This window comes from Bacillus sp. NPDC057893 (assembly GCF_042796455.1).
In the GTDB taxonomy this organism is placed as follows: Bacteria; Bacillota; Bacilli; order Bacillales; family Bacillaceae_G; genus Bacillus_A.
The window spans coordinates 1,399,851-1,457,521 of record NZ_JBHVNG010000001.1; the positions used below are offsets into that span (position 1 = coordinate 1,399,851).

Sequence of the window (57,671 nt, forward strand, 5' to 3'; positions counted from 1 at the left end):
AAACAATAAATAAAAGTAAAGTTAATACCCATCTAAAGTCATATAGAAAATGATGTGTAAAAAAATTGAAGTAAATCATAGCGCCTAATGGTACTGCAAAAATAGCTTTCGGCCAATTATACATTTGTAAATGCAATCTTCTCCACGCTTGGCATATGTAACTTGCGACACTCGCATACATAAAACCGCTGTAAAGCGGAACTCCGAAAACTTTTGAATAAGCCTCTTCAGGATAACTCCATGAACCGAAATGTACTTTATATATTTCTAGTAAAAGGCCAATGAGGTGGAAAACAGTAATTACTTTCAGTTCATCTTTTGTTTCAAGACCTGTTTTGTACATAATCCATTGCATAAGAAGACAAACGATGAGTATGAAATCATAGCGATATAATCCTGGAATTGAAATGATTTTTGAAAGGGCTAGTGTTAAAAAAATGACGACTGGGAATAAGCAAGATAATGCTTGTTCGTAAGTGAAATGTAGTAGTTGTTTTATATAGAACATTGTGTCACCTTTGGTGTTTTATTGGAAAAATCAAAATAATTAATAAGTATACTGCAATTTGAAAAATAATCCAGTAGTCTATTTTGCATGTATTTGTAAGTTTTAGAAGGGAATTGTAATAAGTATTTTAATATTGTAGCAAAGTAAAAAAATAGTTTGCTATTTAAAAAAAGTGGGGATATAATATCTAAATGAAAATGATAATTATTATCAATAATGATTATAAATAAAAAATAATTATAAAAAACAACTGAATATAAAGGATGAAATGAAACATGTTACATAAGTCTACTGTACATGCTGGCAATAATCGCTGGATACATATTAAGTTCATTTCTTTCATGAGCTTAACAATTTTATGCTTAATGGGATCTATATTTTTAGCCGTTGCATTCGGTGCAAAGGATATTCATTTGCAAACGGTGTGGGCAGCGGTTTTTGATTACAATCCGAAATTAACGCAGCATCAAATTATTTATGAATTAAGGCTCCCAAGGGTAATTGGTGCGGCAGTTGTAGGAGCTGCTTTTGCAGTCGCTGGAGCTGTTATGCAAGGGGTAACACGAAACCCTTTAGCTGATGCAGGAGTGCTTGGAATAAATGCAGGCGCGATGTTTGTAGTAGCACTTAGTTTTGCCTTTTTCCCACATATACCGTATTCCTACTTAATGATTGTTTCCTTTGTTGGAGCAGTTTTAAGTACCGTACTCATTTTTAGTATCGGATCGGCAACATCAGGCGGATTAACACCGATGAGGTTAACGATTGCAGGGGCAGTTATGGCAGCGCTTTTACACTCATTAAGTTCGGGTATTGCAATTTATTATGATTTAAGCCAGGATTTAGCGTTTTGGTTTGCTGGTGGTGTTGCGGGGGTTAAGTGGGAACACTTGAAATTTTTAGTGCCTATTATTCTCATAACGATTGTTTTTGCGACAGTGCTAGGGCGATCTATTTCACTCATATCAATGGGGGATGATGTTGCTACGAATTTAGGTGTGAAAACGAACCGTACAAGAATACTTGGGATGATTATAGTAGTCATTCTTGCAGGTGTTTCTGTTTCAGCTGTTGGTTCTATTGGATTTGTAGGACTAGTCATTCCGCATATTGCTAGAAAATTAGTTGGTGTTAATTATCGGCTTATTATTCCTATGTCAGCATTATTAGGAGCTATGTTATTAGTGTTAGCTGATTTAGGAGCAAGAACAGTAAATCCTCCTAAAGAACTTGCGATAGGAATTATGGTAGCTCTTGTTGGAGTTCCGTTCTTCCTTTATATAGCACGTAAAGTTGGGAGGGAGTTATAAGTGAAGGATCTTTTTAACACGGATAAAAAGAGAGCTATTACTGTAACTACAATTTTCGGATGTATAAGTATCGCTGTAATTTTGATTAGCTTAAATACGGGGACGCTGAGCATCGCACCGCTCAAAGTAATTCAAACGCTTATTGGCTATGGTGATTTTGAGAGTGCAACCGTGCTATACGATTATCGTATGCCAAGAATAATTATTACAATGTTAGCAGGAATTGGGCTTGGGGTTTCTGGTGCGATTTTGCAAGGGCTATCTCGTAATGCACTCGCAGATCCCGGTATTCTCGGATTACATTCGGGTGCATCTTTCGGGCTTATTGTATTCGTTACTCTCTTTCATTCTATTAACGAGAGTGCATCGATTTTAATACCGTTATTTACATTTGGCGGAGGAGTGTTAGCTGCATTTCTTATTGTTTTGCTTGCGAGTGATCGGTCAAAAGGTTTACTTCCTATTCGACTTATTCTTGTTGGTATTGCAGTTTCAGCTGGTTTTAGTGCACTTTCATTATTTTTCTCGCTCAAGTTAAATGATGAGACGTATACATTCGCTTCTAGATGGTTAGTTGGTAACGTGTGGGGAAGAGATTGGATTCATGTCCTAGCATTATTACCTTGGATTTTGATACTAACTCCGTACGCATGGCTGAAATCTAAAACGTTAAATGCACTGTCACTAGGTGATAGTGTAGCAGCAGGACTTGGTGTATCTGTTCAAAAAGAACGGTTACTACTTTTAGCTACAGCGGTAGGATTGTCTTGTGCAAGTGTATCGATGGCAGGGGGAATTGGCTTTATCGGCTTAGTTTCTCCGCATATTGCAAGGAAGTTAGTAGGTAGTACATATCAGCACTTCCTTCCGTTAGCTGGCATTATTGGAATGATTATTTTAGTACTCGCAGATACGATAGGTCGTTCTGTATTCGAGCCAAACTCTATTCCAGCTGGTGTAGTAGTAGCGGCTTTAGGAGCGCCGTATTTTCTTTATTTACTTACAAAAACAAAATAAATACTTCAAAGAGGAGAACATATGAAAAAGAAACTAACTATTTTATTTAGCATTATGTGTATTTTAGTATTAGCAGCATGTGGCCAAACGAAATCTAGTGAAGAGGCGACTAAAAAAACGGAAAAAAGTAATGACCCAAAAATTGCTTCAATGTCTATTCACTTAACAAATGATTTACTTGCTTTAGGAATTACACCAGTAGGTTCTGTTATTGGTGGAGATTTAAAAGATTTCTTACCGCACGCAAAAGAGCAGTTGAAAGATACGAAGAAACTAGGCGTTGTAACAGATCCAAACATGGAAGCATTACTACAATTAAAGCCATCTGAAATTTATGTGGATGAAAAATATGCTGGTAAAGATGTAGCGAAATACGAAAAAATTGCAAAAACACATTCTTTCAATTTAGATGAAGGCACGTGGAGAGATCATTTAAAACAAGTAGGTAAACTTGTAAACCGTGAGAAAGAAGCAGATAAATATGTTCAAGACTATGAAGAACAATCAAAACGAGTAAAAAGTTTAATAGATAAAGAACTAGGTAATAACGAAAAAGTAATGGCAATACGCGTGACTGCAAAAGAATTACGTGTATTTAGTACGAAAAGACCGATGGGACCAATTTTATTCCAAGACTTAGGATTACAACCTGCAAATGGTGTAGAGAAAATTGATGGAAACCGACCTTTCGAAGTCATTTCACAAGAAGTACTACCTGACTTTGATGCGGATGCTATTTTTGTTGTCGTAAATAGAGATGATAAAGCAAAAGCTGCATTTAAACAACTACAAGAAACACCAATTTGGAAAGATTTAAAAGCTGTTAAAGGCAAGCATGTATACATTATTAATGACCAACCATGGCTTGACTATTCTGCTTTAGGTAACAAAATGGCAATGGATGAAGCAGAGAAAATGTTTACGAAATAATACAGTTTTGCTATTAGGAAAGGCCCTCTAAATTTGGAGGGTCTTTTTATTATTTTTATTGTTTTTATTGTTGTTATTGTTTTTGTTGTTAGAATAAATAAAAAATTATACAATGAAGTTAATTTAATGTAGAGGAGATGTGCCAATGTCAGCGCTTATTGTAAGTATCCCGTTCATACAAGAGTATATGGAAAAAGGGGATAAATAGGCTAGAATTATTGTCCCCGCTATTTAAAAAGGGGGAGTTTCAGATGACAATTAATCTTTTTCAAGATAAAACAATTAAATTATCAGCTGTTAGAGAAACAGATACTAAAGTAATGGCTAAGTGGCAAGAGGATAGTGAGTATTTAAGAAATGTAGATACAGACTTAGCATGCCCGCAATCTTTACATGAAATAGCGAGTGATGGACTATTTAAGGGACGAAGATCGAATAGTATTTCTTTCATGTTAAGAACAGTTCATGATGATCGTTTAATTGGTTTTGTTGCAATTCATGGCATAGAGTGGAATAACAGAACAGGTTTATTAGCAATTGGTATAGGAGATACAAAAGATAGGGGAAAAGGATATGGGAAAGAAGCAATACATCTTATTTTAAAGTATGCCTTCTATGAAATGAATTTACACCGCGTCGGTCTGGATGTTATTTCTTATAATAAAGCAGCCATTGCGCTATATAAAAAGATGGGTTTTCAAATGGAAGGGTGTATGAGAGAAGCAGTTCAAAGAGATGGAAAGTGTTTTGATCGTATCATTATGGGGATATTGAGGGATGAATGGATAGAGCTGCAAGATTAGAAAGTATATTCAATATTATATATGTAGTATGCAGGAGATATAATGATAATTGGCGGAATTTTACAGTGTACTGATTGAATTTATAAGGAGTCATGCGAGATGAACTTAGAAAAAAGTAAGCCAGTAAACGAAGAGGTCGCTGAATTAAAAGAATTAATTAAAGAATTGCACGGAAGTGTACACCAACTTCAAAGTGAAGTGCAGCAACTAAGGCATGAAAGACCGGTCGTTGAAGTGAGAAAAGGTGTTCAACTATCACCAGCAATAGTCGGACAAATTGGTGGTATGATTTTAGGTGGATTAGCAATTATAGGTATATTTTGGTGATGAAAAAAGGTTTGTAGCATAGTGCTGCAAACCTTTTGTATTTGATGATATAATTTCGTACACTACAATTTCTACATTAAATAACGTAAATAAATGTAAGCATGTGATAACAATAGCGCAATGATAGTTAAGGGGAAACCGATTTTTAAGAAGTCCATATAAGAGAATCCATGTCCTTCACGTTTTGCAATACCAGCAACGACTACGTTTGCTGATGCTCCGATTAACGTTCCGTTTCCTCCTAAGCAAGCTCCAAGAGATAATGCCCACCATAATACTTCGATTTGCGGGGAATCGACAGATAGTCCGAGTCCTGTAGCCAAATCTTGAATAAGTGGAATCATTGTTGCAACAAATGGAATGTTGTCAATTGTCGCAGATGCAATGCCAGATACCCATAAGATAAGTATGGCAGCGAAACCGATATCGCCATTTGTTACGTCAAGTACTTCTTTTGCGAGTGAAGAAATGAGTCCGATATCAATTAATCCGCCAACGAGAACGAATAGTCCGGCGAAGAAGAAAATGGTTACCCATTCAACGTGGGCAAATACATCTTCAATATCATGTTCTTTCACACCGATTAACATAAGAAGTGTAGCACCCGTCATCGCAATAACGGCAGCGTCTACATGGATGATAGAATGGAGTACAAATCCTAAAATAGTTAGTCCTAAAATCGTAATGGATTTTAAAAGGAGGCTTTGATCTTTAATATAATCTTTTTCGTTTAATGCCATTAGTATTTTAATTTGCTCAGTTGTTGTTTTTAGTTTGTTACGATACATGAAGTAAATAATGCCAAGTGTAACGATAGAAATAATAATTACGATTGGAGCTAAGTTTAGTAAAAAAGCATTAAAGTCTAAGTGCTTATTTGCTGATCCAATCATAATGTTAGGCGGATCACCGATTAATGTTGCTGTTCCGCCTATATTTGAAAATAGTACTTCTGAAATCAAGTAAGGAACAGGGTTTACTTTTAAAATACGTGTAATGGATAGTGTAACAGGTACGATTAACAATACGGTCGTTACGTTATCCAAAAATGCAGAACCGACAGCGGTTAATAGGGATAACAATAATAAAATGCGGATTGGTTTTCCACCAGCTGCTTTTGCCGCTTTAATGGCTACAAATTCAAATACGCCTGATTGGCTCGTAATATGTACGAGAATCATCATCCCGATTAATAGGGTGATCGTTTCCCATTGAATATGTGATGTGAAAGCAGTATGTAAATCTACAATTCCAAAAATAATCATAATAGCAGCACCGAATAGTGCGATTACAGCACGATTCAATTTCTCAGAAATAATAAAACCGTATGTGACTAAAAATACGGCAATTGCAAAATAATATTGCCAATTTGCTACTTCATGTGCTGAATGTTCCAAGCTTGTCACCTTCTTTAAAGTATGTATTCAATTGTAAAAATGCATCCCTCTGCATAATTTATATTGTAGCAAATTCAAAAAAGAAAGAAAACTATTTAACAAAGTGAAGGAAAAAATGTGAATTCTACATAGGATATAAAAAAATAACAAAACACAGTGCAAATTATTAGGAAAAGTGGGCGTTGTCCTCTAATATAGAGATAGCAATTTACATTATTTTTGCGTAAAATGGTTTAAAGAGGTGAATTCCGATGGAAATAGTAAAAGATAGTTCTCTTATTCAAAATGAAATTGAACGTTTTGTAAATAAAGATGTATATATTCATTTAGAAACGACAAACGGAGCGTATGCATCACACATAAATGAAAAGATGATGACAGTTGGTGCTTTCATTCGAAATGCAATCATTCGTTTTGAACGCGGGAAAATAACTGGAATAAATCCATACCGAGTTGGTCTAAAAATGGATCATGGCTGGGTATATGCTGAAGGTATTACGCACTGGGAAGTAGACGATCAAGAGCGTTTATTACTAGCTGGACATGATAATCTAGGCCGCCTAGCAGTTGCGCTTGAATTAAGCTTAACACCATTTAAGTAAGAAGGAGGGAAACTTATGGAGAGACATGTACTTGTTGTATTTCCGCATCCAGATGATGAGGCGTATGCTGCGGGAGGAACAATTCGCTTATTAACAGATCAAGGAGTACCTGTAACGTATGCATGTGGTACTCTTGGACAAATGGGACGTAACATGGGGAAAAACGTATTCGCTAACCGTGAAACGATTCCAAATATCCGCGAGAAAGAATTGAAAGAAGCTTGTGAAGCGATGGGCATTAAAGATTTAAGAATGCTGGGCTTCCATGATAAAACGTTAGAGTTTGAAGATGTTGATTTCGTTGCAGACAAAATTGAAGCGATCATTCAAGAAGTAAATCCATCTCGAATTATTACATTTTATCCTGAGCACGGCGTACATCCAGACCATAATGCATTTGGCCGCGCTGTAGTTCGCGCTGTATCACGTATGCCAAAAGAAGAGCGCCCAGTCATTCATGCAGTTGCAATTACGAAAAATCGTGAAGCTGTACTAGGTGAACCGGACGTTGTAAATAATATTAGTGAAGTATTTGAACAGAAATTAGCTGCACTAAGTGCGCACCGTTCACAAACAGAAGCAATGCTTGAAGACACGCATGCAAAAATAAAAAATAAAGATGCAGCAACATTAAAATGGCTGCAACTTGAACAATTTTGGACTTATAAATGGGAGTAGGCTAGAAGGACATCTTCTAGTAGCTCTTACATATAAAAAGCGCCGTCACTTGTGTGATGGCGCTTTTTTTGGTGAAGTGTGGTGTGCTATTTTTTTGTACTAGCCAAATACATGAGCATGTGGAATTTTTCGTCTCTTACATGATAATCAAAATAAGGTCCTGGATCTGTACAGTAACCAATATTTTCACTTTGCGTGATTTGAAATTCGTGACCTGAAAAATTTTTTTCTAAGTATTTTGGATATAAAATATGTTCGTGAGAATTTGGATATAAGGCTGAAATGTTTTTCAAGGATTTAGCCGAGCTATCATAATACGAGTATCCGCCGACAATCGTTGAACTGTTATGTAAATAGTTTTTTAGAACGTGAAGCGGAAACTGCGGATTTAGTAGTGAAAAATCAGTTATTGTAAAACTATCCACAAAAACATCGATGCTAAACGGTTTCAATGGTAGATTTAAATCGGAATTCAAAATATAAAGGACGCGTGGCTTCGGATTCATACGCTCAATTCTGTTTCTAACCTTCTTGAGCATCTCAAGTGAATAGCCACTAAATACATAGGATGCGCTCGTTTCAAGAACATCGATATATTTGGGTAGTGACACGAAAGCGTCAACGTTTGTTTCCACAATTAATTTGTTTTTCAAATCTATATTTTGTAGAACTTTTTGAAATTGAAAATTAATTTTTTCAAATAAGTTAATCATTTTGGGATTGATTTCTTTAATCGTTTCTTTATCGTAAAAATAAGATGGATAAGGAGACGTCTCGTACAAGTTTGCGGTAATAATAATACCTTCCTCGATAGCTGCTTCGTATCCACAGCTACAAGTTAAACTCCCCGTGTGAATGTAGACTTTTTTAATCGTTACATCTTTCATTTCAAGGGGAATGCGGCATTTCGGACAATAGAGCAGATTTACAAAGTCAAGTGGAATCCCTGTAACATTCTCTTCTTTAGGTGAAGGTGAGCTAGTTTGAACCGCCTTTTCAATCAAATGAATCGCTTTTGATATGTCTTCTTTTTTATTGTTTAGCTCGTTCTTTTTATCAGTGAGTAAGTTGTTGTAGTAGTCGATATCCTCATGGTCCGAGAAGTTTGTGACACGTCGATACGATAAAATTCGTTGGATTTCTATCAATGAAAAATGGAATTTTTTCAGCTCAGTAATAAAAGTCATGTCGTCGAAACACAATTGGTTCATTTGATACTGGGTGTTTTTTTTGTCTGGTATTAATAATCCTAGTTCAATGTAATAACGAACTGTATCGGTTGTCACATGAAAAAGCTTCGCAAATGTACCAATCTTCATAGATGTACCCCCTGATGAAAAAAGTGGAGTTACTCCACTTTTTTCGCAAAATGAATTCAAAAAACTCTCAAATGGCTATTGACTTGGAGGAAACTCCAAGTCATATTATTAATTTAATAAATGTGAATATTTTGAATATTTTTGACTGTATTGTAACATACATGTCACGAAAGGAGAAGGATTAGCTATGGATAAGATGGATCATATGGATACTCTCTCACTTTGGAAAGCGACTGCAAACAGCTATGACAAAGGAAAACCTCTTGAAGGAAATGAAGAGGCGGATGTTGTCATTATTGGTGCAGGTTTCACAGGTCTTTCTTCTGCATATCATTTGCAAAAGTTAGGGAAGAGTGTCATTGTCCTTGAGCAGGAAACAATCGGATATGGCGCAAGCGGTCGCAACGGCGGGATGGTATTGCCGGGCTATAAGTCAACGATGCAGGAGCTTGCCAAGAAGTATGGTGCCGAAGAGGCGAGACAGCTTAACGATCTTTCTCTGCTTAGTGTTGAATTAGTTAAAAACATTATCGACGAGCATCAAATCAACTGTAATTTTAGAAAGACAGGTCACATTGTGGCAGCTTACAAAGCCAAGCATTTTGAAGGATTGAAACATGAAAGCGAATACTTAAACAAAAATTTTGGATATGAATGTAGCGTGCTTAATCGAAGTCAGTTGCATCAAGAAATTGATTCCCCGCAATATTATGGTTGCTTAGTCGACAACTCGAGTTACTCATTCCAACCACTGAACTATGCAATTGGTTTGGGAGAAGCAGCTAAATCAATTGGTGCAAAAATCTTTGAGCATTCGAAAGCACTATCTATTGAGTACGGCCGAAATAGTGTGAAAGTTGTTACAGAAAAAGGTACTGTTACAGCGAAAGACATTATTGTTGCTACAGATGGTTACTCTGGAAAAATCATGGCTGAACTGAATAAAGGCGTACTACCAATTTCGGCACGCATTATTGCTACTGAACAGCTTTCAGAAACACTTTTGAATAGCGTCATTCCTAAAGATCGCATGGTTTTTGATACGAGTAGTTTTCTTTACTATTTCAGGCGTACACCAGATAATCGGATCGTATTTGGCGGTGGTGATATTCGTCCGAACTTAGGTGATGCCGTTTATCAAAGTGTTTACGATGCCATGGTTAAAATAATGCCAAAACTAGAAGGAAGCAAGATTGATTACAGGTGGGGTGGATTTATCGGTGTGACAATTGATACGTTCCCGGTTATCGGTAGATCTAAAGAAGGCGCATATTTTGCAACTGGTTATACAGGCCACGGCGCGTCTCTCTCAACATTGTTTGGTAAGTTATTGGCACAATGGATTGTTACGGGGAATGCAGGTGGATATCGATTTGAAAAGGAACGCCTCAAATCATTCCCATTCTATAATCAGAAAACGATGCTGGTTAATATAGCACATATTGGTTTCAAACTGGTAGATATTATTGCGTAAAGGAGAGGTGTTTATGGAAATTAACATGTTCATTGACGGAAAATGGGTAGAAGCATTATCGGGTGCTAGACGAAATATTATCAATCCTGCAACTGAAGAGGTTATTGCGACGTCTGCCCATGGATCAGCAGATGATGCGAAGATAGCAATCCAGGCGGCTCGTAAAGCGTTTGACAGCGGAATTTGGTCAGATTTATCGGCTGATGAAAGAGCTGATTATCTATATAAGATTGCAGACCGTCTTGAAGAGAAGACAGCTGAAATTGCACGTTTGGAAACTGCAAATAACGGTAAAGTTATTCGTGCAACAACCTATGTAGATATTCCTGTATCGGTTCAATGCTTCCGCTATTATGCTGACTTGATTAAAGGTATGAAAAAGGAATCTTACAATCGTGATGATTCTTCAGAAACGATTGTTATTCATGAACCAATTGGTGTTTGTGGACTAATTGTACCTTGGAACTTCCCGCTTATGCTAGCTGTTTGGCAAATTGCTCCTGCACTTGCCGCAGGAAATACAATTGTAATTAAGCCAGCCGACGTCACTCCTGTAAGCGTATTCAAATTATTTGAAATCATCGAAGAGGTTGGACTTCCGGACGGAGTAGCAAACCTAGTATTAGGACCTGGCTCAAAGGTTGGAAATGAGCTTGCAGAGAGTCACGATGTTGACAAAGTTGCCTTTACCGGTGGAACAAAAACAGGTCAAAGTATTATGCGCGCAGCTGCGGGCAATCTGAAAAAAGTCACACTTGAATTAGGCGGGAAATCTCCACTTATGGTGTTTGACGATGTGGATTTTGAAACGGCAGTCGATAATGCGATGTTTGGTATTTTCCACAACGCTGGGCAAGTTTGTTCAGCTGCATCCCGTTTGCTTGTACAAGAGACCATTTACGATAAGTTTGTTGAAAGATTGGCCGAGCGTGCGAACAAAATTGTAGTTGGAAACGGAGAAAGCGAGAATATCGAAATGGGAGCTCTCACAACCGAGTCTCATATGAATGACGTTTTACATTATATAAAGAGTGGAATTGAAGAAGGTGCAAAATTAGTTTGTGGTGGTAAACGTTTAACAGAAAATGGGCTTGATCGAGGGTTTTTCATCGCACCAACAATCTTTGCTGATGTAAATGCAGATATGTGTATTGTTAAGGAAGAGATTTTTGGACCAGTCCTTGTTGTACAGAAATTTAAAGATGAGGAAGATGCGATCCAAAAAGCGAATGATTCCATTTATGGATTAGCCGGTGCTGTATTTACTGAAGATATGGACCGAGCAAAACGTGTCATTAGTAAATTGCGTGCGGGAATTACTTGGATTAATAGTTATCATCTTGCTTATGTTGAAGGTCCTTGGGGCGGATATAAGCAAAGTGGAATCGGTAGGGCTTTAGGTGTTGCCGGACTGGAGCACTTTATGGAAACGAAGCAAATCAATATCCACCAGCATGCCAATCCTGTAGGTTGGTATGTGAATTAATTGAGCTTAACTTGCTATATAAATTATTTGTAAGGGGATATGCTCATGAAAATAGTGGACAACCGTCCGTCATCGAACATAGAGAAGCCAGAAGGAATGAATAAGTCGGTGGATGATTCAGTGCTCGGAACCAAAAGTATTCCGTTACTATATTTACGGTTTGCTTTGGCAGGAATTATGGCTAATGTAATTCTAGGAGTTGTATCGGTTATCGATGGCTATTTCGTCAGTGGCTTTCAGGAGCTGGAAATCGAAGGGATAGGAATTGGATTTACCGTTATGGTTATTACCCGTATGATCGGTGTTCTTTTGGGTGTGGGAGCCGGAGCGGTCATTTCACTTCGACTGGGAAAAGGAAAGCTAGAAGAAGCTAGAAGTATTATGGGACAAACTTTATGGTTTACTCTTTCCCTTTCCTCTTTGTTAGCTATACTTGGATTGGCCTTTGAAACTGATATTATGATTCTATTTGGAGCAAGTGATGAAGCGCTTCCGTATGCGGTGCAATATAGCCGACTACTATGGATTTCGTTGCCATTAACGATATTGGCCGTTGTATTAAGTATTTTAGCTAATATCGATGAAAAACCTATATTATCAATGAACAGTTGGTTAGTCGCAGCGGCTGTGGCTGGAATTATGGAATGGATTATGGTAGTGAAGTATGACATGGGGATGATGGGTTCTTCATGGGCTAATACGATTTCGCAATCGATTCCTGTTCTCTTAATCTTTTATTTCTGGTTTGGTAAAACAAAACTTAAGCCGAAAATGAAAGACATGATGATAAATTTCAAGAAAATTGGTGAAGTAGTTTGGACAGGTTTTGCATCTTTCTCTAGTCAGTTCATGATGTTTATTGCAATTATTTTCACCAACAATTTACTGCAAAGCTACGGTGGTGGTCTACACGTTGCAGCTTTCACGATTCAAAATGGTTACATTACAAATCTCCTCGCTTTAGCGGCGCTCGGTGGGATGACAGGGCTTCAACCAATTATTAGTTATAATTACGGTGCAGGCAACCTTGATCGTGTGAAACAAGCAATTAAGATGGGACTCATTTTTACAGTTTCCTTCTTTGTAATTGTGACAGCCATATTAATCATTTTTGCAGATCCAATTGTGTCATTTTTTTCCGGTGGTAATCCTGAATTGCAAAAACTGGGCATTTGGACGACGGTTGTATTCAATTGTTTGTTTACACTTAGTGCAGTTAGCTTGCTTGTCTCTGGTTATTTTGAATCACAGGAGAGAAACTGGTCCGCAACGTTTATTAGTGTAAGCAAAATATTATTGTTCATGTTACCATTTCTATTTATTTTCCCGAAATTCTGGGGTGTAGAAGGTGTATGGTACGCTGCTCCTGCTGCAGAAATTCCAGGTGTTCTCATTGCCATATACTTTATGAGAAAAGAGTTCAAACGTTTAAAAGTTACCAATGTTAATACAGCTACCAATGTTAAAACAGTAGATTTATAGGAACGTATTCCGTCAAAATTACCAATAAGAAAGAGGGATATCATCATGTTTTTTGCGAAAAAAATTACAGCAGAAGAAGCAGAGCAACTACGTGCCAACGCATGGGAACCGTGGGTAGGCGAACCGAATAAAGGAACGTGGCATGTAGAAGAACAGGAAGTTTTCTATGTGACAGCCGGTGAAGTGTTTATTACTGTTGATGGAAAAAAGTATCATGTTACAAAGGATTGGGTTGTTTCCTTGGCTAAGGACCTCGTTTGTGAATGGGATTGCCCAGTATTTTTGAAAAAGAATTATAAGATGAACCATGAGATCCATCTGAAATAATGTGAACTGGGGGAGTGGACAAATGCTAAGCAGATGACTGCTCCTGCGTATGCAATGGATAAGATTAAGATTAGTAATGTTGAAGAAATGGATGCAAATAAGTTTACATACCGTCAAATGAATGCGCTTTCTTTTGTGAGTGCAATAACATAGGATGGTTATTTTAAAATAGGAGGTTTCACCATGGTAGTAACGAAAAATGTACAAACGTTGAAAAACTATATTGGCGGACAATGGATAGAATCCACAAGTAAGCAAGTTGAAGATGTACCAAATCCAGCAACAGGAGAGATTATTGCTCGTGTGCCGCTTTCGACTAAAGAAGATTTAGATAGAGCTGTAGCAACTGCTAAAGAAGCATTCAAAACATGGAGAAAGATCGCTGTTCCTCGGCGTGCGCGGATTCTCTTTCGTTATCAACAGCTATTGATTGAAAACTGGGAAGAGTTAGCTAAACTCGTAACCTTGGAAAACGGAAAAAGTTATCAAGAAGCATACGGTGAAGTACAGCGGGGGATTGAATGTGTTGAATTTGCCGCAGGCGCACCCACTTTAATGATGGGAGAACAACTTCCCGATATTGCTACTGGTGTTGAATCAGGGATGTATCGTTACCCGATCGGAGTAATCGCAGGAATAACGCCATTTAACTTTCCGATGATGGTGCCATGCTGGATGTTTCCACTCGCGATTGCATGCGGAAATACGTTTGTATTAAAACCATCTGAAAGAACACCGCTATTGGCTAATCGCATAGCTGAACTGTTTAAAGAAGCAGGTCTTCCAGATGGAGTACTAAATATTGTGCATGGTGCACATGACGTTGTTAACGGCATTCTTGACAATGAGGATGTCAAGGCTGTATCTTTCGTTGGTTCTCAACCTGTGGCTGAGTATATATATAAAACAGCAGCAGCTAACGGCAAACGTGTACAAGCTCTTGCAGGGGCAAAAAATCATTCGATCGTATTAAAAGATGCGGACCTTAGTTCTACAGTGAAAGAAATTACAAATGCTGCTTTCGGTTCAGCTGGTGAACGATGCATGGCGGCAGCTGTTGTTGTCGTGGAAGAAGATGTTGCAGATGAGCTCGTTAATAGACTACTACAAGAGGCTAATGCTATTACGATTGGTAATGGCCTGGAAGAAGGTGTTTTCCTTGGTCCTGTTATTCGTGACGGACATAAAGAGCGTACACTCGGATACATTCAATCCGGTGTAGAGCAGGGAGCGACACTTATTCGTGACGGACGTGAAGACGATGCAGCAAACAGCCAAGGTTATTTTGTTGGCCCAACGATTTTTGACAATGTGACAAAGGAAATGAAAATCTGGCAAGATGAAATCTTCGCACCGGTTCTTTCTGTGGTACGCGTAAAAGACTTGATGGAAGCGATTCATGTTGCTAATGCATCACCGTTCGCAAATGGTGCATGCCTGTACACAAATAGTGCTAAAGCCATTCGTGAATTTCGTGAAGAAATTGATGCAGGTATGCTTGGGGTCAATCTTGGAGTTCCGGCTCCAATGGCATTCTTCCCATTCTCAGGGTATAAGAAATCCTTCTATGGTGATCTCCATGCAAATGGAAAAGATGGCGTAGAATTCTATACTCGCAAGAAAATGCTTACGGCTCGTTATTGAAAGAGTGATGTGAAATCATAAAAAGATAGAATGGAGTTGGTGATTGTGCAAGCGACAGAGAAAACACAAAGTTTGAAAAAAACAGATGAAAAGTACCTTTGGCATGCAATGAGAGGAGCAGCCCCTAGTCCAACGAATTTAATTATCACAAAAGCAGAAGGGGCATGGGTGACGGATATTGATGGAAACCGTTATTTAGACGGTATGTCCGGTCTTTGGTGCGTGAATGTTGGGTATGGTCGAAAGGAGCTTGCAAGGGCGGCTTTTGAACAGCTTGAAGAAATGCCATATTTCCCTCTGACACAAAGTCATGTTCCTGCTATTAAATTAGCAGAGAAATTGAATGAATGGCTTGATGATGAATATGTCATTTTCTTTTCTAACAGTGGATCGGAAGCAAATGAAACGGCGTTTAAAATTGCTCGTCAATACCATCAACAAAAAGGTGATCATGCACGTTATAAGTTTATTTCACGCTATCGTGCTTATCACGGTAACTCAATGGGGGCTCTTGCGGCAACAGGTCAAGCACAGCGAAAGTATAAATATGAACCACTCGGACAAGGGTTCTTGCATGTAGCACCGCCTGATACGTATCGCAATCCAGATGATGTTCGTACACTGACAAGTGCTGATGAAATCGATCGTGTTATGACATGGGAGTTAAGTCAAACAGTAGCCGGCGTGATTATGGAGCCGATTATTACCGGGGGCGGCATTTTGATGCCTCCTGATGGATATATGGAAAAAGTAAAAGAAATTTGCGAGAAGCACGGTGCGTTGCTCATTTGTGATGAAGTTATATGTGGATTTGGCCGGACTGGGAAGCCATTTGGATTTATGAATTATGGCGTTAAACCAGATATCATTACAATGGCAAAAGGTATTACAAGTGCGTATCTTCCTTTGTCAGCAACAGCAGTTAGACGAGAGGTTTATGAGGCATTCGTAGGCAGTGATGATTATGATCGTTTCCGCCATGTAAATACGTTCGGAGGAAATCCTGCTGCTTGCGCCTTAGCTTTGAAGAATTTAGAAATTATGGAGAATGAGAAACTCATTGAGCGTTCCAAAGAATTGGGTGAACGACTGTTATATGAACTAGAGGATGTAAAAGAACATCCAAACGTAGGAGATGTTCGCGGAAAAGGCCTTCTTTTAGGTATTGAACTAGTGGAGGATAAGCAAACAAAAGAACCGGCTTCTATTGAAAAGATGAACAAAGTCATCAATGCTTGTAAAGAAAAAGGTCTAATTATTGGTAAAAATGGTGACACTGTTGCAGGTTACAATAATATTTTACAGCTTGCGCCTCCATTAAGCATCACAGAGGAAGACTTTACTTTTATCGTTAAAACAATGAAAGAATGTTTAGCTCAACTGTAATTAATTATTGATGAATTTTGCTGGGAAGCGGAACAGCATCTCGAGAGATATATCTTTAAATATGGAACGAATTACTCTAAAAGAGTAATTCCGAAAGGGCTGAGTTTATGAAAGCTGATGTTGTATTGATAAATGGAGAAGTTATTACAGTAGACCAAAAGAATACAGTGGCCGAAGCTGTAGCAATAAAAGATAATCGTATCGCAGTTGTTGGTTCAAATCAGGAGGTTAAGAGTTTTATAGGAGAAAAAACGAATGTAATTGACCTGCAAGGAAAAACGCTTCTTCCTGGATTCATTGATTCCCATCTTCACCTCATTTCTTATGGGCAAAATCAGTTGGCTGTCAGTTGTAAAGCTGAACATATTGATTCTATCGAGGCTTTGTTAGATGATCTGAAAAAGAAGGCATTAGAAACGCCAAAAGGTGAATGGATACGTGCTTGGGGCTTTAATGAAACCGCTGTGAAGGAAAAGCGTTATCCAACAATTACTGAGCTGGATGAAATTTCAGTTGAACATCCTATTATTATAACTCGTACTTGCCACCATATAAGCGTAGTGAACAGCAAAGCATTAGAAATTGCGCGAATTAACGAGAACACACCGAACACGAGTGGGGGAGTTATTGAAAAGGATCAGGCAGGAAAGCTTACAGGAAGGTTAATTGAAGCAGCAAATATGGGGATGAGTGAGGTTGCAAGTTATAAAGAGAGTGAACTGATGAAGGCAGTGAAAATTGCATCAGATCATTTCGTTGCAGCTGGCATAACGAGTATACATGACGCAGGTGGAGATGGACCGGAGAGTTTTCGTTTACTACAACAAGCTGTGAAGAGTAGGGATATTCGTGTCAGAATATATGCAATGATATGTCAAATAAATAACTCCCATGAATTTGTTAATAAAATGGTCGAAGCTGGTGTGGTAACTGGTACCGGAGATGAGAGATTTAAAGTTGGACCAGCTAAATTGTTTACAGATGGAAGCAGCACGGGTCCTACAATTGCAACTCGTAAGTCATATTCTAGTGACTCTAACAATTATGGTATTCTTTATTATAGTGAGGAAGAAATCTATCAAGTTTTAGGTGAAGCACATAAAAAAGGCTATCAAATCACTGTACATGCACAAGGTGATAAAGCTATTGAAATGTATTTGAATTGTGTAGAAAAGGCGCTAGAGGAATCACCAAGAAAGAATCACCGTCATCGGATTGAGCACGCGGGAATTTCTTCACCAGATTTACAAGAGAGAATGAAAACCCTCGAGATAGTTCCAATTCCAAATCCTCCTTTTCCATATGAATTTGGAGAGATATATGCACGGCATTATGGTGAGCGTGTTAACCACATGTACGCTGTTCGTGATTTTATTGATCGTGGCATCATTGCAGCAGGTAGTTCGGACGCGCCAGTTACTGATTATAATCCTTTATTAGGAATTCATGTTGCCGTTAATAGAAAAAGTAAGTCTGGGATGGAGATTGGTGTGAATCAATCTGTAAGCGTAATGGAAGCTATTAAACTATACACCCTGAATGGCGCTTATGCGAGTTTTGAAGAAGAGATAAAAGGAAGTATAGAGGCCGGAAAGTTAGCGGATTTAGTTGTATTAAATGACAGCATTTTAAATGTCAATCCAGACCAAATTAAAGATTTAAAAGTAGAAACAACGATTATTGATGGAGAAATTATCTATCAAGAAGAACAATCAGTGAAAATTTAATGTAGATTCAGAGAATATTACAGGAGCACCTCGCGTATATGAAGCAGCTGGAATGGAAGTACAGAGTAAATTTGTTCGTTTTGATGAGGAAGTTTTGTTGGAAGATAAAGAAGAAGTCCAGTGATGAATTGCTGGGCTTTTTTGTTTTTGTACTACTAAGGACCACTTTTCAGAAATGAGAATTGAGTGATTAAGACTGGACGGATGTATTGGGTATGCAAAGAGAAGTAATTGTACTAATATATTAAACCTTCAGGCAGATATGTGAACAGAGCGTATGGGGAATGTGGAAATAGAATTTAAAATTGACAGTAGCAATGGAAATGAAATTCATTTAAATGGTGGAAAAGTGTAGTATAAACAATACATATTAATGTGTATGTGATAAATAACCGAGGTGAATACTTTCTCCTCGGTTATTTATATTGTAATAATATTCATACTAGAATCATATTGAAAAGATGTATTTTATTGTTAATTTAGTTAAAAATTAATCAGATTTATGTATAATGATTTATTGAAAAAATAATTGAACTTTTCAGATAAATGAATTAATATGAAGTAAGCAATTTTAAGTTTTATAGAAAATAGGAAGATGAGGGGTTTTGGAAATTTTATAAGAGGCAAAATAAGATTTTAGGATAGCTTTAAAGTTAGTCTAAAATGACGTTTGTTTCATCATTTTCAAGCCAAAGAGGAATTAGGGTAAAGCATCTTACTTTAAATGCGGCTATGAATCATCTAAGAGGGGGAAATGAAGTGGCAAACAAAGAATTGAAACGAGGTTTAGAAGCACGTCATATTCAAATGATTGCTTTAGGCGGAACAATTGGTGTCGGTTTGTTTATGGGGTCAGCCAGCACGATTAAATGGACAGGTCCGTCAGTAATGCTTGCATATGCAATTGCAGGTATTTTCATCTTCTTCATTATGCGCGCCATGGGAGAAATGTTGTATATGGAGCCAAGCACAGGTTCATTTGCGACATTTGGTCACAAGTATATTCATCCGCTAGCTGGTTATATGACAGCGTGGAGTAACTGGTTCCAGTGGGTTATCGTTGGGATGTCAGAGATTATCGCAGTTGGGGCATATATGAAATATTGGTTCCCAGATTTACCAGCTTGGATACCTGGTGTTATCGCAATGGTTATTCTTGGTGCTGCTAACTTAATTTCGGTTAAGTCATTTGGTGAATTTGAATTTTGGTTTGCAATGATTAAAATTGTTACGATTTTATTAATGATTATTGCCGGATTCGGTCTCATTTTCTTTGGAATTGGGAACGGAGGAGAAGCAATTGGTATATCTAATCTGTGGAAAAATGGTGGTTTCTTCACAGGTGGTTTTTCAGGATTCTTCTTTGCGCTATCACTTGTAGTTGGGGCATATCAAGGTGTGGAATTAATCGGGATTACTGCTGGTGAAGCGAAAGATCCGAAGAAGACACTTACTAGAGCAATTCAAAGCACAATTTGGCGTATTCTAATTTTCTATATTGGTGCTATTTTCGTTATTGTAACTGTTTATCCTTGGGATCAATTAAGTTCAATTGGTAGTCCGTTCGTAGCAACTTTTGCGAAAGTTGGTATTACGGCAGCTGCGGGACTTATTAACTTCGTTGTTATTACAGCCGCAATGTCTGGTTGTAACAGTGGTATTTATAGTGCTGGACGTATGCTTTATACACTAGGTGTAAATGGACAAGCACCGAAATACTTTACGAAGATCTCTAATAACGGTGTACCTTTATTCGGTACAGTTGGTGTAATTATCGGTTTAGCGGTTGGTGTTGTTTTAAGTTATATTGCACCGAAAAACTTATTCGTATATGTATATAGTGCGAGTGTACTTCCTGGTATGGTACCATGGTTTGTTATTTTAATTAGTCAAATGCGTTTTAGAAAAGAAAAGGGAGCAGAGATGAAAGATCATCCATTCAAAATGCCATTTGCTCCTGTTACAAACTATTTAACAATTGCCTTTTTAATTATGGTATTAATCGGAATGTGGTTTAACGATGATACTCGTATTTCACTAATTGTAGGTATTGTTTTCTTAGCTATCGTAACAATTAGTTTCTATGCTTTCGGAATAGGGAAGAGAGCTCCGTTAGACGTTCAAAATGATCAAGAGATTTCAAGTAAATAAAGGTAAAAAAGTCCGATTTCTTATTTAGAAATCGGACTTTTTTATTAAAACTTTTCTAATACAATCTTCCCAATTGTACGTCCACCTTCAAGTAATGCATGTGCTTTTCTAAGGTTTTCTGAATTTATAGGTGTTAACGTATCGTTTAAAGTTGTACGAAGGATACCTTCATCTAATAATTCGCTCACTTTGTTTAATAGTTCATGCTGCGTACTCATATCACCAGTTTCATACATCGCTTTTGTAAACATAAACTCCCAAACGAATGTAGCACTTTTACTTTTTAAAATTCCCATCTCAAGAGGGTGTTCATTTTCTACGATAGAGCAAATTTTTCCTTGTGGTTTAATAATGTCACCCATCGCGTGCCAATGTTGGTCTGTATTATTCAAGCAGAAGATGTAATCTACATCTTTTAGTCCAAATTCTAATAGTTGATCTTTTAAAGGTTGGTGATGGTTAACTATATAATCGGCACCGAATTTTTCAACCCAATGTATTGTTTCGTTGCGTGAAGCAGTTGCGATTACATTTAGTCCAGCCCATTTCGCAAGCTGAATTGCGATGGAACCTACACCACCAGCTCCGCCGATAATTAAAATGTTTTTAAATGAATTTTCATCTTTCTTATTATAATCAATCCCTAAACGTTCAAACAAACCTTCCCATGCTGTAATGGCTGTTAAAGGAAGTGCTGCAGCTTCAGCATCACTCAACGTTTTTGGTTTTTTACCAACGATTCTTTCATCAACTAGATGGTATTCACTATATGTACCTTGTCTCGTAATGCTTCCAGCGTAAAATACTTCATCGCCTTCTTTAAATAACGTACAACCTTCGCCAGTTTGCATAACAACACCACAAGCATCCCAGCCAAGTATTTTCGCTATATCTTCTTTTTTATCTTTCGGGGATCGGACTTTTGTATCAACTGGGTTAACGGAAATCGCATTAATCTTAACAAGCATATCTCTTCCTGTGGCAACAGGTCTTTCAACTTCAATATCAATTAAACTGTTTTCTTCTTCAATAGGTAAGTATTCATGTAAACCAATTGCTTTCATTTCTATTCCCTCCATTAAAGTAAGAGTCTGTTCTTTTTTATTATAGTAGGTAAAGTGTCATTATGTAAAAAAGTTGGGTCCTTTCCATTTTATTAAAGGCTTGTTTCAGCCTCATTTAGAACTATGTAACTGGAGAGGAGCCATCGTGTTGATGTTATAAGCGTCGGATGAAAGGTATACTTATTTTTCCAGTGTACCTTGCAATGAACAATACCAAGTGTTATATTATACTTGTAGTTACTTATTATAAAATAGTACTAAACAATAAATAGTAGTAGATGCCAATTAGAATAGGGTGAATGAATATTGAATGTACAATTTAAAAAAGGAGTTTTAGAACTTTGTGTTCTTGTCTTACTTGATAAGCAAGACCGTTATGGGTATGAATTAGTTCGGAGTATTTCCAATCAAATTGAAATATCAGAAGGGTCTGTTTATCCTCTACTTCGTAGATTAACTAAAGAAGAATATTTTACAACGTATTTACAGGAGTCTTCAGAAGGGCCTTCAAGGAAGTATTATAAACTGACGGATAAAGGTAGAACGTATTTGTATCAACTTTTGGAGGAATGGAATGAGTTTTCACAAGGTGTTAATCAATTAATAAAAGAAGGTGTACGTAATGACGAAAAATAAATTTTTACAACAATTAAATGCATCTCTAAAAAGATTATCTGAAAAAGAGCGTGCAGATATTTTAAAAGATTATGAAGAACATTTTACTTTCGGATTAGAGGAAGGGAAAAGTGAAGAAGAAATTGTAGCTTCATTAGGTTCTCCAGCTCAAATCGCCAAAGAGTTATTAGCAGATTATCATATTGAGAAAGTAACAGCAAGTGCAACAACAGGAAATGTTTTTCGGGCAATTTGGGCAGTAATTGGATTAGGTTTTTTCAATTTGTTAATCGTGCTTGGACCTGCAATTACATTAGCGGCATTGATTTTTTCAGGGTGGGTTCTAGGAATCTCATTTTTAGGTTCACCATTACTTGTTCTAGTTGATACTATTATACATCCAAATACATTCTTGCTATTTAATCTTTTCGTTTCTTTAGCACTTTGTGGACTTGGATATTTCATTGTAATTGCTATGTTATTTTTAACGAAGCTAGCAAAGAATGGATTTGTTCGTTATTTAAAGTTCAATATAGCACTAGTAAAAGGTGGTTTGAAGCATGATAAATAAAAAGAGTCTTTCAATCATTGCAGGTATTATTTTCATTATTGGTATTATAGGAAGTCTACTCACTTTTCGTTCAATTGCTGCAGTACCAATTTCAGAAGAAAAGGTCATTAACAATAATAATGTGTCAAGCGTCATTATCGATACGAATAATGTTCGTGTTAACACCTATCCTACAACAGATAGTAACATTAAAATAACATTAGATGGGGAAGTTAATCCTAACATAAAACGAACGTTGATTACGGATGATAAAGATTCGTCGCTTCTTATTTCATACAAAGAAAAACAACAGAGATGGTTTAACTTCAACATTTCCGAAGTATTGGCCCCATTAACATTAAATGTTTATCTGCCTGAAAAGCAATATGATTCATTAAAAGTTTCTAATAGTAATGGTTTCGTTTCTATAAAAAAATTAAACACAACGCATTTGAATGCCAATACAAACAATGGACGTGTTGAATTAAGAGAAATCAATTCGCCAAAAATTATCGCGGAAACAAACAATGGAATTATGGATTTCAAAGATATATTGGCACAAAATATTCATGTGAAATCGAACAACGGACGAATAATGCTAGACCATGTTGAAGGTGAAATAGAGGGGCAAACTAAAAATGGAAGTCTTACTCTGAAAACGAATGAACTGGATCGAAATCTCAATTTTACGACTCACAATGGAAAAATTAATATTGAAACCGAAAAAGAACCAACTAATGTGCAATTTAATGTTTCTGTCGACAATGGCAACGCGAATATCCTGAATAAATATAACGGGAATACGGTTATTGGAAAGGGAGAAAATTTAATTAAATTAAACACACATAACGGAAATATTACAGTGAAAAAACAATAGCATATTATCTTTTATAATCTCAGCTCGCCACACATAAAGAGCAATAATAAATAAGAAAAATAACTGACTCCTTTTCTCAACATGTAGGTAGTCGGTTATTTTATATTTAACATTCGTTTAAGTGTGTATCCGTTCCATTCGTATACTAGCGTTTGTTTCTGTATTGCTTAAAGTACTTTCTTACTTCGAACTTTATTTCAGAATACAAACAGTTGTTTTATTACTCTCGATTCTTAGGGGGGTAACGAATAGTAATTAACGATGTAAGGAGAATTTGTGAATGACTCAAAAATAATAGCTGAAACAATGAAAAGTGAGAAGGAGTTTATTTCTAACAAGAGGAATTCTTTACTATATTGTTTTATTCAAAACTAAATGTAAAGGTGGATACATAATGACAGTAAAGAAGCTTTATTTCGTTCCAGCAGGTCGTTGTATGTTAGATCATTCTTCTGTTAATAGTACGCTCACACCGGGGAATTTATTGAACTTACCTGTATGGTGCTATTTGTTGGAGACAGAAGAGGGGCCTATTTTAGTAGATACAGGTATGCCAGAAAGTGCGGTTAATAACGAAGATCTTTTCAACGGTACATTTGTTGAAGGACAGATTTTACCGAAAATGACTGAAGAAGATAGAATCATAAATATTTTAAAGCGCGTTGGATATGAGCCGGACGACCTTCTTTATATTATTAGCTCTCATTTGCATTTTGATCATGCGGGAGGAAATGGCGCTTTTACAAATACACCGATTATTGTGCAGCGTGCTGAATATGAGGCAGCCCTTCATAGAGAAGAATATATGAAAGAATGTATATTGCCGAATTTAAACTACAAAATCATTGAAGGGGATTATGAAGTCGTACCAGGTGTTCAATTATTGTATACACCAGGACATACCCCAGGGCATCAGTCACTATTCATTGAGACGGAGAACTCTGGCCCAGTGTTATTAACGATCGATGCATCGTATACGAAAGAGAATTTTGAAGATGAAGTGCCGTTCGCGGGGGTTGATTCGGAATTAGCTTTATCTTCAATTAAACGTTTAAAAGAAGTTGTTAGGAAAGAGAACCCAATTGTTTTCTTTGGACATGATATAGAGCAGGAAAAGAGCTGTAAAGTATTCCCTCAATATATATAAATAGAAAAAGTCATGAGCCTAGTAGCTCATGACTTTTTCTATTAAATAACCTTTTTAAATAAGTTATATACTTTTTTCGAATTACCTTCATTTAATTGATAATAAGTAAGATCTACGTCATCAGGAGAGTTTTGTTGGGCAATCATGACTTCACTACTGTTGTGATCTACTATCCAAATTAAATATTGTTTATAAGTCCCATCTTGGAAAGTAATCCACATGTTACAATCTACTAAATCAGAACCTTCTTCATCTAGCGTTAAATCGCCTTTTTTTGCTGTGTCCATACTGTTAATGAATGTTTTCAACTCATCTGTTTTTGTGAGAAAGATATCCTTTTTTGTTTTAATTGACTCTACATGTATATCTTTTATTTCCTGTTTTCCTAAAAAAATAGGAGGTGCATCTGGTTCTCTTTGAGTTGAAATAATAGTAGCTTTTTTCTTCGGTTTATTTGTTGTATAGAAATCTTGAATAGATTTTCCAGAGTTTAAAAACCATACGATTCCAAAAATAATGAATGCGCTACCTAGCAGTAAAATGATTTTCTTAATAGGATATTCTCCTCTCTATTGCTTCATGTGAAGAGCTTTTCTATTAATATATGATAGGTAAGCGTAAAGTATTATAGTTGAACGTGATTATGCTTCACGGTTTTTATAGGGCGGTCAACGAGTAAATTGTAAGTAAGCCCAATTAATACGAAAATTCCACCCACAACTTTGCCTATTGAGAGTTCGTGTGACAAGAAGAAATCAATGATAGTCCCCGTAAATAATTGTCCGATAAAGATGAGTAACGTTAAATAAAATGCTGGAATTTTAGGAGTAATATAGTTTGATAATGAGATAACGATAACGCCTACTAATCCGCCTAAGTATACAGCGATAGGTATGGATTGCAGTGTATGACTAGAAATATACAACGAATCTGAACTGAAAATTAAAAATAACATAGAGAAAAATAATCCAGTAATATAATTAAAAAACGTACCTTCCCAATTTCCAATTTTCTTTGCTAAATTCGCGTTAATAATTCTAGCAACAACGATGGATACTCCAACTAAAATAGCGATACAAATATATAACATATTCTTGCCCCCATTAATAAATTGTCATGATAATAATTCCAGAAGAGATGAATAATAACCCAACTAGTTTTTTCTTTTCAAACTTCGCAACTTTCATACCTAATAAACCGAAATGATCAATTACGATAGAAGCAATAGATTGACCAAGTAAGCCTAATGCGATAGTAATAGAGGCACCAAGAGCAGAGAAGCTTACATTGCTAAAAAGAACAGTGAATACACCAATCGCTCCAGCGCTATATAAATAAAGCGGAATACCTTTTTCAAAGTGAATTTTATTTTTGTTAAGGACTAGCACGAAAATAACTGCTACTAAACCTACAAGATGAATGACAACACTCGCTGTATAATTGCCAATCAACTCAGATAAAATCCCATTCAATGGGAGCATAATGGCAATAAGTACACCAATAAAGACAGAAAGAAAGTTATACAATGTAATATCCCCTTTTTATATTTCATATTTGTAATGACTGTATCATGCTGAAATTGTGTATTACTATGACATATGTCATAGTGAGAGAAGAAAATTTTGTTTACAATGGGGAGTAGTTGTAAAGGTGGGGGACTATGAAGAAAGTATGTAATTCTAATAAATTAGCAGAGTATATGAAACGAAATAATATTGATTCATTTTTTAGTAGTGATATGAAACCATATATGGAACTTATATTTTTTAAAAAGAATGAGTTCATTTGCAGAGAAAACGAAGAGATAGACTATTTATATTTTTTTGTTGAAGGAAAAGCGAAAGCATTTAATACATTAAGTAATGGGAAATCTGTATTATTATGTTTTTATGACAGTTTGCAGTTGCTAGGAGATGTAGAGTTAATTCACTCTCAAAGAATCACTTCAAACGTACAAGTTATGGCAGATTCTTATTGTGTTGGTTTGCCTTTAGGGAAAGTTAGAAATCAGTTGTTTCATGATGCGAAATTTTTAAGATGCATTTGCGGTTCTTTAGCCCACAAATTAAATCGTCTTTCAAAAAATAGTACAATTAATTTACTGTATCCACTTGAAAATAGACTCGCGAGTTACATGTTAGTAGCTGGAGAAAGGGAGGTACAACACGGGAATAGAATTGTATTTAGTGGGAATTTAACGGAGATAGCTGAATTGTTAGGAACAAGTTATCGACATTTATTACGAACATTAAATACCTTTTGTGATAAAGGGATAATACAGAAAAACAATGGATGCTTTGAAGTGATGAATGTGGATATTTTGAGGGAATTGGCGGCGGATGTATATAAATAATATATTAAAGTGGGGATTTAGATGAAAATAGCTATAATTTCAGATATTCATGGGAATAGTCACGCATTAAAAGCAGTATTAAAAGATATTGAACGTCGCAAGGCCGAAATGATAATCAATTTAGGGGATAGTGTGTATGGGCCGTTAGATCCTTTAGGGACAATTGAAATATTAATGAATAATGAGATGATACATATTAAGGGGAATTGTGATCGCATACTTTGGGAACCTATACAAGAGCAATCTACTACACTAACTTTTGTTCAAAATCAATTAACAAATAATCATATAGATTGGTTAAAACAACATCCGTCACAATTTATTGTAGACGATATTTTATTTTGTCATGGTACACCGACTTCAGATGAGGTGTATTTGTTAGAAGAGATGACTGAAGATGGTGCGGTATTAAAGAATGAAAAAATTATAATGGATCAACTCCAAAATGTTGAGCAAAAAATAATAATATGTGGACATACGCATATTCCTAGAGTGGTTTATTTAGCAAATGGAAAGATAATTATAAATCCGGGGAGTGTAGGACTTCCGGCATACAAAGATGAGCTACCGGTTGTGCATAAAATGGAATCGGGAACACCACATGCAAAGTATGTAATAATGGAAAAAAATGCACAAGATTGGCTAGTTGAACAAATATCTGTTTCTTATAATTGGGAAGAAGCGGCTCAACTAGCTGAAAATAGTGGTCGACATGATTGGGCAGTTGCATTAAGGACTGGGAGAGTAGAATGAAGAGTAGCTCAGCAAATAATGAACTACTCTTTTTTATTTTGAAGATATATTGTAAATCAAAAAAATAGATCAGTAGCAGCAACTACTGATCATCCATATGTACATGAATTAGGAGAGGTCAAACATTTATTAACTTTATTATAATAGATTTTCACAAGAATAAAAACTGAAAATTCTAATTTTATGTTGAGAAAGTTTTTTGTATCGAAATATATGAAAGAATAGGAATTTTTATTAAAAGGAAAAATGATATTTATATTTTAGTAAATTATGATATAGTCTAAAAAAGAGTATTATCCATAAATGTAATTATTTTCATTTTGATTTCATTTATGTGAAGGAAGGAGAAGCAATTATGAAGTTTGATGATCAACGCCTACTAGGAGCCCGATTAGGTTCAATGCTCGTAACAGAGGAAAATCAATATTTAGTAATTAAGAAAAAAGATCATTATGCATTATTAAACATACATAATTTAGAATGTACTCATGTTGAAGTACAACTAGAACATATTGAAGAAATGTTGCGTGAAGATTTTCAAGAAAGTATAACGGAAATTATCGCACCGGAACATATAAAAATTGTTGCGAAAAATGTTATATAAGAAAGAAGCTGGGGGAATCAGCTTCTTTCTTTATATATGTCTAATTCATTATAAGGATAGTGTTTTTAAAACTTCACCAATGATGCCCTCCATTTGATGAACACCTAAGTCTGTATTTGTCATAATAACAGCCCCATTACCTCTATAAGGATAACAAACCATCATACATTGGAATCCAACGCCCCAGCCAAGTGAATAAATTTGTAAGTCTTCATTAGAATCATCTAGAAAAATACCTAACCCAGTCCATTTTGAGCAGCCTTGAGGAGAAATCATGTCTTGAACTGTTTTTTGAGAAAGTTTTAGTTTTCCATTTCCTTGCAAGGAATGAATGAGTTCGATTACTAAAGCTGATAAGTCGGTTGGTGTTGTCCAAATGCCTGAAGCAGCTGCGAATGGATAAAATGGATAGTTCTCATTTGTTACAGTTCCATCTTTATTATGCCCGCAAGCAAAAGCATCGGCTTTATCTATGACTTCGGGAGAGAAGAGTGTACTATTTTTCATTTGTAGTGGCTGGAAGATAAGTTCTTCTAGTAATTGACTAAATGATTTCCCCGTAATATCTTCTAGTAGTTGTTCGATTATACAAAAGTTTGCGTCTGAGTAGTGAAATTCACTTTCTGGTTCATAATTCATTTCTATAGGTACTGGGCAATATAATGTTCTACCAGAAAGGAGTTCAGGAATTTTAGGTATTCCTTTCTCTAGCATATAATGTTCAAAACTATTAGGAGGATCAATGATTCCAGATTGGTGACTTAATAAGTTTCGCAACGTAACTTTTTTCTGTGAAGTAAATAGATTGGTAGGGATGTTCCAAGATGTGAGTCTATCATTTACGTCTTCATCTAAATGTACGATTCCTTGATCTGATAACGTTAGTACGAGCATTGAAGTGATGAATTTGCTAATAGAACAAGAGTTAAAGATGGAATTTGTAGTGACATTTCTATTTGTTCCAAATTCAAGTGTTCCGAAGGCAGACGTTTCGTCTAGTTTGCCATCATGTATAACAGCAAGACTTAAACCTGCAACGGAATATTGGTTCATTTTCTCGTATATATTATTAATTTTCAAGTTCATAATAGCTCCCTTCTTTCAAAAAACAGAATATTAGTTTTATTATACATTAGTAAATAGAGAGAATGAGAGAAAAAGAAAACACTTCACCTTTTATCGATGAAGTGTTTTCTTATTTTAATTTAATTCGAAGTGAATGCTTTAAAAAATTTATCTCGGTACATGTATATAAGCCATGAGGTTGTTATTAAGGAAATAATGATTTCTTTATTTTTAATTGGTGCATTGAAAACAAGCCAACCAACTATATCAAATAATAAGTGTAGTACGATTGAAAGAACTACAAATTGTAGTAGTGTATTCAAAAATCTTTTCATAAAGTGTCCCCCTAAAATAAAAGGTTTTATTAATAGTGTTGTATATTACTATTATACATTAAATGTGTCATGTGGTAAAATTTGCATAAATTACTTAAATAAAACATATGAAAGCTAGTAAAGGAGTAGCAGTCATGGAATTTTGGATTGTCATGCCAATTGTGGCTTTTGGATTTATGTATATCGCTGAAAAATTAAATAAAATCGAAAAGAAAAATGATGTGCGTTTAAAGAGGATTGAGGATAAATTACAACTGATTACGAAAGAAATGGGAATTGTAGAAAGAGAACCTGAGATTAATAAAGAATTGCGTCAGCTTGTGGAAGATGGAAAAACGATTACAGCAGTTAAGAGAGTAAGAGAAGCATTTGGTTTTTCAATACTAGAAGCAAAGCAATATGTAGATAAATTATGAAAAAGATCATCCAATTGGATGATCTTTTTTTAATGAATCATACGTGTATTTACATAAATTGCTATTATAAAGTGTCCAATTACAATGATAGGAATAATGATTTTGACATTAGGAGTAGTGAAGACACTACCGATTGTAGCAATGACACCAGCAATTAGATTATAAAGACCAACTATTTTTGATAACTTCATTCTGTCCCGCATTAACGGGTAGTAAGACTCCCGCCTCAAACTTCAGCTAGGGCAAAGAAGTTAGGCGGGAGATCCACTGCCCGTAAACGCCCGATTGGTTCAACTAATAATCATTGGGGGATGAACAAAACCCCCAATGATTAAAGTTTCACTTTATCAGGTACACGGCGTTCATTGAATCCTGATAAGAGCCAAGTGTATTGTTTTACTCCGATGAAATAAGCTAGTGCAAATGAAATAATTGCTATTATGAATAATGATGGATATGCGAAGAGAGTCACCAGAAACACCTCCGTTAATGGGCTATAAATAAATTATAGTATGAATGTTATAATTTAACAAAATACAATTTTGATTTTAAGTTTATTAAAAATGAGATATTTACGATGAAGGGAGATTACATATGAATATTTCGGAATTCCAGCAATATGTATCGAGTTTCAGTAAAGAAAAAGGGTTCCAGCATACAACAATTGAAGAGCGTACGATGTATGCGATGGCAGAATTAGGTGAATTAGCGGAAGTTATATTAAAGCGTGATAAAATACAAGATTCGAAAAGAGAGATTGGTTTAGAAATGTTTGATGTAATTTGGAATGTATGTGATTTAGCAAACAAGTTAGAAATTGATTTAGAGAAGGCGTTTGAAGAAAAAATGAAAATTAATAAAAAGCGTGAATGGTAAAAAGAAGATTAAGTTTTAAAGCGTACAGAATTTTGTACGCTTTTTTATTAATCGCATGAAAAATATGTAAGAAAAGATGGAACAAACTTTTGGAATGAATTGTCTATTATAGGTAATAACTATTTATTTTGAAAGAAAGGATTGATAAGGATGAAAAAGAATACGTTATTAAAAATAGGGTTATGTGTTAGTTTACTAGGAGCAACTCAATTTATTAGCACAATTTCTTCTGTACAAGCAGAACAAAAGGTAGAGAACAAAATAATAAAGAATGAGACAGGAACTATTTCAATTTCTCAGTTAAATAAAAATGTATGGGTCCATACGGAGTTAGGTTATTTTAATGGAGAAGCAGTTCCTTCGAACGGTCTAGTTCTTAATACTTCTAAAGGGTTAGTACTTGTCGATTCTTCTTGGGATGATAAGTTAGCGAAGGAACTAATAGAGATGGTAGAAAAGAAATTCCAGAAGCGCGTAACGGATGTCATTATTACACATGCGCACGCTGATCGAATTGGTGGAATGAAAACGTTGAAAGAGAGAGGGATTAAAGCGCATAGTACAGCATTAACCGCAGAATTAGCAAAGAAAAATGGATATGATGAGCCGCTTGGAGACTTGCAAACAATTACGAATATGAAGTTTGGAAATATGAAAGTAGAAACGTTCTATCCGGGGAAAGGTCATACAGAAGATAATATTGTTGTATGGTTACCACAATATAAAATTTTAGCTGGAGGCTGTTTAGTGAAATCTGCTGAAGCGAAAGATTTAGGGAATGTTGCTGATGCGTATGTAAATGAATGGTCCACATCAATTGAAAATGTGTTGAACCGATATGGAAATATGAACTTAGTAGTGCCTGGTCATGGAGAAGTAGGGGACAGGGGATTACTTTTACATACATTGGATTTGTTGAAATAAGAAACTGTGGGAATATAAAAGCGAGGAGAAACAATTTCCTCCTCGCTTTCTTCTAGCTATATTTAAATGTGAAGCTATCAATTACGCCTGCATACGTTACTGAGATTTTAATTCCAAGTATACAAATACCAGTACCGTCATAATTGCTATAATAACGTAAGTAGCATCAAGCATTATAAGTGTCTTTAAAGTTTCAGTCATTCTAATTCACCCCTGTTATAAAAATATAACATGATCTCTTATCAATTAGATAAGAAATCATAAAGATAACAATGTACATGAAATTTCTTAAGTAGTTTCTATATAAATATATCATATAAATAATGTAAACAATGTTAAGGTAGTGTAAAACTACTGTAAATAAAGGGAGTTCCCATAATAATCTTAAAACATTCTCAACTAATAAAATACGCTATTCTTTCTATTGGATTATAAGAAAGAATAGCGTATTTATATGTGGAATTTTGTATTTTATAAATCAAAATTATTTACGCAAGAGATTCAAAACGCTCTATCGCCAAATATAGTAAGAAATCTTAGTTTTGTACAATGAGCTAGTAAAAGATTCATTTTTATTTATATATTGTTAGACTTTCTTTAAAGCAATTATTTAGCGATTTGGAAGCATCAACAGAAGTGTACATGCTTATGTATAAATTTTAGAGTGTCAATAAAAATATTATGTCAACAATATGAACTGTCACAAATTTTCATATATTATTGTGATTGATATCACATCCCTTTTCCTCAATGGGTATTATGCTTAGGTTGTAAGCAATGATTGGGAGAGGGTGGGATGATAATGTTTTGTTATCAATGTGAACAAACGCCAACAGGCGGATGTAAAGTGATGGGTGTTTGTGGTAAGAATGAAACCATTGCAAGTTTACAAGATACGATTGTATTTGGATTAAAAGGAATTGCTGCTTATCGTACGCATGCTGCTCAGCTAGGGTATACTGATGCATTTGTAGATGCTACGACGCAAGAAGCACTGTACATGACATTAACAAATTCTAATTTTAATGAACAAGAACATATTGATATGGCTATGAAAGTAGGGAAATCAGCTTTACGAGTAATGGAGTTGTTAGATGAGGCGCATACGAATCACTTTGGTGTTCCAGAGCCTGTTCAAATTACACAAAACCATGTAGAAGGTAAAGCAATTGTAGTTACCGGTCATAATTTATTTGCATTAGAGGAATTATTAAAGCAAACAGAAGGAAAAGAAATCAATATTTATACACATTCTGAAATGCTACCAGCGCACGGATATCCAAGGCTTAAAAAATATAAACATTTAAAAGGGAACATTGGTAAGGCATGGTATGATCAAAGACGTCTTTTCGAAAAATTTACCGGTGCCATATTAGCTACAACGAACTGTGTTATGCCAATTAAAGGATCATATTCTGATCGATTCTTTTCGTATGATATTGCCGGCTTAGAGGGCGTACAAAAAATTGAAAATGATGATTTTGCACCATTGATTCAAAAAGCGCTAGAACTTCCAGAAGTACATATGGAGTCGGATGAACAGTTAGTAACAGGGTTTCACCATAATACCGTATTATCGTTAGCTCCAGAAATTATTGAGGCAGTAAAGGAAGGGAAAATAAAGCGTTTCTTTGTTATCGCAGGTTGTGATGCACCAGGAAAAGGCGGGGAATACTATCGTGAATTAGCAACGTCACTTCCTCCAGAAACGGTTATTTTGACAACTTCTTGTGGGAAATTCCGCTTTAATGATGTAAGTTATGGTGTTGTACCCGGTACGGAGATTCCACGTTACATTGACTTAGGACAATGTAATAATTCAATTTCTACAGTGAAAATAGCGGCCGCTTTAGCAGATGCTTTTCAATGTGAAGTGAATGAATTGCCAGTTAGTATTGTCCTATCATGGTTTGAACAAAAAGCGGTTGCCATTTTACTTGGGCTATTTAGTCTTGGTATTCAAGATATTCGCATTGGTCCAAAGGCACCTGAATTTATTTCACCTGGTGTGCTTGATGTATTACAAGAAACATTTGGTTTAAAACTGATTACAACCGCAGCAGAAGATATGAATATGATGTTATCGTAACAAAAAGGATATCCTATATGTAGAGTTGGCTTTATAAAGAATTTGTATGTATTCGCAAACTCATGAATTACATTCGTAGGTGTGTTAGTAGAAGAACATAAAACTGATCCTTCTTATTAATAAAGGGAATTTGCCACATCCATCAACTTCAAAATTTTATAACGCTCTCCAAACGAGAAAATGCACATTTTCTCGTTTGGAGATATTCGCTTTTCTAACCTTGATAAGTATGTGGCGAGACTTCTTCAAAAAGAAAATAGGCTGTATCCAATGGGGAATAGCTGATTTTGGAAAAAATTTTAAAATCCAGTTGACATTCCCTGCTACTCAGTCATACAATGTACTTGTAATAAGTGATACTAAATAGTATGACTGCTCAAAATATATTCAGTAAACAATAGGGAATAGCGGATTTTAGAAAAAATTTTAAAATCAGTTGACATTCTTCTCTACTTAGTCATACAATGTACTTGTAATAAGTAATACTGAATAGTGTGGTTTTTCAAAAGCTATTCAGTAAAAATTAGCCTTAGTACTCTGTGATACTGAATATAAGTCAGACAGAATAGGGGGTAAAGGAGGATTAGAATATGGAAAATTTAACTGAAATGCTGAAGGGTTCGTTGGAAGGTTGTGTGCTGGAAATCATCAGCCGCCGTGAAACCTATGGCTATGAGATTACCCGCCACCTGAATGATCTTGGGTTTACTGAAGTTGTGGAAGGAACGGTCTATACCATCCTTGTGCGATTAGAGAAGAAAAAACTTGTGAATATTGAAAAGAAACCGTCAGATATGGGACCGCCTCGTAAGTTTTATTCGTTAAATGATGATGGCCGCCAGGAGCTTGAATTGTTTTGGAAAAAATGGGATTTTGTATCGTCAAAAATTAACGTCTTGAAGTCAAACTAGCCTCATAAAATAAAATATTCCGGCCGATATTTTGAGGGTTTCTTGTTCTGCTTTATAAAAAAGGAGGAAAATAAAATGTTAGAAATGTTCAAAAAATTAATTGGTGATAAAAAAGAGTACAAAATGATGATGGCACGAGTTGGGGCTCTGCCAGAGGACTACCAGTTTGTATTTAAGAAAATTCAAAACTACATGTGGAATTTTTCAGCGGGCAACGGGATGGATATGCTGCACATTCAGTATGAATTAATCGATTTGTTTGAAGCTGGTGCGGTGGAAGGCAGACAAGTGCTTGAAATCACTGGGGAGGACGTGGCATCTTTTGCTGACGAATTAGTGGCAAACGCTAAAACGTATGTCTCCAAGTATCGTGAAGATTTGAACGAGAGTATCATGAAGCAATTGAGAAAAAAATAAATGCAAAAGGTAATACCGACTGATTAGCTGGTTACAAATGTGAATTGCCACCATCGCTATTCAGTTATATTTTCAAACCGGTACTAAGTAATACAGATTATCAGTGATACTAAATAGAGGAGTGTAGGCAATCTAGCTTTGCAAAACATTTTTAATAAGGAGGAAAAAAAGTATGACCAATGCAGCGATTTCTGTAAAAGGGTTAAAAAAATCCTTTAAAGATAAGGAAGTGGTAAAAGGGGTAGATTTTGAAGTGCAGCGTGGCGAAATTTTCGCGCTGCTGGGCTCAAATGGAGCGGGCAAGACGACGACGGTCAATGTCCTCTCGACGCTGATGAAGCAAGATGGCGGCGAAGTAGGTATTTGCGGTTTTGACGTTCAGCGTCAACCGGATCATGTTCGTCAAAGCATCAGTCTGACAGGGCAGTTCGCAGCTTTAGACGGTATGCTCACGGGGAGAGAAAACTTGATAATGATCGCCAAGTTGCGTGGAGTTTCTAGTCCCGCTCAAGTCGCTGACAATTTGCTTGCAAGATTTAGCTTGATCGATGCAGCCAACCAGAGGGCAGATCAGTATTCGGGAGGGATGAAGCGCCGGCTTGATATCGCGATGAGTTTGATCGGGACGCCAGCAGTCATTTTTCTCGATGAACCGACGACAGGGCTTGATCCCGAAGCGCGTATTGAAGTGTGGGATACCGTCAAGGAACTTGCCGGCGGCGGCACAACTATCTTGCTGACAACCCAGTACTTGGAGGAAGCAGAACAATTGGCGGACCGTATCGCTATCTTGCATGGCGGAAAAATTATCACGACTGGTACTCTTACTGAACTTAAAGAAATGTTCCCACCAGCAAAAGTGGAGTATATCGAGAAACAGCCGACATTGGAAGAAATTTTCCTTGCGATCATCGGCAAAAAGGAGGAGATGTAAATGAAGAGAAAAACAGGGGTATTACTAGGGCGCTTAATGCGCAACATTATGCGTAGTCCAGATACGATTATTACGGTAGCGATTACACCGATTATGATGCTGCTGTTGTTTGTCTACGTATTTGGTGGTGCCATAGAGATAGGAACGGATAACTACGTCAATTATTTATTGCCGGGAATCTTGCTGATGGCTATCGCATCCGGTGTCGCTTACACTTCCGTGCGGTTGTTTACGGATGTAAAGAGTGGGCTGATGGCACGTTTCATTACTATGCCCATCAAGCGTTCGTCGGTATTATGGGCTCACGTATTAACATCACTTGTTGCTAATGTGCTTACTATCGTGGTGGTTATCCTTGTTGCGCTCTTAATGGGCTTCCGTTCCAGCGCTAATATTCTGGATTGGCTTGCGGTAGCTGGAATACTTGGGATGTTTACGCTGGCGCTGACATGGCTGGCTATCATTCCTGGGTTGACAGCGAAGTCTATGGAAGGGGCGACAGCCTACTCGTACCCGCTAATTTTTCTGCCCTTTATTAGTTCGGCCTTTGTTCCTACCGAAACCATGCCAAAAATTGTTCGTGCGTTCGCTGAGAACCAGCCTGTGACTTCAATCGTGAATGCGATTCGTGCCCTCTTATATGAAGGGACTGTTGGCAACGATATTTGGATCGCACTTGCTTGGTGCATTGGCATTATGGTTATCGCTTACTTCTTCGCCGGTAAAGCATTTAAACGTCAGTTAGGGTAACACCACCAGTTCGGTGCACTATGGCAACTAAATCTTCTGGAATAATATATATGGGAAAATGGATTTAAATCACATTAATCATAGTTATTGCTATAATTGTTAGTATTCTTACTGGTTATGCAGTTGGTACGTAAGTAGGCTCAGGCGTTGAGAAAAAGCAGACTGAGAGAGTTAAAGAGGAAGAGATAATATGTTGTTCACAAAAATTCACTTGGGATTGGAAAGTTATTACGAAAGGGCTATGTAATTGCAGATTGGAATATTCGTCTTGAAGAAGATATGTATTACATCGAGATGAATGTATATGATGATGATTATATACAAGATCAATACTTACTGTTAGGCATATTTCATGCGGTTTTGTATGGGTGATAAAGTGAAGCTTTAATCAGTCCGTACCAATCGTGCGTTTACTGCCCACAAATAGCGGGATAAATGAGAAGTACCGGTATTCTTCATGGGAAGGATTCCGGTATTTTTTATGTGGTTCCGGTGCAAATGTTACCTCTATTCCAAATAGTTGATAAATAAACTTCACTTCATTTTAGACAGACTTGTCCAGCAATTAATTATACAATTTATTAGGCAGTCAGATGATATTGATGGAATTAGTTACTTCTCTACTAAAATAGATAACTACTCATTAGAAATATCTGAAGTCTATAGAAACTTCGCTTTCCCTGTACAGGGAAAGCAAAAAGAATGACTATGTCCAATTCTTAAAAATAAATTTGAAGTTACTGATGCAGTACCATGGAAGATTCAACCAGGTTCGGAAAGGGCTGCGAGTGATTCAGACGAATGACTCGCAGCTACCTCAATCATAGATCATGTCTAATGAACCTGTTGAAATTTACACAGGAATACTTGAAACGCAAAGGAATTTTACAATCGAATCTGTTTTATTCACCCAATTGTGAGGTGTTGTTGAATCTAGGAAAATACAATCATAAGGATTCAAAATATGCTCCTCTTTGTCAATGATGATCGTCAGTTTTCCTTCTAGAACGTATAGAAATTCTTGCCCCGAATGTGAATAAGATTCCTCTCTTTTAGCACCTGGGTTAAGCAAAACTAAAATAGGATTAAATAGTGGATTTTCAATGTTGCTCGCTAAATTCCTATAAAAAAATTGGTTATGTAGAGTGTTCGTTTTACTAATGATGTTTCTCATAACTGTTGGTGTTTCCTGCTTTTCGGACTCTGAAAAAAAGTAGCTCGGATTGACACCGAGTGCTTCAGAAATTTTTTTCAATGATTCGAGCGTTATGGATGATTTTGATCGTTCGACTTGCGATAAAAAACTGATTGAAAGATTCGTCTGATCAGCAATTTGTTTTAATGTTAACTTACGCTCTTTTCTCAAACTCTTTATTTTTACTCCAATTAAATCGTTCACTTTTCTCCACTCCCGTTACGGACATTAATCATGATTACTATTCTAGGGGAATTTATTTAGTAAGGTGCTGGATGTAACCTCACGATGAAAATAAAAAGGTTAGTTAAGATATTTTCGAATAAATGTATTTTAATGGTTAGTTTATAGATTGTTGAACTGATTAGCTATATTAAAACCCCTTATAACTAGGTTTGGTACTTTTGTCCAAATCCTAAATATAAGGAGCACACGTTCATAAGAATAACACAATAGCCCTAATTAAAGAACGATAACAAGAAATCGATGTGCCAAAATCCACTTTAAAATGAAGTGCCACTTAAATAGTAAGTGATACTAGCTCAAAAAAGAAGAATATATCTAAAAATATTCTGAAAATTCCATTTACAATAGAAAATCGGTGTGTTATTATCATAAATAATTGAAGTATCACTTCAAAAATGATTTTTAATTGAAGTGATCTATTACTAAAAAGAATAAACACTTGAGGAGAATGAAGATGAATTTTCATGGTATTTTAGTTCCGTTGGTGACCCCGTTTAAAAACGATAAAAGTTTAGATGTAGATACTTTAAAGCAATTGACTAGCACATTTATTGATAAAGGTGTTACTGGTTTAGTGGTGTGTGGCACGACTGGCGAATATTACGCCTTAAATGAAGCAGAACGTGGAACCGTTTTAAAAACTGTGGCAGAAGTGGCTAAAGGTCGCGTAACTTTAATTGCAGGTATCAATGATTTATCAACTGAAGGAGCGATTAACCGTGCCAAGCAAGCGAAAGAATTGGGTTATGAAGGCTTAATGTTATCACCAACTCCTTATAGCCTGCCTGACCAAACGGGTGTGATTGCCCATTACGAAACTGTGGCATCAGCAACAGATTTGCCGATTATCATGTACAATTTTCCTGCTCGCATTGGCATTGAAATTGAGTATGACACTGTGGTGCATCTGGCGAAAAATCTGAATATTGTCGCTATTAAAGAGAGCAGTGGTGACTTTAGTCGTGCTTTACACTTGCTACAAACCCCATTTGAGAATTTTGAAGTGATTTGTGGCTGTGATGATCAACCTGTAGACTTTTTCTTCTGGGGTGCGAAAAGCTGGATTGCTGGTGCAGGGAATGTGTTCCCAGAAGAGCAAGTTGCCATGTTTAATGCTGCGCAAGCTGGTGACTGGGACAAGGCTCGACAAATTATGCGCGAAATCCACCCTGCTATTCATTCAATGGAATCTGGAAACTACAACCAAAAGGCCAAACTAGGCTGCCTAAAAGGTGAGATTAACGTTGGCGCGGTACGCCTCCCATTATCTGATTTATCAGAAGAGGAAAAGGTGGAATTCATAGCTTTCTTTAATAAATAATCTGGAGGAGAGACAAATGACTGTATCAAGAGAACAAATTTTTGCCCTTGCTAAAGAAGGAAAGCTATGGGCAGGCAACTTAATTGATGGTTTTACGAGTTCTGCCGACAAATTAGAAAACCGCACTCCCATCGACAACAGCTTCATCGGCTATATTGCCGATGGAGATGAGCGGGATGTGGATGCGGCTGTTAAAGTGGCGAGGGAGACATTTGAAGCAGGGATTTGGAGTCAATTATCCCCTAATGAGCGTAAGAAAGTGATGATTCACTGGGCACAATTGCTCGAAGAACATAGCGAAGAACTGGCTGCCTTAGATTGTATAGATGCTGGAAAACCGATTACCGAATGTTTAAATACTGACATGCCAGCAACGATCGATACGTTTTATTGGTACGCTGAAGCGATTGATAAAATCTTTGGCAAAGTCGCTCCTACGGGTAAAGATGCTTTGGGCTTGATTGTCACTGAACCGATTGGCATTGTTGGTGCGATATTACCTTGGAACTTTCCCGCGCAAATGTTTGCTTGGAAAGTGGCACCTGCATTAGCTGCAGGGAATTCTGTCATTGTGAAACCGGCGGAATTAACTTCACTTAGTGCTTACCGTATGATTGAACTTGCTTATGAAGCGGGTGTTCCAAGAGGTGCTTTAAGCTTAGTGTGTGGTTTAGGAGAAAAAGTTGGCGAACCATTAGGGCGTCACATGGATGTGGACATTGTATCATTTACCGGTTCAACGGAAGTCGGCAGGTATTTCTTAAAATACTCAGCAGAAAGTAACCTCAAAGAAATTGTCTTAGAGTGTGGTGGCAAAAGCCCACAAGTCGTGTTTGAAGATGCTGACTTGGATGCGGCCGTTCCGCATATTTTATCAGCTGCCTTTTGGAATATGAGTGAAAACTGCAGCTGCGGTTCCCGTTTGATAGTGCATGAATCTGTCAAAGAGGAATTATTAGAAAAATTAAAGTCTGGCTTAACAAGCTGGAAATTGGGTAACCCGATGGATGAGTCAGTTGCCATTGGCCCCATGGTTGAAGAAGCACACTTTAATAAAGTGAAATCGTTCTTGGATATTACGCTTCAAGAAGGGGGTAGCTTAGTTGCTGGAGGGAACATTCACAGTGATGTGGGCAGCGGCTGGTACATAGAACCAACTATTTTTGAAAATGTAACCGCTAACATGACCTTGTTCCAAAATGAAGTATTTGGTCCGATTTTAGCGGTTAGTACGTTCGAAACGGAAGAAGAAGCAATTGCCCTTGCCAATAACACCTCTTACGGGTTAGCTGCTTCTTTTTATAGCCAAAATGTACAGCGGACGATGCGCGTGGCACGTGCCATTAAAGCTGGAACCGTTTCTGTGAATGGTTTTAGTGAAGGGGATATCACCACCCCATTTGGTGGTTTTAAACAATCTGGCTTTGGTGGCAAAGACAATGGATTAGAAGCTTTTGAACAATATGTACGGACAAAAGTGATTTGGTACGTTCAATCATAATAATCTGAATTTTCTTTTTGGGGGGAGTAAACATGGGGAAAACAGATAATAAGCAACTAAAAAAAGTTGTTGTTGCATCGATGATTGGATCTGTGGCTGAATGGTATGAATTTTTCTTATACGGAACCGCTTCTGCTCTTGTTTTTGGAGAATTATTTTTCCAACAAACGGGAAATGCTATTGACGGTATCCTGGCTGCATTTGCTCTTTATGCGGTAGGCTTTGTAGCTAGACCTATCGGCGGACTTGTTTTTGGTCATTATGGTGATAAAATTGGGCGTAAAAATTTATTACAGATTAGTTTAATTATCGTTGGAATAACGACTTTCTTAATGGGATGTATTCCGACATTCAGTAGTATTGGGTATTGGGCTCCGATCTTACTTGTTACTTTACGTTTAATTCAAGGATTTGCTTTTGGTGGGGAATGGGGTGGAGCTGTTATTTTAGTATCTGAGCACAGCCCTAGTGATAGACGTGGGTATTGGGCAAGCTGGCCCCAGGCAGGCGTGCCATTAGGGAATTTAATAGCAACAATTATCCTTTTACTTTTATCTAAAAATTTAAGCCCAGAGCAATTTATGGATTGGGGTTGGCGTGTAGCATTTTGGTTCTCTGCTGTTGTCGTCCTAATTGGTCTTTGGATTCGTAAAAGTGTAGACGATGCCCCTATTTTCAAAGAATCACAAGAAAAACAAGCTCAATTAGAAAAACAACAATTAGGTATTATAGAAGTGATTAAAGACCATAAAAAAGCGATTATTGCTGGTATTGGAGCTCGTTTTGCAGAAAACATCTTATACTATATAGTTGTCACTTTCTCTATTAGTTATTTAAAACTTGTGGTCGATAAAGATACTTCACAAATTTTATTATTAATGTTTGGTGCTCATGCAATTCACTTTTTCCTCATCCCCTTAATGGGACACTTGAGTGATGTGTGGGGACGGAAGCCAATCTATATGACAGGAGCCGTTTTAACTGCATTTTGGGGATTTATCGGGTTTCCAATGATGGATACAGGAAATGATTGGTTAATTATGACTGCCATTACTATTGGTTTATTCATACAATCGATGACGTATGCACCATACTCCGCATTAATGACAGAGTTATTTCCAACGCACATCAGATATACAGCTTTGTCTTTATGTTATCAAGTAGCACCAATTTTGGCAGGATCATTGGCACCATTAATTTCATTAAGTCTCCTAAATAAATTTAATAGCTCCATCCCAATTTCAATTTATTTAGTCATCTCAAGTATTATTTCAATTTCATGTATCATGTTAGTAAAAGAAACAAAAGGTAAATCACTTACGTTTAAGAAAGCAAAGTAAATATTTTCGTAAGCCATATACAATCTCTTTATAACTGTTGATTTAAAATAAAGATTGATAAGAATGGCCTCTTAGGACAGCATGTCTCTAAGAGGCCATTTTTTATTTTTCTGATATTTCAGGAGGTGTATCATTTGTTAGCGTCAAACTTCCTCCAACTACTGTGGGTTTAAAATAAGGTTCGATAATTTATAAATCAGTCTGATCATTAATAATAAAGATTGATAATTTGTAAAAAGTTTAATCAAAAGATCTAGTAGCTTTATGTGTATGGGTGATGCTTATGTAGGAATGGTTGATAAAGTGCCAGCTCGTGTAATTGTTCATCGGTTAACAAAACAACAGCAACTGACTGGTATTCTTTGCGTTGGCAAATCGAAATTTTATTTGAAACGTGGAAGTCATCCTTTCAAATTCATCATTGTAAAAAGATAAAGCCAGAACGATTGGAGTGCCATTTATATGGTCAATTGATTGCCATTCTACTCTGTTCTTCTATCATGTTTCAAATGCGCCAATTACTCCCCATAAAGAAAAAACACTCAAATAAGAGTGTTTTTTCTAATAGTTTTTTAGCAGAAGCAGCTAGCTCCAACAATGATTAATAAAATAAATAATACAACTAATAAAGCAAATCCTCCAGCAAAGCCGCCGCCACAGCTACCACCAAATCCCATATAAATCTCTCCTTTGAGTAAGAGGGGAAATTTAAGGTCACTCATGTATTTTAACGGGTTCACATTACTTTATGATTTTACGCATGAATTGAGCAGGTCCTTTAAGAAAAAAGAAAACACCTTAGGATGCCTTTTTTATACATGAAAAGCCTACCTATTTCCATAGGCGGGCTATATCTTTATTACACAATACAAAAGTATACTCTTTTTTCTTACAAACTTTATGCAATTATGCATATTTAGGAGAAACTACACTTAATAAATATTACATATAGTAAATGGAAACTTATGGTGTTATTCTTTTGAAAGGCGTAACATGTCAATCATTATAGAAGGTGCGCTGGTACTAAGTGAGAGAAGTTCTTTTTTTCTGAAAAATGTATATTGATTCGATAATAGTGATAAATATTCAGTTAGATGATTTTATGTTTTCTTAATTTATTCCTTTATATCTACAATGATTATTTATTATAACAGTTTCCACGTTTAAAATAAGATGTTTCAGAAAAGGGGAATATAACTATCTTTATAATGAGTTCCCAATATAATCAACGTGTTAACAAAAAGGATATCTGTATTATTTTCCCCTTTTTGCTAACTAATACAGCTTCAAAAAATAGACACAATTGCTATATACCAATTGTAATTTATTATCTATTCATAATTCTGTTTATTCTGTCTTTCTAAAAATAAAAAAAAATTAGACTCGCAAATATAAACGTTATAATGAGGGCGTCGAGAGGTAACCGATTACCTACGGAGAAAATATCAAACATTTTAAAATTGGACAGACTGAAACGATTAATTGCAGAAAGGTGTGTGACTAGAAGGGGAATTTCTTCAAAATAGTTTAGTAGCAGCGGACATCGTACTAGCTGGTGTACACAATATCATCAACGAAGTATAGGGTTGGAGGATAAATGCCTCGCACATTAAGAGAGACAGGTTTAGGTGGAATCGTTTACAGTATAGAGAATTTTGTAAGCGATTCATTTTTCAAAAATGGTCTATATTCTTAAGCCTAAAAAGAGACGCAAGAATAGGATACAAGGGGGATTTATTATATGAATGGGAATACTGCAAAAAAAATAGAATTTCAAGCTGAAAATACTGCAGTGAAAAATGAGGAATATCTAGATCCTAAAAAGTGGCATAAACAAGATACTACCTGGGCGTTGAGCCTTTTTGGAACAGCAATTGGAGCAGGAGTACTCTTTTTACCTATTAATGCAGGTTCAGGTGGTTTATTATCATTACTGTTAATTACGATACTTGCATTTCCTGTTATGTATTACTCACATAGGGCGCTTGCTAAAATGATATACGCTTCTAATTCTGCTGATGAGGGGATTACAGGCACAATAAGAGAGTATTTTGGCAATAAGGCAAGTATAATTTTTAACATAGTATATTTCGTCTCAATTTATACGATCGTGCTGATGTATTCGGTTGCACTTACAAATACTGCAAGTAGTTTTATCGTGCATCAATTGCACATGCCGGAGCCTCCAAGAGCAATTTTATCACTTGTATTAGTACTCGGTCTTATCGCTATACTAAACTTTGGTCAAGATATCATTGTAAAGGTAATGAGCATGCTAGTATATCCTTTCATAGCTTCTTTACTTTTTATCTCAATATCTTTAATTCCACAATGGAATACGTCAATGCTTAGCTTTTCAAGTGTTTCTACTGCTTCAACAGGAACAGGATATTTTGGAACGATATTGATGATACTACCAATCATCGTATTCTCATTTAATCATTCACCTATGATTTCATCATTCGTTGTGAAACAGAGGGCTACGTATGGAATAGAAGCTACTGATGCCAAATGTGCACAAATACAAAAGGTTTGTTATATCATGACATTCGTTGTTGTTATGTTCTTTGTTTGGAGTAGCACACTAAGTTTGACTCCAGATGATCTTAAAATGGCAAAAGAGCAGAACTTATCGATCCTTTCATATCTTGCTAATGAGCTTAATTCGCCTGTAATCACTATTGCAGCGCCTATCATTGCTTTTGTGGCTATTACAAAGTCTTTCCTTGGCCATTATATAGGGGCATATGAGGTAATGCGTGACGTAATTATCAAGTTTGGTAAAACACGCGGAAAAGCTATCGAAGAAAAAACAGTTAAGACAATGATTCTTTCTTTTGTCGTATTAACATGCTGGTATGTTGCTTATGCAAATCCAAGTATTCTTGGAATCATTGATTCCCTTAGCGGTCCGTTAGTTGCTGCGATCTTATGTCTATTACCAATGTATGCGATTCGTAAAGTACCAGTACTGGCTAAATACAGAGGGAAAATGAGCAATGTATTTGTCATTATTGTAGGTATACTTACTGTCCTAGCAAGTATTAAGTCATTATTCTAATTCGTTATTGTTAGTTCAAGTGCTAAAATAGTGGGATATGAATAAAGAATGAAAGAGATTATGGATAAGATAAATCCACATTCGAATTTTAAACAAGTAATTTAATGAGGGTTAAACTCTAATATAAAAAGACATGAACAAAGATTAGTTCATGTCTTTTTTGTGTTGGCGTTATTACAAGAAGAGCGTTTAAAGTAGCGGTAGTAAATAAAATGTTTTTACTAGGTATTTGAATAGAAGTAACTGGCATCTAGTCAAACTCAATATTATTTTGGGTTTAACTGGTCACTGCTTATGGGCAGTATAAACATAATCTCTCTTTTAAACCTTCTAACACTTCTTCAGGCACTTCCTTGATTTTGATATCTTTACCTAGGAAAAGTAGCCAATTTGTTATTTCTGTTAATTCATCGAGATTGTTAACATTGATAAAAGTCTTTAGAATGGCTGTGGATTGGTAAGGATTTGTATAGGAAATAGAAATTTTTATAGGATGGTATTTTTTGAACTGGGCAATCGCTTTTGGACCAAGTTCAAGTACAAGGTTGATTGCTTCGTCCTTCTTACTTAGTTTTTCTAAAATCTTTTTCTTACTTAATCTCTTTTTCGTCGTATAGGGTTCGACATTGACGAGATGATCGACAGGGAGCATCTTCTTTTTTTCTTCTTTTATGTCAAAGGCTTCAATTATCCAATGGCTTTTTTCTTGATAAAGGTGTAGTAGATAAATTGGATAAGACTTGATTTCTTCCTCTTCTTTTACGGTAATCAATAAATGACTATCCAAAAGAAGGATTTGGATGAGTTTTTCTAACATAGGATGGGGGAGGTCAGAAAGCTCAAGTAGGTCAGGATTATGAGGGTTAGTTCCTTCAAAAAGCAAGATTTGATTTAAAAGAACAAGGTCATCTTGCTGGATTTCTGAGATGAGTCCTAGTAGTTTTTCAGCTAAAGACTGACGACTCTTTAGATAGGGAAGCTGTTGATTTCTTGTGGCCATAAAGGCAATAAAAAGAGCTTTGACCTCGTTATCAGTAAAGCGAACAACGGGCAGGATAGAGTTATGCATGACAAAATATCCCCCATCTCTTCCAACTTCAGCGACGAGTGGCATCCCCATGGCTTCAATTTCTTTAATGTCTCTAATAGCTGTCGATCGTGAGATGTTAAATTCTCGTATGATTTCAGAAATTGTAAAGTGGGAGCGGTTGTTGATATACCGCATGATCGTATTAATTCGTTCAACTTTTTTCATTTTGCTCTCCTAAACAGTATCATTTTTTGACATGATTTAAGGATATTATAAACTCATCAAGTGAAAAGATAAATCGTTTGATTCATTTAAAAGTGAGGAAGGTTTTGAATATGAAAAATTATACAATAGAAGAAAAAGATAGCTTTATCGTGCTAGGTATTGGAACTGAACTTAAGAGCCACTACACAGACTTTGCGGGCATAAACAAGGAAAAGGCAGACTTTTGGCTGGCTGTCGAACAAGATGGAAGGTTGGACACTTTAAAAGCTTTAGCTACAAATGATTACATTTTTGCTGTGAGTGAAGCGGTGAATAACAAGATGATGTATTACGCTGGTGTCATGACAGAGGCAACGATACAAGAAGAATCTAGAGTTATCCAGTTTCCGAGGGGAGAATACCTAGTAGTTAAAGGGGAGGGCAAGACATCTGAGGAGCTAAGTAATAAGCTTACTGGTATTGCATTTGGCCAAGCATTAGCAGAAGCAAAAGATTTTGCCTATGTTGGTGGGCCAAATACAACAGTTGAGATGGGGCAGCAAAACGGCCTAGTATTTGGTGAAATGTGGATTCCAGTTGTTAGGAAGTAAAGAGTTAAAAGGAGAGATGGAATTGTCCAATATCGTTGATTTTAAAAATGTAACTACAGCTGGATTAGAGTTTTCACCTGTAGCAGAAGCGCTTGCTGGTTTACGTGCCCATGAAGCACGTTACTTTATGAACAAATACAAGCATGAATTTACGGTTGTAGCAGCTAGTGAAAGCGAGAAGACTCTTGATTATGTGAACCGCATTTTGAAAGAAGAACGTGATATTGAGTTTGCGGCTAAACCTTTAGAAACATCGTGTTTTCAAGTGGAAAATATTAAATTTGCCTATGTCTTCTATGAGGATGGTCTTGCAATCAACGTCATGTATACATTGGATAATCCGAAGAAGCGGGCTGTTGGATTTAAGCTTTCTGAGGGAATGGAGATACCAAAGGAGTTAGAAGAGAAATTTAAGTTTGCTAGGCAGAAGTCTAAACTTGCTGGAACAATTCGAGGTTCGTTTTTTGTAATTAAGGGAGAATATATTTCAAGTTGAAGAATCGAGTCGTATGTTGTATTTTAAAAGGCATGATTACGGAAGGTGAGGGCTAACAATCTTGAAATGTTAGCCTTTTTTTACATAAGTATAATATTCATAGTCTGCTACACGCTACGTTTTGATAAAATGAAACAAAAGGAAATTACTGTAAGGGAGTGGCGGGGTGAGCAAAAAAAGGCTATTTGAGTTATTCTTAGTAACTTTTGCTTTAGTATTCCTTCATGTAAGCACATTTACCAATGAAAAATTGAACGATAAATTTGGTAACTTTACCTTCTTTGTTGTATTTCTCATGTTTTATATCAACGTTGCATTTGTAGAACGGTATTTTGATGATATACAAAAGTGGATTCGAAATATCACATTTCTTCTTGCGCTGTTAGTAGTAACTATAATATCACTATGGATAGGTTACTTTTAAAGCCTTGTGATCACGAAAGTCCCCCAGCTTAAAAAAATGGAGGACTTTTCATAGTCTTCTAAATACAGTGAATCCCGATAATAATACGTTATGTTAACCTTATATGAATAGGCATACATTAATCTTTTTTCTCCTCAATCATGATAAAATGGACGATAAGAAATTTATGTAAGATAAAGGGTTGGAAGATTCAGTTTTAGCACTGTGCTAGCTTTTGCAATTGTTTCACTTAGCATGGTTTGTTCACCTGGGCCTAACATGATTTATCTCATTTTTCGCTCGATTACGCAGGGGCGTATGGCAGGATTCATTTCTCTTTTGGGTATCATGATTGGCCTCATAATCTATATAATCGCAACGATGTTCGGACTTACAGCTCTTTTCCTTGCTGTTCCATCTCTCTATGAAGCAGTTAAGTGGGCAGGTGCCGCTTACTTGCTCTGGCTTGCCTGGAATTCGATAAAACCTGGTGCTACTTCTATTATGGAACCTCGTACTATTTCTAATGAGCCACCACGGAAATTATTTTTGATGGGACTTATGACTAATCTTCTAAATCCAAAAATTGCTATTTTATATGTGTCACTTTTACCTCAATTTGAAGATCCTGAGAAGGGATTGTTGCTTCTACAAGGTGCAGTTTTAGGCCTTACGCAAATAACTGTTAGCTTTATAGTCAACCTCTTAATTGTGTTTACAGCAAGTCGAATTGCGAAATGGTTTGGCACACGCCCAACGTGGCTACGAGTGCAGCGTTGGCTTATGGCAAGTGTCTTAACAGGTCTTGCTGTACGTCTAGCTTTTGAACGTCGACAGTAAGAGTATCTAAAAAATTTGAAGATCTTTTTTAATGCTACGGTAGGAATGCCGTATTTTTTTATTTTAGGGAAACTTTGTTTTGTTATATTGATAGCCATGTGGCAAGAGCCCTATTGTATCTAAAGCAATATGATCATATTGTTTTAGGTGCTTTTTTTATAATATGATCATATTATAAAAAAAGAGGAGGATATGAGTGCCTAAAATAGTTGATCAAATACAAAGGAAGAATCAGATAGCCACTGCTACTTGGCGTGTAATATTAGAAAAAGGTATTGATAAAGCTTCTATACAGCAAATCGCTGACGAAGCAAACATTTCGGTTGGACTTGTTCAGCATCATTTTTCGTCTAAAAATGAATTAATTCATTATGCAATGAATTTAGTATTGAATCGAATGGAAGAACGGGCAAACACTCGTACAAGTGAATTTAAGGGAACGAGAGAAGAAGCACTTAGAAGATTAATGAAATTTATTATTCCTTCTAATAAAGAAGAAATGTTGGAAGGGAAGGTTTGGATTACATTTCTGGGTATATCCTTTAGTTCTCCAGAACTTATTGAACTTCGGAAGAAAATGGATGACCATACGAGGTATCTTATGGGAATAATTCTAGATTTAATGAGGGATCTAGGATACGTCACACCAGGTCACAATAGAGAATTTGAATTAGAGATACTGTACGGATTTATTGATGGGCTAGTAATTCATGTCCTTCAAACACCAGAATCATATCCAGAAGAAAAAGTAAATCAACTTATTGAGTATTATTTAAAAGAAAAAAAGAGGGATTAATCGCATGAATAAGGTTTTCATTATTATTCTTGTAGTCGTTATTGTATTGATTATTAGGCAGCTTATCCCGAAGAAAGTAGATAGCTTCGATCTTCTTGGTATACCAATCATGGCTATAATCAGAACTTATATGGGTCTTCCAAATAGATTGGACTTTATCATTACAATTGAATTAATTAGCTTGCTTATATTAGGAGCGATAGTTGGTTATTGGCAAGCTAAGAGGGTGAAAGTTTTTCATCATAATAATCAATTATGTAGTGTTGGAGGCTATACGTATATTATCGGATGGATTATTATGCTTTTGGGCAGGATTGTTATTTTATTGTTGTTCAATCTTAACTCGCTCGTATCGACATTTCAAGAGGGACAGGAACAGTTTACGAGTGAAATAATTAAAGTTCTTTCTCATGCTGGAGCTTGGTTAATATGGTCTACTATTCTTGCATCTTCCATCATGTATACCGTTACCTTATATAAGGATCACCCGGATATCAAGAAATTAATACATGATCGTTTTAAAGAAATAAAATAACGAATAAAATATTAATTTAACTAATTGTTGTTATATGGGCCATTGCCACATGCCCATCAACTTAAGAAAACAAATCAGCCCCAAAATGAAAAAATGAGCTTTTTTATTACAAATTAGCACAAAATCTCGTTCTGGGGGTAGCTGTATTTTCTTAGCTTAATAGCGATGTGACTCTACCTCTATTAGGGGTCCTGACGCATTGCCATCAAGTTAAGAAACTCATTGTTCCCCAAAAATGAACTACAATTGTTTACTGAGAAATTCCCTCGACATATGTCATTACATATCTTGGATAAATTAGCTAGAGAAATAGGATTTGTTCAACAGGAAAATAAATATTAGCATCTTTCTTTCTTCCAAGAACAAATAAAAGAAAGCGTTGATTCTTATCTTCATTATCCAGGAATATACTCAGGTGGCCAAGAAAATATTTAGTGTAATAGTTACTCGAAAGAATAACTGAAAAATAACATACGAGGAGATGGAAGAAATGAAAAGCGAAAGGATTCAACAATTACAAGAAAATTGGGAGTTAGATAAACGTTGGAAAGGGGTAAAACGCCCGTATTGTGCCGAAGATGTTATTCGTCTTCGAGGATCTATCGATATTGAACATACACTAGCACGCCACGGTGCAGAGAAACTTTGGCAATCGCTTCATATAGAAGACTACATCAATGTGCTTGGTGCATTAACAGGAAATCAAGCAATGCAGCAAGTGAAAGCAGGTTTAAAAGCAATTTGTGTAAGTGGTTGGCAAGTAGCTGCTGATGCCAATTTATCTGGACATATGTATCCAGACCAAAGTTTATATCCAGTGAATAGTGTGCCCGCTGTTGTAAAAAGAATCAATCAAACGTTGCAACGTGCTGATCAAATTCAGCATATGGAAGGTGGCAGTGATATAGATTATTTCGTACCAATTGTTGCAGATGCAGAAGCTGGTTTTGGTGGGCAATTAAACGTATTTGAATTAATGAAAGGAATGATTGAAGCAGGTGCAGCAGGTGTACATTTTGAAGATCAGTTGTCTTCAGAAAAGAAATGCGGACATTTAGGTGGAAAAGTATTATTACCGACACAAACGGCGGTACGTAATTTAATTTCTGCTCGTTTAGCTGCGGATGTTATGGGCGTGCCGACAGTAATCGTGGCAAGAACAGATGCAGATGCAGCAGATTTAATTACGAGCGACATTGATCCAATTGATCAAGAATTTATTACAGGAGAAAGAACAACGGAAGGTTTTTATCGTACAAAAGCGGGGCTCAATCAAGCAATTGCACGTGGCCTAGCATATGCACCGTACGCAGATCTTATTTGGTGTGAAACGTCTGAACCAAATTTAGAAGATGCGAAGCGTTTTGCAGAAGCAATTCATGAGAGATACCCAGGAAAGTTACTCGCATATAACTGTTCACCGTCGTTTAATTGGAAACAAAAATTAGATCAAAAAACAATTGAAAACTTTCAAAAAGAAATGGCATCATATGGTTACAAACTCCAATTTGTAACACTTGCAGGATTCCATTCGTTAAACCACAGTATGTTCGAATTAGCACGCGGCTATAAAGAACGTGGTATGGCAGCGTATTCTGAATTACAACAGGCCGAATTTGCAGCAAAAGAGCATGGTTATTCTGCTATGCGTCATCAACGAGAAGTCGGAACAGGTTACTTTGACGAAGTAGCACAAGTGATTACGGGTGGAACTTCATCTACGACAGCGCTGAAAGGTTCTACGGAAGAATTACAGTTTAAAGATAATTAATTCAGTTATTGTGGAGAAAGTCTTAAATAACATTGGCATTTTGAACAAAAATTGCATGAGAAACATATGTGATAATTAAATGTGTAATAATATTTAATTTATTTTGAATTTTCTCAATGTGTTTGTTGCATTTTTAAATTATAATATAAGTAACTCTTTTTATTGCTATATATCTGTCATTTCTTGTTACAGAATCCTTATTATAAGGATTCTGTTTTTTTGCATTAAATTTCTACAAACAAAAAAGAATTGAAATATATTTCTCAATTAGAATGGGAACACATTAATATTCTAGGAAAATACCGATTTAGTATAAAATAAATTGCATCATTAGACTCCCTACGATCACTACAAACAACTTAACAGTAAAAAGCCAATTATTCTCTTAGAGTACCGGAAATCGGCTTTTTCTTATGAAATTTTGCTTTGCATTGTAAATCCGCATTTTCCTGACGCTGCCCCATGCCCATCAAGCTAAAATTTTATAGTACCCCCAAAACGAAATTTTGTTCTAACTTTTGATAAAAAAGCGCATTTTTTCGTTTTGGGAGATCTTCTTTACTTTCAATTTGGTATGAACAAGCTATTAATTCATCTCTTATTTCTATCTGGATTTCTGATTTTTTTTAATGCTGGATATTAATCATTGCAATAAGCTGTGGGAGATTTATATATACACGTATTTTTGCAACCTTTTTATGGTTCTGGTGCAAAAACTTCAAGGTAATTACAAGTAATCTCTAAAACTTGGACATACTGATACTATTACTCTAAAAAGGTGTGTGATCGGTATGGAAAAGAAAAATTGGTTCAAATGGAAGCACTATCAGCCTGATATTATTTTATTCACGGTAAGATGGTACCTACGGTACAACCTAAGTTTTCGTGATTTGGTGGAAATGATGGAGGAACGGGGTTTATCCATTTCTCATACAACGATTATGCGTTGGGTTCATCAGTATGGTCCTGAATTGGACAAACGGATCCGACGTTACCTCAAACAAATAAATGACTCTTGGAGAGTCGATGAAACATATATCAAAGTAAAAGGTCAATGGATGTACCTGTATCGTGCTGTTGATTCGAACGGAAACACAATGGATTTTTTCCTAAGCAAAACAAGAAATCATAAGGCTACAAGGCGCTTTTTCAAGAAAGCTTTGCGGTCTTTTCATGTTTCAAAGCCACGTGTGATAACAGTCGATAAGAATCCAGCTTATCCGATAGCAATTGAACAGTTGAAAAAAGAAAAAAGCATACCTGATGGTATGCAACTTAGACAACAAAAGTACTTGAATAACATAGTAGAACAAGATCATCGCTTTATAAAGAAGCGAATCCGTTCTATGCTAGGGTTCAAATATTTTGACACAGCTACATCCATTCTTTCTGGAGTAGAAGCCATGCATATGATTAAAAAAGAGCAGCTGGATTTACGGGACCGGTCTGTCCAAAATCAGAAAGAATTCATCCATCAATTGTTTGGACTTGCAGCATAAGATACGATTCCGTTAGGAATATATGTGCTTTATTCTCCTGTATTTTATTTTTGCATCAGAACCACTTGTTTTACCGGACCAGTCTGTCCAAAGCGAGAAACAATTTATTCATAAATTGTTTGGCTTAGCTTCATAAGATAGAAATGAAAAGGAAATTGCTACTCTATGTTTCTAACTAACATTTTTATATGGTTATATTAGCTACAAAATAATATCATTTAAATAAATTTTCTATTATATTAGCAGGGGATAGTGATAGAAAAGTGTGTTCCTTTTCCTAGTTCACTTTCTATCTCTATATCTCCGTTTAATTCTTTAATAATACTGTACGCAATCATAGTACCAAGCCCAGTACCTTTTTCTGTTGTTGAATAAAATGGCAAGGCAATACGTTTTATTTGTTGGGAAGACATTCCTATTCCTGTATCAATAATATCAATTACAATATTATCTTTTATTTTTTGTATATTTATTTGTAATACGCCACCATTTTTCATAGCCTCAATTCCATTTTGTATGATGTTGGTTAGACATATTTTTAATTTTTCAGTATTAGCATTTATGTAAAGGGAATCTGTTGTAATATGCTGTTTTATTTCAACATTATATGAAAGAGCGAGTGGTGAAATATTATCTTTCACTTGATTTAATATGTAATTAATATCTAGTTCCTCTTTTATAATGTTTTGTGGTTTGGTTAAAGATAAATAGTTATTAATAGTAGATTGTATTTGCTGCATTTCAAGTAACATAATTTCTAAGTACTTATCTTGAGACATCTTAGCACTCTCATCTTCATTTAGTAATTGAGTGAATCCACGTACCGTGGTCAGTGGATTATGAATTTCATGCGCGATCGATGCAGCTAGTTCGCTAGCTATATAAAATTTTTCTGCTCTTTGCATTCTTTCTTTTATTTTATATTTCTCGATCATTCCTTCTATTAAATAAACTGATAATAATACTGTGAAAATATTTATGATTATATAATTGAATAAAAATTCAATGAGAGTAGAGTCAATTTTACCACCTGTATTTATTTGCGTTACAATACCGCAGATAGAAAGGGAAGTTGTACATATCAAAATAAGTAGAATACTTAATAATATCTTCTTTTCCTTGAAATAAGTAGGTGACAAGTAACGAAACATGATTGTAATAACAGAAATAATAGTAAAGATAATAAATGATGGGAAGACTCCGCTTCCACCTAAGTAAAATCTATAAGAAAGATATAAAACTCCAATACAAATAATGCTCTTTGTATTTCCATATAGAAAAACTAATATAATGGGAATAAAACGTAAATCATAAATGAACCCAGCGTGTAAATGAAAAGGAAAAGTCATACAAAAAATAATTGCAGTGGAGGAAAGTACAGAAATTAATATATTATTACATGCCATTTTTTCTTTATGTTCTAGCCAAAATACTTGGTAACTAAGGATACAAATAATAATAATAAATGTATTTAATAATAGTGTAGGAATTCCCATAGTTTATACCTCTCTGAGAGTTTGTAAGTAGGATTATGTATGTGTTTAATCTAGGTGTTTGATTTTATTAGATTTTCTATCTTTAAAAAAGAAAAGGAAGGGCACTTGAAAAAGTACTTTTTTACCATTTATATTAAAATCGATGAGGAAGATAGAAATAAAAAGTTACTTTTACTTATGAACAAAAAAATTGAAAGTAGCCCTTGTATAGGTAAAAGATGAAGCAAATTACTGAAATAGTTACGTTTCTCTGGAGTGAATATTCCGAAAAAACATTGTGTATGGCGAAATCCATTTTATAACCTTCGCCATATTAACATGTAACTTATTAAATTACAAAGAAAAAATTAAAAATTATTATTTTTTTGTTATTTTAATTTATTTAAAAACGTAAAAGTATTCAAGAGGTTACCATTGAGATGCTAGGGTACTTAGACCAATATTCGAACTTCGTAATAACGTTGTTACTTTTTTACTAATATTCTTAATACTAATTTTAGTATAATTAATTGATTGAAAGTTCTAATAATTATTTACGTACCCCTTTTTTTTATATCATTTTATATTAAATACAATGATATTTATTGTCACATAATAATGCAAATTTCCAGTAAACTAATAGAAAAAATCCTATAAAAACATAATTTACTATCTTTTATATAAACATTGCAGGTGTAAATGCAATAAAATTTCATTATTAATACATATATTCAATCTGAAAATATCTGTTTACATATCAAAATATCTTTGTAGTGGTCCTTCATGCCAAAAATCGTTTCCGTACTCCAACTACCGTTATTCTAGTATTTTACCAAGTTTCTTATTTTGTTAAGGTATCCTAATATTGTTACTTTTATGAAATGAAATGTTTTAATATCATAATTTATAGTGGATGTTGAGAAAATAAATAATTTGTAAAAATAATATAATATTTGTAACTTTATGTCTTATAATATGAAATATCTTCGTTGTGATTATTTTAAATATTTGAATAATACATCAGATTCATTTTATCTAGGGAGGTTTTAAAATTGGGGAAAAGAGTTGTTAAAAGAGTTTTTGCATTATTATCAGTACTAGCATTATTCTTTAATGTGTTTCTACCGAAGGCAAATGCGGAGGTTATGACGCATGAAAAGTATTCAATGAACTGGAGTTATAGCAACAGTTTAGGTAAGTACATTCGAACTGAAATTATTAAAAATTCAAGCGGCCAAATTGCTTATTGTTTAACTCTTGGCTTAAAATCACCAAATGGTGAAGATCTTCCTGAAATGGGGAAAACAGATAATGTAGTATATAGGGTCCTATTAAATGGTTTCCCACAAAAAAGTGTAGAACAACTGGGAGTAGCTAATAAGAATGAAGCACATTATGCAACTCAGCTTGCGGTTTGGAATGCATTAGGTCAACTTGATGTAAATGAATTAAAGCATGAGAATAAAAATGTTGAAAAAGCGGCTAAGGCAATTATTAATGCTGCAAATACAAGTGAAGATACTCAAGATATTTTTATGAACGTGATTCCTGCTGAAAAGCAAAAGGCAGAATTAAAGGGTGAGTTCTTTGAAACAAACCTATACACAGTACAAACAAATGCTAAGAGTGGCTCTTATAAGGTAGTAGCGAAAAATGCACCTACTGGAGTTAAAATTATTAGTGAAAATGGAGAAGTGAAAGATCAGCTTTCAGTTGGGGAAAAATTCCGTATCCAAATTCCTAAAGATACAAAAACAGGTGAATTTAATCTAAGTGTAGCTGCTAACTTAACTAAAGTTCAAGCAATTGCTTACCGCGGTACTGATACTGTTCAGAATGCTACAGTACTACTAGAAAGAAATGAAGAGAAGCTTAGTAGTGACCTTGCAGTAAATTGGGAAGCTGCTGGTTCTTTAAAAATTAAAAAGGTTGGAGAAGATGGTGAAGTTTTAGCTGGTGCAGTATTTGAAGTCTTTAATGCAAATAATGAATCAGTTGGAAAAATCACTACTGGTGCTGATGGTACTGCAGTATTAAATAACCTACAAATTGGTACCTATACAGTAAAAGAAATTAAAGCACCAACAGGCTATGTTTCA

Annotated in this window: 56 protein-coding genes and 5 pseudogenes (2 of these 61 cut by a window edge); 46 read left to right on the forward strand and 15 right to left on the reverse strand. The window is 35.7% G+C overall.

Features of this window, described 5'->3' with window-relative positions:
* A protein-coding gene (locus tag ACFVQC_RS07470) for a DUF817 domain-containing protein (protein WP_377897916.1) crosses the window boundary here: on the reverse strand, positions 1–508 show its 5' portion. 257 nt of this gene lie to the left of the window's left edge; 508 of the gene's 765 nt are visible here — the first part of the coding sequence; it begins with the start codon at positions 506–508; its stop codon lies beyond the left edge, outside the window.
* A gap of 275 nt (positions 509–783) precedes the next feature.
* Here ACFVQC_RS07470 and ACFVQC_RS07475 point away from each other — a divergent pair, with 275 nt between their 5' ends.
* The 5 genes from ACFVQC_RS07475 (at position 784) to ACFVQC_RS07495 (ending at position 4,895) form a co-directional block, all read left to right on the forward strand.
* Positions 784–1,818 (forward strand): FecCD family ABC transporter permease, encoded by a 1,035-nt coding sequence (locus tag ACFVQC_RS07475; RefSeq protein ID WP_377897918.1) that lies wholly within the window; start codon positions 784–786, stop codon positions 1,816–1,818.
* Positions 1,819–2,835, forward strand: a complete 1,017-nt coding sequence (locus tag ACFVQC_RS07480; RefSeq protein WP_002146445.1) for a FecCD family ABC transporter permease — start codon at positions 1,819–1,821, stop codon at positions 2,833–2,835. It abuts the gene before it with no gap.
* A gap of 21 nt (positions 2,836–2,856) precedes the next feature.
* Positions 2,857–3,765: an iron-hydroxamate ABC transporter substrate-binding protein gene (locus ACFVQC_RS07485; protein ID WP_377894828.1), complete on the forward strand. Its 909-nt coding sequence runs from the start codon at positions 2,857–2,859 to the stop codon at positions 3,763–3,765.
* A gap of 251 nt (positions 3,766–4,016) precedes the next feature.
* On the forward strand, positions 4,017–4,568 hold the full coding sequence (locus ACFVQC_RS07490; RefSeq protein WP_377897920.1) for a GNAT family N-acetyltransferase: 552 nt from the start codon (positions 4,017–4,019) through the stop codon (positions 4,566–4,568).
* 99 nt (positions 4,569–4,667) lie between these two features.
* Positions 4,668–4,895 (forward strand): coiled-coil domain-containing protein, encoded by a 228-nt coding sequence (locus ACFVQC_RS07495; RefSeq protein WP_001047523.1) that lies wholly within the window; start codon positions 4,668–4,670, stop codon positions 4,893–4,895.
* A 71-nt stretch (positions 4,896–4,966) separates the two neighbouring features.
* On the opposite strand, the gene ACFVQC_RS07500 is transcribed toward ACFVQC_RS07495, so the two are convergent.
* Positions 4,967–6,292 carry an ArsB/NhaD family transporter gene (locus tag ACFVQC_RS07500; protein ID WP_088079009.1) on the reverse strand — a complete coding sequence of 442 codons (1,326 nt, stop codon included), beginning with the start codon at positions 6,290–6,292 and terminating at the stop codon, positions 4,967–4,969.
* Positions 6,293–6,543: 251 nt separating this feature from the next.
* Here ACFVQC_RS07500 and ACFVQC_RS07505 point away from each other — a divergent pair, with 251 nt between their 5' ends.
* The gene (locus tag ACFVQC_RS07505; protein WP_377897921.1) at positions 6,544–6,894 is read left to right on the forward strand and encodes a YojF family protein; all 351 of its coding nucleotides are present in this window, start codon (positions 6,544–6,546) and stop codon (positions 6,892–6,894) included.
* A gap of 15 nt (positions 6,895–6,909) precedes the next feature.
* On the forward strand, positions 6,910–7,572 hold the full coding sequence (bshB2, locus tag ACFVQC_RS07510; RefSeq protein ID WP_377894834.1) for a bacillithiol biosynthesis deacetylase BshB2: 663 nt from the start codon (positions 6,910–6,912) through the stop codon (positions 7,570–7,572).
* A gap of 86 nt (positions 7,573–7,658) precedes the next feature.
* Here bshB2 and ACFVQC_RS07515 read toward each other — a convergent pair whose 3' ends face one another.
* Positions 7,659–8,891, reverse strand: coding sequence for a MerR family transcriptional regulator (locus ACFVQC_RS07515; protein ID WP_377894836.1), 1,233 nt, complete (start codon positions 8,889–8,891; stop codon positions 7,659–7,661).
* A 187-nt stretch (positions 8,892–9,078) separates the two neighbouring features.
* Here ACFVQC_RS07515 and ACFVQC_RS07520 point away from each other — a divergent pair, with 187 nt between their 5' ends.
* The 9 genes and pseudogenes from ACFVQC_RS07520 (at position 9,079) to ACFVQC_RS07560 (ending at position 20,568) form a co-directional block, all read left to right on the forward strand.
* Positions 9,079–10,365: an NAD(P)/FAD-dependent oxidoreductase gene (locus ACFVQC_RS07520; RefSeq protein WP_377894838.1), complete on the forward strand. Its 1,287-nt coding sequence runs from the start codon at positions 9,079–9,081 to the stop codon at positions 10,363–10,365.
* A gap of 13 nt (positions 10,366–10,378) precedes the next feature.
* Positions 10,379–11,851, forward strand: a complete 1,473-nt coding sequence (locus tag ACFVQC_RS07525; protein WP_377894840.1) for an aldehyde dehydrogenase family protein — start codon at positions 10,379–10,381, stop codon at positions 11,849–11,851.
* A 45-nt stretch (positions 11,852–11,896) separates the two neighbouring features.
* Entirely contained in the window at positions 11,897–13,333 is a 1,437-nt protein-coding gene (locus ACFVQC_RS07530) for an MATE family efflux transporter (protein WP_377897923.1), read from the forward strand.
* 45 nt (positions 13,334–13,378) lie between these two features.
* Positions 13,379–13,660 (forward strand): cupin domain-containing protein, encoded by a 282-nt coding sequence (locus ACFVQC_RS07535; protein WP_377897925.1) that lies wholly within the window; start codon positions 13,379–13,381, stop codon positions 13,658–13,660.
* Positions 13,661–13,843: 183 nt separating this feature from the next.
* Complete coding sequence (locus ACFVQC_RS07540; RefSeq protein ID WP_377897927.1) at positions 13,844–15,304, forward strand: CoA-acylating methylmalonate-semialdehyde dehydrogenase; 1,461 nt, start codon at positions 13,844–13,846, stop codon at positions 15,302–15,304.
* A 30-nt stretch (positions 15,305–15,334) separates the two neighbouring features.
* Positions 15,335–16,690, forward strand: coding sequence for an aspartate aminotransferase family protein (locus ACFVQC_RS07545; RefSeq protein WP_377897929.1), 1,356 nt, complete (start codon positions 15,335–15,337; stop codon positions 16,688–16,690).
* Between the two features lie 107 nt (positions 16,691–16,797).
* Positions 16,798–18,417: an amidohydrolase gene (locus tag ACFVQC_RS07550; RefSeq protein WP_377897930.1), complete on the forward strand. Its 1,620-nt coding sequence runs from the start codon at positions 16,798–16,800 to the stop codon at positions 18,415–18,417.
* A pseudogene (locus ACFVQC_RS07555) lies at positions 18,410–18,541 on the forward strand (GNAT family N-acetyltransferase); the annotation flags it as partial. The gene ACFVQC_RS07550 and the pseudogene ACFVQC_RS07555, both read left to right, overlap by 8 nt.
* 635 nt (positions 18,542–19,176) lie before the next feature.
* Positions 19,177–20,568, forward strand: coding sequence for an amino acid permease (locus ACFVQC_RS07560; RefSeq protein WP_002146461.1), 1,392 nt, complete (start codon positions 19,177–19,179; stop codon positions 20,566–20,568).
* A 44-nt stretch (positions 20,569–20,612) separates the two neighbouring features.
* On the opposite strand, the gene ACFVQC_RS07565 is transcribed toward ACFVQC_RS07560, so the two are convergent.
* The gene (locus ACFVQC_RS07565) at positions 20,613–21,632 is read right to left on the reverse strand and encodes a zinc-binding alcohol dehydrogenase family protein (protein ID WP_377897932.1); all 1,020 of its coding nucleotides are present in this window, start codon (positions 21,630–21,632) and stop codon (positions 20,613–20,615) included.
* A 306-nt stretch (positions 21,633–21,938) separates the two neighbouring features.
* Between ACFVQC_RS07565 and ACFVQC_RS07570 the strand changes: the two genes are divergently transcribed.
* The 4 genes from ACFVQC_RS07570 (at position 21,939) to aiiA (ending at position 24,821) form a co-directional block, all read left to right on the forward strand.
* Positions 21,939–22,268, forward strand: a complete 330-nt coding sequence (locus tag ACFVQC_RS07570; protein WP_002137567.1) for a PadR family transcriptional regulator — start codon at positions 21,939–21,941, stop codon at positions 22,266–22,268.
* A complete protein-coding gene (locus ACFVQC_RS07575; protein WP_377897934.1) occupies positions 22,255–22,818 on the forward strand; it encodes an HAAS signaling domain-containing protein in 564 nt (187 codons plus the stop codon). The genes ACFVQC_RS07570 and ACFVQC_RS07575 overlap by 14 nt, the downstream gene beginning before the upstream one ends.
* Complete coding sequence (locus ACFVQC_RS07580; protein ID WP_377897936.1) at positions 22,808–23,674, forward strand: DUF4097 family beta strand repeat-containing protein; 867 nt, start codon at positions 22,808–22,810, stop codon at positions 23,672–23,674. Before ACFVQC_RS07575 ends, ACFVQC_RS07580 begins: the two co-directional genes overlap by 11 nt.
* Positions 23,675–24,068: 394 nt before the next feature.
* On the forward strand, positions 24,069–24,821 hold the full coding sequence (aiiA, locus tag ACFVQC_RS07585) for a quorum-quenching N-acyl homoserine lactonase AiiA (RefSeq protein WP_377894861.1): 753 nt from the start codon (positions 24,069–24,071) through the stop codon (positions 24,819–24,821).
* A gap of 41 nt (positions 24,822–24,862) precedes the next feature.
* Here the strand turns inward: aiiA and ACFVQC_RS07590 are convergent, their stop codons facing one another.
* From ACFVQC_RS07590 to ACFVQC_RS07600, 3 genes are all read right to left on the reverse strand, one after another.
* Positions 24,863–25,357: a hypothetical protein gene (locus tag ACFVQC_RS07590; RefSeq protein ID WP_377898145.1), complete on the reverse strand. Its 495-nt coding sequence runs from the start codon at positions 25,355–25,357 to the stop codon at positions 24,863–24,865.
* 89 nt (positions 25,358–25,446) lie between these two features.
* Entirely contained in the window at positions 25,447–25,911 is a 465-nt protein-coding gene (locus ACFVQC_RS07595) for a DMT family transporter (RefSeq protein ID WP_377894863.1), read from the reverse strand.
* Positions 25,912–25,924: 13 nt separating this feature from the next.
* Positions 25,925–26,347, reverse strand: coding sequence for a DMT family transporter (locus tag ACFVQC_RS07600; RefSeq protein ID WP_377894865.1), 423 nt, complete (start codon positions 26,345–26,347; stop codon positions 25,925–25,927).
* A gap of 134 nt (positions 26,348–26,481) precedes the next feature.
* Between ACFVQC_RS07600 and yeiL the strand changes: the two genes are divergently transcribed.
* The 3 genes from yeiL (at position 26,482) to ACFVQC_RS07615 (ending at position 28,531) form a co-directional block, all read left to right on the forward strand.
* Positions 26,482–27,174 carry a transcriptional regulator YeiL gene (yeiL, locus tag ACFVQC_RS07605; RefSeq protein WP_377894867.1) on the forward strand — a complete coding sequence of 231 codons (693 nt, stop codon included), beginning with the start codon at positions 26,482–26,484 and terminating at the stop codon, positions 27,172–27,174.
* Between the two features lie 21 nt (positions 27,175–27,195).
* Entirely contained in the window at positions 27,196–27,927 is a 732-nt protein-coding gene (locus tag ACFVQC_RS07610) for a metallophosphoesterase family protein (protein ID WP_377897937.1), read from the forward strand.
* Between the two features lie 355 nt (positions 27,928–28,282).
* Positions 28,283–28,531, forward strand: a complete 249-nt coding sequence (locus ACFVQC_RS07615; RefSeq protein WP_377894871.1) for a hypothetical protein — start codon at positions 28,283–28,285, stop codon at positions 28,529–28,531.
* A gap of 48 nt (positions 28,532–28,579) precedes the next feature.
* Here the strand turns inward: ACFVQC_RS07615 and ACFVQC_RS07620 are convergent, their stop codons facing one another.
* Both ACFVQC_RS07620 and ACFVQC_RS07625 read right to left on the reverse strand, forming a co-directional pair.
* Positions 28,580–29,617, reverse strand: a complete 1,038-nt coding sequence (locus tag ACFVQC_RS07620) for a serine hydrolase domain-containing protein (protein ID WP_377897939.1) — start codon at positions 29,615–29,617, stop codon at positions 28,580–28,582.
* 119 nt (positions 29,618–29,736) lie between these two features.
* Positions 29,737–29,931 carry a hypothetical protein gene (locus ACFVQC_RS07625; protein WP_377894875.1) on the reverse strand — a complete coding sequence of 65 codons (195 nt, stop codon included), beginning with the start codon at positions 29,929–29,931 and terminating at the stop codon, positions 29,737–29,739.
* 134 nt (positions 29,932–30,065) lie between these two features.
* Between ACFVQC_RS07625 and ACFVQC_RS07630 the strand changes: the two genes are divergently transcribed.
* Entirely contained in the window at positions 30,066–30,347 is a 282-nt protein-coding gene (locus ACFVQC_RS07630) for a hypothetical protein (RefSeq protein ID WP_377894877.1), read from the forward strand.
* A 29-nt stretch (positions 30,348–30,376) separates the two neighbouring features.
* On the opposite strand, the pseudogene ACFVQC_RS07635 reads toward ACFVQC_RS07630, so the two are convergent.
* Both ACFVQC_RS07635 and ACFVQC_RS07640 read right to left on the reverse strand, forming a co-directional pair.
* Positions 30,377–30,544, reverse strand: a pseudogene (locus ACFVQC_RS07635) (DUF3784 domain-containing protein); the annotation flags it as partial.
* 137 nt (positions 30,545–30,681) lie between these two features.
* Positions 30,682–30,819, reverse strand: a pseudogene (locus tag ACFVQC_RS07640) (DUF3784 domain-containing protein); the annotation flags it as partial.
* Positions 30,820–30,941: 122 nt separating this feature from the next.
* On the opposite strand from ACFVQC_RS07640, the gene ACFVQC_RS07645 reads away from it, so the two are divergent.
* The 8 genes and pseudogenes from ACFVQC_RS07645 to ACFVQC_RS07680 form a co-directional block, all read left to right on the forward strand.
* On the forward strand, positions 30,942–31,223 hold the full coding sequence (locus ACFVQC_RS07645; protein WP_377894879.1) for a MazG nucleotide pyrophosphohydrolase domain-containing protein: 282 nt from the start codon (positions 30,942–30,944) through the stop codon (positions 31,221–31,223).
* A gap of 150 nt (positions 31,224–31,373) precedes the next feature.
* Positions 31,374–32,147 carry a BcII family subclass B1 metallo-beta-lactamase gene (bla2, locus tag ACFVQC_RS07650; RefSeq protein ID WP_377894881.1) on the forward strand — a complete coding sequence of 258 codons (774 nt, stop codon included), beginning with the start codon at positions 31,374–31,376 and terminating at the stop codon, positions 32,145–32,147.
* Positions 32,148–32,949: 802 nt separating this feature from the next.
* The gene (gene hcp, locus ACFVQC_RS07655; RefSeq protein WP_377895313.1) at positions 32,950–34,236 is read left to right on the forward strand and encodes a hydroxylamine reductase; all 1,287 of its coding nucleotides are present in this window, start codon (positions 32,950–32,952) and stop codon (positions 34,234–34,236) included.
* Between the two features lie 590 nt (positions 34,237–34,826).
* The gene (locus ACFVQC_RS07660) at positions 34,827–35,147 is read left to right on the forward strand and encodes a PadR family transcriptional regulator (RefSeq protein WP_063262589.1); all 321 of its coding nucleotides are present in this window, start codon (positions 34,827–34,829) and stop codon (positions 35,145–35,147) included.
* A 75-nt stretch (positions 35,148–35,222) separates the two neighbouring features.
* Entirely contained in the window at positions 35,223–35,564 is a 342-nt protein-coding gene (locus tag ACFVQC_RS07665; protein ID WP_377897941.1) for a DUF1048 domain-containing protein, read from the forward strand.
* Positions 35,565–35,736: 172 nt separating this feature from the next.
* The gene (locus ACFVQC_RS07670) at positions 35,737–36,498 is read left to right on the forward strand and encodes an ABC transporter ATP-binding protein (protein ID WP_377897943.1); all 762 of its coding nucleotides are present in this window, start codon (positions 35,737–35,739) and stop codon (positions 36,496–36,498) included.
* Positions 36,499–37,248, forward strand: a complete 750-nt coding sequence (locus tag ACFVQC_RS07675) for an ABC transporter permease (protein WP_377897945.1) — start codon at positions 36,499–36,501, stop codon at positions 37,246–37,248.
* A 189-nt stretch (positions 37,249–37,437) separates the two neighbouring features.
* Positions 37,438–37,620 (forward strand): annotated as a pseudogene (locus ACFVQC_RS07680) (tubby C-terminal domain-like protein); the annotation flags it as partial.
* 481 nt (positions 37,621–38,101) lie between these two features.
* Here the strand turns inward: ACFVQC_RS07680 and ACFVQC_RS07685 are convergent.
* Positions 38,102–38,647, reverse strand: a complete 546-nt coding sequence (locus ACFVQC_RS07685) for a helix-turn-helix domain-containing protein (RefSeq protein ID WP_002146484.1) — start codon at positions 38,645–38,647, stop codon at positions 38,102–38,104.
* Between the two features lie 496 nt (positions 38,648–39,143).
* On the opposite strand from ACFVQC_RS07685, the gene dapA reads away from it, so the two are divergent.
* The 4 genes and pseudogenes from dapA to ACFVQC_RS07705 form a co-directional block, all read left to right on the forward strand.
* Entirely contained in the window at positions 39,144–40,010 is an 867-nt protein-coding gene (gene dapA / locus ACFVQC_RS07690; protein WP_377897947.1) for a 4-hydroxy-tetrahydrodipicolinate synthase, read from the forward strand.
* Between the two features lie 16 nt (positions 40,011–40,026).
* Positions 40,027–41,511 carry an aldehyde dehydrogenase gene (locus ACFVQC_RS07695; protein WP_002146486.1) on the forward strand — a complete coding sequence of 495 codons (1,485 nt, stop codon included), beginning with the start codon at positions 40,027–40,029 and terminating at the stop codon, positions 41,509–41,511.
* 32 nt (positions 41,512–41,543) lie between these two features.
* Complete coding sequence (abaF, locus tag ACFVQC_RS07700) at positions 41,544–42,851, forward strand: fosfomycin efflux MFS transporter AbaF (protein WP_002146487.1); 1,308 nt, start codon at positions 41,544–41,546, stop codon at positions 42,849–42,851.
* A 270-nt stretch (positions 42,852–43,121) separates the two neighbouring features.
* Positions 43,122–43,390, forward strand: a pseudogene (locus ACFVQC_RS07705) (transposase); the annotation flags it as partial.
* A gap of 33 nt (positions 43,391–43,423) precedes the next feature.
* On the opposite strand, the gene ACFVQC_RS07710 reads toward ACFVQC_RS07705, so the two are convergent.
* A complete protein-coding gene (locus tag ACFVQC_RS07710) occupies positions 43,424–43,528 on the reverse strand; it encodes a YjcZ family sporulation protein (protein ID WP_063219790.1) in 105 nt (34 codons plus the stop codon).
* Positions 43,529–44,592: 1,064 nt separating this feature from the next.
* Here ACFVQC_RS07710 and ACFVQC_RS07715 point away from each other — a divergent pair.
* On the forward strand, positions 44,593–45,912 hold the full coding sequence (locus ACFVQC_RS07715) for an aromatic amino acid transport family protein (RefSeq protein WP_377897950.1): 1,320 nt from the start codon (positions 44,593–44,595) through the stop codon (positions 45,910–45,912).
* Positions 45,913–46,204: 292 nt separating this feature from the next.
* Here ACFVQC_RS07715 and ACFVQC_RS07720 read toward each other — a convergent pair whose 3' ends face one another.
* Entirely contained in the window at positions 46,205–47,167 is a 963-nt protein-coding gene (locus ACFVQC_RS07720; RefSeq protein WP_377897951.1) for a helix-turn-helix transcriptional regulator, read from the reverse strand.
* A 110-nt stretch (positions 47,168–47,277) separates the two neighbouring features.
* On the opposite strand from ACFVQC_RS07720, the gene ACFVQC_RS07725 reads away from it, so the two are divergent.
* From ACFVQC_RS07725 to ACFVQC_RS07760, 8 genes are all read left to right on the forward strand, one after another.
* Positions 47,278–47,757: a GyrI-like domain-containing protein gene (locus ACFVQC_RS07725; protein WP_377897953.1), complete on the forward strand. Its 480-nt coding sequence runs from the start codon at positions 47,278–47,280 to the stop codon at positions 47,755–47,757.
* A complete protein-coding gene (locus ACFVQC_RS07730) occupies positions 47,744–48,253 on the forward strand; it encodes a phage tail protein (protein ID WP_377897955.1) in 510 nt (169 codons plus the stop codon). The genes ACFVQC_RS07725 and ACFVQC_RS07730 overlap by 14 nt, the downstream gene beginning before the upstream one ends.
* A 166-nt stretch (positions 48,254–48,419) precedes the next feature.
* On the forward strand, positions 48,420–48,677 hold the full coding sequence (locus tag ACFVQC_RS07735) for a DUF3963 domain-containing protein (protein ID WP_377897957.1): 258 nt from the start codon (positions 48,420–48,422) through the stop codon (positions 48,675–48,677).
* Between the two features lie 234 nt (positions 48,678–48,911).
* Entirely contained in the window at positions 48,912–49,496 is a 585-nt protein-coding gene (locus tag ACFVQC_RS07740) for a LysE family translocator (RefSeq protein WP_377898146.1), read from the forward strand.
* A 196-nt stretch (positions 49,497–49,692) separates the two neighbouring features.
* Positions 49,693–50,292, forward strand: a complete 600-nt coding sequence (locus ACFVQC_RS07745) for a TetR/AcrR family transcriptional regulator (RefSeq protein WP_377897958.1) — start codon at positions 49,693–49,695, stop codon at positions 50,290–50,292.
* A 4-nt stretch (positions 50,293–50,296) separates the two neighbouring features.
* On the forward strand, positions 50,297–50,827 hold the full coding sequence (locus tag ACFVQC_RS07750; RefSeq protein WP_377897960.1) for a hypothetical protein: 531 nt from the start codon (positions 50,297–50,299) through the stop codon (positions 50,825–50,827).
* Positions 50,828–51,317: 490 nt separating this feature from the next.
* Positions 51,318–52,598 (forward strand): isocitrate lyase, encoded by a 1,281-nt coding sequence (gene aceA, locus ACFVQC_RS07755; RefSeq protein ID WP_377897962.1) that lies wholly within the window; start codon positions 51,318–51,320, stop codon positions 52,596–52,598.
* Positions 52,599–53,389: 791 nt separating this feature from the next.
* On the forward strand, positions 53,390–54,097 hold the full coding sequence (locus ACFVQC_RS07760) for an IS6 family transposase (protein WP_377897964.1): 708 nt from the start codon (positions 53,390–53,392) through the stop codon (positions 54,095–54,097).
* A gap of 239 nt (positions 54,098–54,336) precedes the next feature.
* Here ACFVQC_RS07760 and ACFVQC_RS07765 read toward each other — a convergent pair whose 3' ends face one another.
* Entirely contained in the window at positions 54,337–55,593 is a 1,257-nt protein-coding gene (locus ACFVQC_RS07765; protein WP_219919421.1) for an ATP-binding protein, read from the reverse strand.
* 1,031 nt (positions 55,594–56,624) lie between these two features.
* Here ACFVQC_RS07765 and ACFVQC_RS07770 point away from each other — a divergent pair.
* Positions 56,625–57,671, forward strand: the beginning of a protein-coding gene (locus tag ACFVQC_RS07770; RefSeq protein ID WP_377897966.1) for a VaFE repeat-containing surface-anchored protein. Its footprint extends 2,235 nt past the window's final position; the window shows 1,047 of its 3,282 coding nt (coding positions 1–1,047); it begins with the start codon at positions 56,625–56,627; its stop codon lies off the right edge, out of view.

Bases quoted from the DNA above. Each gene is read 5' to 3' on its own strand.
- ACFVQC_RS07710 (WP_063219790.1), bottom strand. From the start codon at position 43,528: ATGGGATTTGGTGGTAGCTGTGGCGGCGGCTTTGCTGGAGGATTTGCT.
- ACFVQC_RS07620 (WP_377897939.1), bottom strand. From the start codon at position 29,617: ATGAACTTGAAAATTAATAATATATACGAGAAAATGAACCAATATTCC.
- yeiL (WP_377894867.1), top strand. From the start codon at position 26,482: ATGAAGAAAGTATGTAATTCTAATAAATTAGCAGAGTATATGAAACGA.
- ACFVQC_RS07565 (WP_377897932.1), bottom strand. From the start codon at position 21,632: ATGAAAGCAATTGGTTTACATGAATACTTACCTATTGAAGAAGAAAAC.
- ACFVQC_RS07535 (WP_377897925.1), top strand. From the start codon at position 13,379: ATGTTTTTTGCGAAAAAAATTACAGCAGAAGAAGCAGAGCAACTACGT.
- ACFVQC_RS07760 (WP_377897964.1), top strand. From the start codon at position 53,390: ATGGAAAAGAAAAATTGGTTCAAATGGAAGCACTATCAGCCTGATATT.
- ACFVQC_RS07515 (WP_377894836.1), bottom strand. From the start codon at position 8,891: ATGAAGATTGGTACATTTGCGAAGCTTTTTCATGTGACAACCGATACA.
- ACFVQC_RS07720 (WP_377897951.1), bottom strand. From the start codon at position 47,167: ATGAAAAAAGTTGAACGAATTAATACGATCATGCGGTATATCAACAAC.
- ACFVQC_RS07695 (WP_002146486.1), top strand. From the start codon at position 40,027: ATGACTGTATCAAGAGAACAAATTTTTGCCCTTGCTAAAGAAGGAAAG.
- ACFVQC_RS07610 (WP_377897937.1), top strand. From the start codon at position 27,196: ATGAAAATAGCTATAATTTCAGATATTCATGGGAATAGTCACGCATTA.
- hcp (WP_377895313.1), top strand. From the start codon at position 32,950: ATGTTTTGTTATCAATGTGAACAAACGCCAACAGGCGGATGTAAAGTG.
- ACFVQC_RS07525 (WP_377894840.1), top strand. From the start codon at position 10,379: ATGGAAATTAACATGTTCATTGACGGAAAATGGGTAGAAGCATTATCG.
- ACFVQC_RS07540 (WP_377897927.1), top strand. From the start codon at position 13,844: ATGGTAGTAACGAAAAATGTACAAACGTTGAAAAACTATATTGGCGGA.
- ACFVQC_RS07665 (WP_377897941.1), top strand. From the start codon at position 35,223: ATGTTAGAAATGTTCAAAAAATTAATTGGTGATAAAAAAGAGTACAAA.
- ACFVQC_RS07520 (WP_377894838.1), top strand. From the start codon at position 9,079: ATGGATAAGATGGATCATATGGATACTCTCTCACTTTGGAAAGCGACT.
- ACFVQC_RS07625 (WP_377894875.1), bottom strand. From the start codon at position 29,931: ATGAAAAGATTTTTGAATACACTACTACAATTTGTAGTTCTTTCAATC.
- ACFVQC_RS07495 (WP_001047523.1), top strand. From the start codon at position 4,668: ATGAACTTAGAAAAAAGTAAGCCAGTAAACGAAGAGGTCGCTGAATTA.
- abaF (WP_002146487.1), top strand. From the start codon at position 41,544: ATGGGGAAAACAGATAATAAGCAACTAAAAAAAGTTGTTGTTGCATCG.
- ACFVQC_RS07645 (WP_377894879.1), top strand. From the start codon at position 30,942: ATGAATATTTCGGAATTCCAGCAATATGTATCGAGTTTCAGTAAAGAA.
- bshB2 (WP_377894834.1), top strand. From the start codon at position 6,910: ATGGAGAGACATGTACTTGTTGTATTTCCGCATCCAGATGATGAGGCG.
- ACFVQC_RS07530 (WP_377897923.1), top strand. From the start codon at position 11,897: ATGAAAATAGTGGACAACCGTCCGTCATCGAACATAGAGAAGCCAGAA.
- ACFVQC_RS07675 (WP_377897945.1), top strand. From the start codon at position 36,499: ATGAAGAGAAAAACAGGGGTATTACTAGGGCGCTTAATGCGCAACATT.
- ACFVQC_RS07725 (WP_377897953.1), top strand. From the start codon at position 47,278: ATGAAAAATTATACAATAGAAGAAAAAGATAGCTTTATCGTGCTAGGT.
- ACFVQC_RS07595 (WP_377894863.1), bottom strand. From the start codon at position 25,911: ATGTTATATATTTGTATCGCTATTTTAGTTGGAGTATCCATCGTTGTT.
- ACFVQC_RS07670 (WP_377897943.1), top strand. From the start codon at position 35,737: ATGACCAATGCAGCGATTTCTGTAAAAGGGTTAAAAAAATCCTTTAAA.
- ACFVQC_RS07580 (WP_377897936.1), top strand. From the start codon at position 22,808: ATGATAAATAAAAAGAGTCTTTCAATCATTGCAGGTATTATTTTCATT.
- ACFVQC_RS07615 (WP_377894871.1), top strand. From the start codon at position 28,283: ATGAAGTTTGATGATCAACGCCTACTAGGAGCCCGATTAGGTTCAATG.
- ACFVQC_RS07630 (WP_377894877.1), top strand. From the start codon at position 30,066: ATGGAATTTTGGATTGTCATGCCAATTGTGGCTTTTGGATTTATGTAT.
- ACFVQC_RS07550 (WP_377897930.1), top strand. From the start codon at position 16,798: ATGAAAGCTGATGTTGTATTGATAAATGGAGAAGTTATTACAGTAGAC.
- bla2 (WP_377894881.1), top strand. From the start codon at position 31,374: ATGAAAAAGAATACGTTATTAAAAATAGGGTTATGTGTTAGTTTACTA.
- ACFVQC_RS07485 (WP_377894828.1), top strand. From the start codon at position 2,857: ATGAAAAAGAAACTAACTATTTTATTTAGCATTATGTGTATTTTAGTA.
- ACFVQC_RS07750 (WP_377897960.1), top strand. From the start codon at position 50,297: ATGAATAAGGTTTTCATTATTATTCTTGTAGTCGTTATTGTATTGATT.
- ACFVQC_RS07475 (WP_377897918.1), top strand. From the start codon at position 784: ATGTTACATAAGTCTACTGTACATGCTGGCAATAATCGCTGGATACAT.
- ACFVQC_RS07490 (WP_377897920.1), top strand. From the start codon at position 4,017: ATGACAATTAATCTTTTTCAAGATAAAACAATTAAATTATCAGCTGTT.
- ACFVQC_RS07575 (WP_377897934.1), top strand. From the start codon at position 22,255: ATGACGAAAAATAAATTTTTACAACAATTAAATGCATCTCTAAAAAGA.
- ACFVQC_RS07740 (WP_377898146.1), top strand. From the start codon at position 48,912: ATGGTTTGTTCACCTGGGCCTAACATGATTTATCTCATTTTTCGCTCG.
- ACFVQC_RS07545 (WP_377897929.1), top strand. From the start codon at position 15,335: ATGGAGTTGGTGATTGTGCAAGCGACAGAGAAAACACAAAGTTTGAAA.
- aceA (WP_377897962.1), top strand. From the start codon at position 51,318: ATGAAAAGCGAAAGGATTCAACAATTACAAGAAAATTGGGAGTTAGAT.
- dapA (WP_377897947.1), top strand. From the start codon at position 39,144: ATGAATTTTCATGGTATTTTAGTTCCGTTGGTGACCCCGTTTAAAAAC.
- ACFVQC_RS07715 (WP_377897950.1), top strand. From the start codon at position 44,593: ATGAATGGGAATACTGCAAAAAAAATAGAATTTCAAGCTGAAAATACT.
- ACFVQC_RS07765 (WP_219919421.1), bottom strand. From the start codon at position 55,593: ATGGGAATTCCTACACTATTATTAAATACATTTATTATTATTATTTGT.
- ACFVQC_RS07505 (WP_377897921.1), top strand. From the start codon at position 6,544: ATGGAAATAGTAAAAGATAGTTCTCTTATTCAAAATGAAATTGAACGT.
- ACFVQC_RS07660 (WP_063262589.1), top strand. From the start codon at position 34,827: ATGGAAAATTTAACTGAAATGCTGAAGGGTTCGTTGGAAGGTTGTGTG.
- aiiA (WP_377894861.1), top strand. From the start codon at position 24,069: ATGACAGTAAAGAAGCTTTATTTCGTTCCAGCAGGTCGTTGTATGTTA.